The organism is Vibrio ichthyoenteri ATCC 700023, from assembly GCF_000222605.1.
Taxonomy (GTDB): Bacteria; Pseudomonadota; Gammaproteobacteria; order Enterobacterales; family Vibrionaceae; genus Vibrio; species Vibrio ichthyoenteri.
This window is the reverse complement of the sequence record NZ_AFWF01000062.1, coordinates 1-45,976: the sequence shown is the minus strand read 5'-3', so window position 1 is coordinate 45,976 and position 45,976 is coordinate 1. Positions and strand designations below refer to the sequence as shown.

The 45,976-nt window shown below is 44.9% G+C and carries 43 protein-coding genes; 29 read left to right on the top strand and 14 right to left on the bottom strand.

The window, feature by feature from the left end; all coding sequences use genetic code 11:
- Positions 1 to 10: 10 nt before the first annotated feature.
- The 4 genes from RH85_RS05965 to zipA all read right to left on the bottom strand — a co-directional run bounded on the left by RH85_RS05965 (position 11) and on the right by zipA (position 5,734).
- The gene (locus tag RH85_RS05965; protein ID WP_006711309.1) at positions 11 to 790 is read right to left on the bottom strand and encodes a YccT family protein; all 780 of its coding nucleotides are present in this window, start codon (positions 788 to 790) and stop codon (positions 11 to 13) included.
- An 84-nt stretch (positions 791 to 874) separates the two neighbouring features.
- Positions 875 to 2,029, bottom strand: coding sequence for a porin (locus RH85_RS05960; protein WP_006711308.1), 1,155 nt, complete (start codon positions 2,027 to 2,029; stop codon positions 875 to 877).
- 504 nt (positions 2,030 to 2,533) lie between these two features.
- Positions 2,534 to 4,543, bottom strand: coding sequence for an NAD-dependent DNA ligase LigA (ligA, locus tag RH85_RS05955; RefSeq protein WP_006711307.1), 2,010 nt, complete (start codon positions 4,541 to 4,543; stop codon positions 2,534 to 2,536).
- Positions 4,544 to 4,699: 156 nt separating this feature from the next.
- Positions 4,700 to 5,734: a cell division protein ZipA gene (gene zipA, locus RH85_RS05950; protein ID WP_006711306.1), complete on the bottom strand. Its 1,035-nt coding sequence runs from the start codon at positions 5,732 to 5,734 to the stop codon at positions 4,700 to 4,702.
- A gap of 229 nt (positions 5,735 to 5,963) precedes the next feature.
- Between zipA and cysZ the strand changes: the two genes are divergently transcribed.
- The 5 genes from cysZ (at position 5,964) to crr (ending at position 10,997) form a co-directional block, all read left to right on the top strand.
- Positions 5,964 to 6,701 carry a sulfate transporter CysZ gene (cysZ, locus tag RH85_RS05945; RefSeq protein WP_420895792.1) on the top strand — a complete coding sequence of 246 codons (738 nt, stop codon included), beginning with the start codon at positions 5,964 to 5,966 and terminating at the stop codon, positions 6,699 to 6,701.
- Between the two features lie 193 nt (positions 6,702 to 6,894).
- Complete coding sequence (gene cysK / locus RH85_RS05940) at positions 6,895 to 7,863, top strand: cysteine synthase A (protein WP_006711304.1); 969 nt, start codon at positions 6,895 to 6,897, stop codon at positions 7,861 to 7,863.
- Between the two features lie 300 nt (positions 7,864 to 8,163).
- Complete coding sequence (locus tag RH85_RS05935; protein ID WP_006711303.1) at positions 8,164 to 8,421, top strand: HPr family phosphocarrier protein; 258 nt, start codon at positions 8,164 to 8,166, stop codon at positions 8,419 to 8,421.
- 136 nt (positions 8,422 to 8,557) lie between these two features.
- Positions 8,558 to 10,282 carry a phosphoenolpyruvate-protein phosphotransferase PtsI gene (gene ptsI / locus RH85_RS05930; RefSeq protein WP_006711302.1) on the top strand — a complete coding sequence of 575 codons (1,725 nt, stop codon included), beginning with the start codon at positions 8,558 to 8,560 and terminating at the stop codon, positions 10,280 to 10,282.
- Positions 10,283 to 10,487: 205 nt separating this feature from the next.
- On the top strand, positions 10,488 to 10,997 hold the full coding sequence (crr, locus tag RH85_RS05925) for a PTS glucose transporter subunit IIA (RefSeq protein ID WP_006711301.1): 510 nt from the start codon (positions 10,488 to 10,490) through the stop codon (positions 10,995 to 10,997).
- A gap of 81 nt (positions 10,998 to 11,078) precedes the next feature.
- On the opposite strand, the gene RH85_RS05920 is transcribed toward crr, so the two are convergent.
- A complete protein-coding gene (locus RH85_RS05920; protein WP_006711300.1) occupies positions 11,079 to 12,230 on the bottom strand; it encodes a 2-octaprenyl-3-methyl-6-methoxy-1,4-benzoquinol hydroxylase in 1,152 nt (383 codons plus the stop codon).
- A gap of 268 nt (positions 12,231 to 12,498) precedes the next feature.
- On the opposite strand from RH85_RS05920, the gene miaB reads away from it, so the two are divergent.
- The 5 genes from miaB to lnt all read left to right on the top strand — a co-directional run bounded on the left by miaB (position 12,499) and on the right by lnt (position 18,098).
- Positions 12,499 to 13,923 (top strand): tRNA (N6-isopentenyl adenosine(37)-C2)-methylthiotransferase MiaB, encoded by a 1,425-nt coding sequence (gene miaB, locus RH85_RS05915; RefSeq protein ID WP_006711299.1) that lies wholly within the window; start codon positions 12,499 to 12,501, stop codon positions 13,921 to 13,923.
- 67 nt (positions 13,924 to 13,990) lie between these two features.
- Positions 13,991 to 15,088: a PhoH family protein gene (locus tag RH85_RS05910; protein WP_006711298.1), complete on the top strand. Its 1,098-nt coding sequence runs from the start codon at positions 13,991 to 13,993 to the stop codon at positions 15,086 to 15,088.
- Positions 15,088 to 15,552: an rRNA maturation RNase YbeY gene (gene ybeY, locus RH85_RS05905; RefSeq protein ID WP_006711297.1), complete on the top strand. Its 465-nt coding sequence runs from the start codon at positions 15,088 to 15,090 to the stop codon at positions 15,550 to 15,552. The genes RH85_RS05910 and ybeY overlap by 1 nt, the downstream gene beginning before the upstream one ends.
- A 101-nt stretch (positions 15,553 to 15,653) precedes the next feature.
- Positions 15,654 to 16,553 (top strand): CNNM family magnesium/cobalt transport protein CorC, encoded by a 900-nt coding sequence (gene corC / locus RH85_RS05900; protein ID WP_006711296.1) that lies wholly within the window; start codon positions 15,654 to 15,656, stop codon positions 16,551 to 16,553.
- A gap of 30 nt (positions 16,554 to 16,583) precedes the next feature.
- Complete coding sequence (gene lnt, locus RH85_RS05895; RefSeq protein ID WP_006711295.1) at positions 16,584 to 18,098, top strand: apolipoprotein N-acyltransferase; 1,515 nt, start codon at positions 16,584 to 16,586, stop codon at positions 18,096 to 18,098.
- A gap of 40 nt (positions 18,099 to 18,138) precedes the next feature.
- On the opposite strand, the gene RH85_RS05890 is transcribed toward lnt, so the two are convergent.
- Positions 18,139 to 18,609 carry a zinc ribbon-containing protein gene (locus tag RH85_RS05890; protein ID WP_006711294.1) on the bottom strand — a complete coding sequence of 157 codons (471 nt, stop codon included), beginning with the start codon at positions 18,607 to 18,609 and terminating at the stop codon, positions 18,139 to 18,141.
- 247 nt (positions 18,610 to 18,856) lie between these two features.
- Here RH85_RS05890 and leuS point away from each other — a divergent pair, with 247 nt between their 5' ends.
- From leuS to RH85_RS05825, 13 genes are all read left to right on the top strand, one after another.
- Positions 18,857 to 21,433 (top strand): leucine--tRNA ligase, encoded by a 2,577-nt coding sequence (gene leuS, locus RH85_RS05885; RefSeq protein ID WP_006711293.1) that lies wholly within the window; start codon positions 18,857 to 18,859, stop codon positions 21,431 to 21,433.
- Positions 21,434 to 21,589: 156 nt separating this feature from the next.
- Positions 21,590 to 22,252 carry an LPS-assembly lipoprotein LptE gene (locus RH85_RS05880; protein ID WP_039948714.1) on the top strand — a complete coding sequence of 221 codons (663 nt, stop codon included), beginning with the start codon at positions 21,590 to 21,592 and terminating at the stop codon, positions 22,250 to 22,252.
- A gap of 8 nt (positions 22,253 to 22,260) precedes the next feature.
- Entirely contained in the window at positions 22,261 to 23,274 is a 1,014-nt protein-coding gene (holA, locus tag RH85_RS05875; RefSeq protein WP_006711291.1) for a DNA polymerase III subunit delta, read from the top strand.
- Between the two features lie 66 nt (positions 23,275 to 23,340).
- Entirely contained in the window at positions 23,341 to 23,658 is a 318-nt protein-coding gene (gene rsfS / locus RH85_RS05870) for a ribosome silencing factor (protein ID WP_006711290.1), read from the top strand.
- Between the two features lie 3 nt (positions 23,659 to 23,661).
- A complete protein-coding gene (gene rlmH, locus RH85_RS05865; protein WP_006711289.1) occupies positions 23,662 to 24,132 on the top strand; it encodes a 23S rRNA (pseudouridine(1915)-N(3))-methyltransferase RlmH in 471 nt (156 codons plus the stop codon).
- A 6-nt stretch (positions 24,133 to 24,138) separates the two neighbouring features.
- Positions 24,139 to 26,022 carry a penicillin-binding protein 2 gene (gene mrdA, locus RH85_RS05860; protein WP_006711287.1) on the top strand — a complete coding sequence of 628 codons (1,884 nt, stop codon included), beginning with the start codon at positions 24,139 to 24,141 and terminating at the stop codon, positions 26,020 to 26,022.
- Positions 26,022 to 27,143, top strand: a complete 1,122-nt coding sequence (gene rodA / locus RH85_RS05855) for a rod shape-determining protein RodA (RefSeq protein ID WP_006711286.1) — start codon at positions 26,022 to 26,024, stop codon at positions 27,141 to 27,143. The genes mrdA and rodA overlap by 1 nt, the downstream gene beginning before the upstream one ends.
- Positions 27,143 to 27,991 (top strand): septal ring lytic transglycosylase RlpA family protein, encoded by an 849-nt coding sequence (locus RH85_RS05850; RefSeq protein ID WP_006711285.1) that lies wholly within the window; start codon positions 27,143 to 27,145, stop codon positions 27,989 to 27,991. The genes rodA and RH85_RS05850 overlap by 1 nt, the downstream gene beginning before the upstream one ends.
- Positions 27,992 to 28,080: 89 nt before the next feature.
- A complete protein-coding gene (locus RH85_RS05845) occupies positions 28,081 to 29,259 on the top strand; it encodes a serine hydrolase (RefSeq protein ID WP_006711284.1) in 1,179 nt (392 codons plus the stop codon).
- A gap of 144 nt (positions 29,260 to 29,403) precedes the next feature.
- Positions 29,404 to 29,682 carry a DUF493 family protein YbeD gene (ybeD, locus tag RH85_RS05840; protein WP_005593593.1) on the top strand — a complete coding sequence of 93 codons (279 nt, stop codon included), beginning with the start codon at positions 29,404 to 29,406 and terminating at the stop codon, positions 29,680 to 29,682.
- Between the two features lie 177 nt (positions 29,683 to 29,859).
- Positions 29,860 to 30,513, top strand: a complete 654-nt coding sequence (gene lipB, locus RH85_RS05835; RefSeq protein ID WP_006711283.1) for a lipoyl(octanoyl) transferase LipB — start codon at positions 29,860 to 29,862, stop codon at positions 30,511 to 30,513.
- 7 nt (positions 30,514 to 30,520) lie between these two features.
- Positions 30,521 to 31,486 (top strand): lipoyl synthase, encoded by a 966-nt coding sequence (gene lipA, locus RH85_RS05830; RefSeq protein WP_006711282.1) that lies wholly within the window; start codon positions 30,521 to 30,523, stop codon positions 31,484 to 31,486.
- 232 nt (positions 31,487 to 31,718) lie between these two features.
- Complete coding sequence (locus RH85_RS05825; RefSeq protein ID WP_006711281.1) at positions 31,719 to 32,045, top strand: hypothetical protein; 327 nt, start codon at positions 31,719 to 31,721, stop codon at positions 32,043 to 32,045.
- 135 nt (positions 32,046 to 32,180) lie between these two features.
- On the opposite strand, the gene glyA is transcribed toward RH85_RS05825, so the two are convergent.
- Positions 32,181 to 33,431, bottom strand: coding sequence for a serine hydroxymethyltransferase (gene glyA / locus RH85_RS05820; protein ID WP_006711280.1), 1,251 nt, complete (start codon positions 33,429 to 33,431; stop codon positions 32,181 to 32,183).
- 334 nt (positions 33,432 to 33,765) lie between these two features.
- Between glyA and RH85_RS05815 the strand changes: the two genes are divergently transcribed.
- Entirely contained in the window at positions 33,766 to 34,365 is a 600-nt protein-coding gene (locus RH85_RS05815) for a YitT family protein (RefSeq protein ID WP_006711279.1), read from the top strand.
- A gap of 76 nt (positions 34,366 to 34,441) precedes the next feature.
- Here RH85_RS05815 and treC read toward each other — a convergent pair whose 3' ends face one another.
- The 5 genes from treC to gmhB form a co-directional block, all read right to left on the bottom strand.
- Entirely contained in the window at positions 34,442 to 36,142 is a 1,701-nt protein-coding gene (gene treC / locus RH85_RS05810; RefSeq protein ID WP_006711278.1) for an alpha,alpha-phosphotrehalase, read from the bottom strand.
- Between the two features lie 84 nt (positions 36,143 to 36,226).
- Entirely contained in the window at positions 36,227 to 37,651 is a 1,425-nt protein-coding gene (treB, locus tag RH85_RS05805) for a PTS trehalose transporter subunit IIBC (RefSeq protein ID WP_006711277.1), read from the bottom strand.
- Between the two features lie 163 nt (positions 37,652 to 37,814).
- The gene (gene treR, locus RH85_RS05800; RefSeq protein ID WP_006711276.1) at positions 37,815 to 38,762 is read right to left on the bottom strand and encodes a trehalose operon repressor TreR; all 948 of its coding nucleotides are present in this window, start codon (positions 38,760 to 38,762) and stop codon (positions 37,815 to 37,817) included.
- A gap of 79 nt (positions 38,763 to 38,841) precedes the next feature.
- Positions 38,842 to 39,180, bottom strand: a complete 339-nt coding sequence (locus tag RH85_RS05795; RefSeq protein ID WP_006711275.1) for an MliC family protein — start codon at positions 39,178 to 39,180, stop codon at positions 38,842 to 38,844.
- Between the two features lie 51 nt (positions 39,181 to 39,231).
- On the bottom strand, positions 39,232 to 39,783 hold the full coding sequence (gene gmhB / locus RH85_RS05790; RefSeq protein WP_006711274.1) for a D-glycero-beta-D-manno-heptose 1,7-bisphosphate 7-phosphatase: 552 nt from the start codon (positions 39,781 to 39,783) through the stop codon (positions 39,232 to 39,234).
- Between the two features lie 222 nt (positions 39,784 to 40,005).
- Here gmhB and metN point away from each other — a divergent pair, with 222 nt between their 5' ends.
- From metN to RH85_RS05775, 3 genes are read left to right on the top strand one after another with little or no spacing between them, the layout of a single operon-like run.
- Positions 40,006 to 41,040: a methionine ABC transporter ATP-binding protein MetN gene (gene metN, locus RH85_RS05785; protein ID WP_006711273.1), complete on the top strand. Its 1,035-nt coding sequence runs from the start codon at positions 40,006 to 40,008 to the stop codon at positions 41,038 to 41,040.
- On the top strand, positions 41,030 to 41,707 hold the full coding sequence (locus RH85_RS05780) for a methionine ABC transporter permease (RefSeq protein ID WP_006711272.1): 678 nt from the start codon (positions 41,030 to 41,032) through the stop codon (positions 41,705 to 41,707). The genes metN and RH85_RS05780 overlap by 11 nt, the downstream gene beginning before the upstream one ends.
- 22 nt (positions 41,708 to 41,729) lie before the next feature.
- Entirely contained in the window at positions 41,730 to 42,539 is an 810-nt protein-coding gene (locus RH85_RS05775; RefSeq protein ID WP_006711271.1) for a MetQ/NlpA family lipoprotein, read from the top strand.
- Between the two features lie 185 nt (positions 42,540 to 42,724).
- Here RH85_RS05775 and ykgO read toward each other — a convergent pair whose 3' ends face one another.
- Together ykgO and RH85_RS05765 are read right to left on the bottom strand one after the other, a co-directional pair.
- Positions 42,725 to 42,850 carry a type B 50S ribosomal protein L36 gene (gene ykgO / locus RH85_RS05770; RefSeq protein WP_005593337.1) on the bottom strand — a complete coding sequence of 42 codons (126 nt, stop codon included), beginning with the start codon at positions 42,848 to 42,850 and terminating at the stop codon, positions 42,725 to 42,727.
- Entirely contained in the window at positions 42,847 to 43,104 is a 258-nt protein-coding gene (locus RH85_RS05765; protein ID WP_006711270.1) for a type B 50S ribosomal protein L31, read from the bottom strand. The genes ykgO and RH85_RS05765 overlap by 4 nt, the downstream gene beginning before the upstream one ends.
- Positions 43,105 to 43,255: 151 nt before the next feature.
- On the opposite strand from RH85_RS05765, the gene tsaA reads away from it, so the two are divergent.
- A complete protein-coding gene (gene tsaA / locus RH85_RS05760; protein WP_006711269.1) occupies positions 43,256 to 43,951 on the top strand; it encodes a tRNA (N6-threonylcarbamoyladenosine(37)-N6)-methyltransferase TrmO in 696 nt (231 codons plus the stop codon).
- Positions 43,952 to 44,060: 109 nt separating this feature from the next.
- A complete protein-coding gene (locus RH85_RS05755) occupies positions 44,061 to 45,776 on the top strand; it encodes a proline--tRNA ligase (RefSeq protein WP_006711268.1) in 1,716 nt (571 codons plus the stop codon).
- Positions 45,777 to 45,976: the final 200 nt, after the last annotated feature.

Here is a 45,976-nt window from a genome sequence, read left to right as displayed (position 1 = left end):
CTAGAATTTTTTATTGACTGATAAGCCAAGCAAGAATCTGTTTTCTATCTTCTACTTTAGCTTCTGCATACCAATAACTAAGCATATTCAATGCTTGAGAACCTTCAATAGGACTTACTTTATCCATTGAGCGATTTTCAAATGCCCAGCTAACAAATTGTTCATTTTCTGCCGGTGTTGCCTTATCCATCCAGTATTCAATCATGGATGCAGGCTCTAGTTCGCCGGTTTTAACCGTCACGACTTTCACTGCAGGAGATGTCGCCACTACCGCAGCATCAACTTGTGCAACACTACTCTCGGCAATATTGCCCGTGTTTATACCATGGGTCTTGTTATAGTGGGCAAGATCCTTACTATAGTCACGCATTAAACCATCGCCAGCAGGTAGCCGATCAATCGTGAAGTCAACATTATTGCCACCTTCATCGACCAACTTTACTTTCGGATTTTTGTTAAATTCAATCCCTTCGCTTTCACGTAATACGCGCATGTCAGGCTCTAAGCGAAGATCGATATCTTCTGCATTAAAACTTAGCACGAATGCATGCGAGTTAAATTTTTCTCTTTCTCCACCATTATTTTCAATCAGTTTAGCCATACGGAAAACAATTTGGTTTGTGCCATTGTCTAACGTTTGAGCCGAACTTGAAAATAAGCTATACCCCATCTCTTCACCATCAACAATGATTGGTGAGAGGTCGCGATGGAAGTTTAGTCCAACTTCTGCATGTGGAGCGAATGAAGTAGTCATTACACCAATAGCCAACAAGGTTTTCATTACCTTCATTTATAATCTCCTGATAAGAAAAACGAGCACTCGAATGAGTGCTCGTACAATTTAAGACAGTTAGACTAGCTTATAAGACTGAGCTTAGAAGTAGTATTCTGCACCCAATAGGATGTTAGTTGCGTCACCCGCTTTCTCGTCTTTACCCGCTTCAGCAGCTGGCATGTCGTAGTTACGGATGTCCATGTATAGGTAAGAGCTTGGTAGCAAGTAACCTAGACGTGCAGTAATAGCTGTTGCAGAATCATCGTAACCGCCGTTAGCCGTTTTAGATGTTGCTGCGTAACCACCTTTAAGAACCCACTTACCATCAATTACGTACTGAGCTGTTGCTGAGTAAGCGTCTTGATCGTTCTTCTTGCCAACAAGGTCATTTTTCATGTGTTTGTAAGCAGCAGTAAGTGTTAGGTCACCTAGGTATAAGCTACCACCAACGATTGCGTAAGAAACATCACCCGCTTTTTTAGTTGTAGCTGCAGTTGCATCAATCACGCCATAACACTGGTAACTACCAGCTTTATCTGCGTCTGGAATTACAGCACAAGACGGTAAGTCTTTATTAAAGCCCCAAGATGCGTCTGTTGCTGCAACTTTAGCGTCGTACTCACTTTGACCGTAGTAACCAGCGTGTACACTGAACATTTCACGAGTGAAAGATGTACCTAAGCTGTAAACCATCGCTTCGTTCGTTGCATCCATACCGCTTAATGTAGCTTGGAAGTTAAAGCCACCCCAAGTTGCTGAATCAAAACGGATGTTGTCGTTTGCACGATCTTGGTAAGTCGCACCAATTTTGTTGTGCCAATCGAATACGTTACCTAGACCTGGGTTTGAGTGTGGCCAATCGACGTAGTTGTATGCTGCAACAAGTTGACGACCAAATTTGATTGAACCAACACCGTCAAAATCAAAACCAAAGTATGTGTCACGACCACCGAAAGAACCTAGACCATCGTTGTTACCGCCACGGTTCCAAGCATTGCCTGTTTCCATTTGGTAGATGAAATTAGGCTCGAAATTATCAAACTCAACAGTACCACGAACACCTAGACGAGATTCGATCTCAACTACTGTGTTGCTATCACCCACTTCAGGGTTGTTTAGCTGAAGGCTACCAGCCGCTTGACCGTAAAACTGTACTGCTTGACCGTTTAGCTCAATTGCTGCGTTTGCTGTGCCAGCCATTGCTGCTGAAGCAACTGCCGCACATACAAGAGTGCGTTTGAAAAATTTGTCCATGGAAAAAACTCCTAAAAAATGGGATATAGCTGTTTTCATTTCTTCCCTCTTAAGTTTGGCCGCCGAAGAGAAAAGATAATTCTCATAAAATCTCAATTATCAAACTAAATAACTTTTGATTTTAAAGTTGCTGCATACACCGTGTGTATCCATGCCACCTAGACTAACTTCGCAACAAAAAACATCAATCAGAACTTAATTTCTTTATAAAAAAATATGAGCTGACACATACTTTTTCAAAAGTAGTGATCTTGATCGCACTCGATTTTTGAACTTTATAAAAAAACATCAAATAACATGCAAAACAACGGCTTACATATAAACACCTATAAATTAACTTGAAGTGCGTCGCACTAACTTTTCAACTTGGTCGGGGATTTATTTTAGTTTGATGCTTATCACGGTTCTAGATTTGAACTTTATTTCGCAGTCAAAAGAGATTAATTTTTTCCAAAAAAAAACGCTCTACCACTGATGGTAGAACGTTTTTCCTGACAAATTTGCTTACATTAAGTTGATTAAATCTTGCTCAGTTTGTACTTCAATACCTAACTCTTGAGCTTTGGCTAATTTTGATCCTGCATTTTCGCCGACAAACAAAATATCGGTTTTCTTTGACACGCTACCAGCGACTTTCGCACCTAAATTTTGCAACGCGGCTTTGGCATCGCTACGAGATAATTGAGAAAGAGAGCCGGTTAATACCACGGTTTTTCCAGCCAAAGGCTGCGGCACACTGTCATCACGCTCTGCAATTGCTGGCCAATCAATCCCTTGCTGCTGCAACTCAGCGATCACTTGTTGGTTTTTCTCTTGGGCAAAGAAAGCCGTGACATGACTTGCCACGATAACACCGACATCTTGCACTTCAATCAATTGTTCATGACTGGCCGCCATTACCGCATCGAGTGTCTTGAAATACATCGCTAAGTTCGCCGCGGTCGCTTCACCCACTTCTCGAATACCAAGCGAGTATAAAAAGCGAGGTAATGTGGTTTGCTTCGCTTTGACCAATGCATCAACCACATTTTGTGCCGATTTCGGCCCCATACGTTCAAGGACTGTAATCACACCTGCACTGAGTTTAAATAGATCAGCAGGGGTTGCGACCATCTCTTTATCCACCAGTTGCTCGATAACCTTTTCACCCAGACCATCCACATCAAGCGCTTTACGAGAAACAAAGTGCTTAAGCGCCTCTTTACGCTGCGCCTGACAAACAAGACCGCCAGTACAACGGGCTACCGCTTCACCTTCCACGCGCTCAACCGCAGAGTTACACACCGGGCATTGCGTAGGGAATACAATATCCCGTGCAGATTCAGGGCGACGATCCAACACAACTGACACTACTTGAGGAATGACATCACCCGCACGACGAATAATCACGCTATCACCTATTTTTACCGCTAAGCGCGCTATCTCATCGGCGTTGTGTAAGGTGGCATTACTCACCGTCACTCCCCCGACAAAAATAGGTTCCAACTTAGCGACTGGGGTGATCGCACCAGTTCGACCAACTTGGAATTCAACATCATTCAAGAGCGTGATTTCTTCTTGCGCTGGAAATTTATACGCAATCGCCCAGCGCGGTGCGCGTGCAACAAAGCCAAGACGCTCTTGCAATGTCACGTCATCAACTTTAATCACCACCCCATCAATCTCATACGCCAATGCATCGCGACGCTCTAAGATATCGTGGTAATACGCTTTTACTTCATCTAACGATTTAACTAACTTCGTTTCTGGGCACATTGGTAGTCCCCAGTTTTTGAGCTGCAGAAAACGCTCATAGTGGCTCAATGATAACGGTTCGCCTTCCACGACCCCGACACTATAAGCGTAAAAGCTGAGTGGACGAGTCGCTGTAATGCGAGAATCAAGTTGACGTAAACTGCCTGCGGCGGCGTTGCGCGGATTCACAAACGGTTTTTCACCTTTTTTGAGTGCGATTTGATTGAGCTTGTCAAAGCCCGCTTTAGGCATAAACACTTCACCACGCACTTCAATGCGATTAGGCCAACCTTCACCACGCAGTTTTAATGGTATCGCACTGATGGTACGAACGTTTTCCGTAACATTCTCTCCCGTCGTGCCATCACCTCGAGTCGCGGCTTGTACCAAAACACCATCAACATAGAGCAAGCTTATCGCCAAGCCATCCAGTTTTGGCTCACAACAAAATAGATCAAATTGCGCAGCGGGTAGGCGGTCAGACATTCTTTTATGAAAGCTTTCCAATTCACTATCATCAAAAGCATTATCCAGCGATAACATTGGGATTTCATGGGCAACCGATTCAAAACCATCAAGCGGCTTGCCGCCAACACGCTGACTTGGTGAGTCAATCGTGACCAAATCTGGATATTGAGCTTCAAGATCCAATAATTCACGCATCAGACGATCGTATTCCGCATCAGGGATCTCAGGGCTATCTTCTACGTAGTAACGGACGGCATGGTAATGAAGCGTTTCGCGTAATTGTTCAAGCTTTGGTTGGATTTCTGTCGACATAATTCACTCAATGTTCGAGAGGCAATAAAACTAATGGAAGGAGTATGACCGCCTGATTTGAGATTCTCAAGCAATACCCTCAGGTTGATAGACGTCAAAATAAAAAGGCCCCTAATCAGGAGCCTTAAAGTTCAAGAGCCAGTCACAGCACAATAATTAACTGGCGTGTGCGGCCTTAAATTTCTTAATTTGTGCTCGGTAAGCATCTAACCGATTAGGCGTCATTAGATTGCGTGCATCATCAAGGACATTCGCTCCAAGATCATCGGCAATCTGTTGGGCCGTTCTGAGCATCAATTTAAAATTCTGCTCTGCATCACCAAAACACGGCAATGTCATAAAGAATGAAATACCTTTAGTCGTGAAAAGCGCGGGATCATCATGCTGGAGCGTACCTGGCTGCATCATATTCGCGACACTAAATAGCACCTTGCCGGTGCCCGACAAATCCGCATGGCGATGGAAGATGTCCATTTCACCATACAACAAACCATTTTGTTGCATGCTATCAAATAGCTTAGTACCGACAAATGCTTGCTCACCGGAACAATGCACATTAAGTACAATCACATCCATTTCTGGCTGCTCATCTTCTACTTTGTTTTCACTTTCTTCAATTAACGGTTCATCACGTTGAATACTGTCTGACACCGTCAGTTCAACTTGAGGAGTAGCCGCAGCTTTAGTGGCGGTGATACTTTCATCAGCGCTCTGCGCAGTAGCAACCGGTTCTAAAGAGGTTTCGTTTAGAGAAGTTTCAATTGGTGTTTTTTCATTTAGTGGCTCTACCGCAACAACCGTTTCTGCTACCGCCGACATGGATGGCAAGTCATGATCAATCGAATAAGCTTGCTCATCGACTTCACGATGATTGATATCCGCATGTTTCACATCAGGCTCAACGTAATTATCAACCAAAGGATCTGAGGCCAAAGGATCGATCTCCAAAGGCTCAACCGAGAGATCAGGCTCTTTGCGCTCTTTACGAATAATGTCAAAGTCGTCTTCTGGAGCAAATCCACGTTCTGCACTGCGGTCAGCGATTTCATCGCTTCCTACATCCAGCTTCCCTAGTGGCTTGTCACCAAATTTTGACTTACCTTCTTTTTTACTCGTCCACAGACCGTGAAATAGCAACGCGGCAATGGCTAGCGCGCCCACCACGATAAGTACGAATCGCAATTCCTGCATTTTTTGCTCTCATTTGCTTAGCTAAAACGTTATTGTTGCCTGAGCTAAGTTTATTAAAACGGTTAACAACCAACTCTACCAAAACTCACTAGGGTTTTAGAACAAATTAATGTGAGAAGTTCCCTCAATGTTGTGATTTTGGACACGCTTCTTTCTTGTTATTATAGAAAGTGCTCATTTTCCACCCAAAACTGTCACTATACAAAAAGTAACGATGCAAAAAGTAACTATGAATAACAACACCACACCTCGCTCAGGTTTCGGCTACTTCTTTTACGGTATCGAAATTGCCCTAAGTGCCGAAATACGCCGCTTTGTCATTTTACCGCTCTTGGCCAATATCATTTTGGTGGGCGGTGCCCTGTTTTATCTATTTTCTCATCTTGATACATGGATATCTTCTTGGATGGGACAACTGCCTGAGTTCCTTTCGTGGCTTAGCTATCTGCTGTGGCCAATCTTGGTGCTGACGATTTTAGCAACCTTCTCTTACTTTTTTAGTACTCTGGCGAATTTTATCGCCGCGCCTTTTAACGGTTTATTGGCTGAAAAAGTAGAAGAGCACCTAACCGGACAAAAAATAAACGACGATGGTATTTTAAGTGTTATTAAAGATACGCCCCGCGTACTAGCACGCGAATGGCGTAAATTACTCTATGTTCTGCCAAAAGCGATTGGTCTTTTTTTACTGTTATTGATCCCAGCACTAGGCCAAACCATCGGGCCAATTCTTTGGTTTGTTTTCACCGCGTGGATTCTGGCTATTCAATACTGCGACTACCCATTTGATAACCACAAAATCTGTTTCAACGACATGCGTTACAATTTGAAACAAAAACAAGGTAAGGCGTACGGCTTCGGTGTACTGGTGAGCGTTTTCACCACCATTCCAATCCTCAATTTGATTGTAATGCCGATTGCTGTCTGCGGTGCAACGGCGATGTGGGTGGCAGAGTTTAAAAAATAATCAAAAGGGAGTTCAATACTCCCTGCTATTTTCTTTGCGAGTACCTTCAAGTTAATAAGATATAACTTTTTAATCCTTCTCTAGAATTTTTTACTGTCCTAATCTCTATCACACAAAATAAACAAATATGGTTGCGCGGTATCCTGATTTTTGTGGTATCCGAGCAAGACGCTAACTAATGAAGGACCATACAATGAGCAAGATTTATGAAGACAACTCACTAACTGTTGGTAACACTCCACTGGTACGTTTAAACAAAGTTAGCAAAGGTAATGTACTTGCTAAAATTGAAGCGCGTAACCCAAGCTTCAGCGTTAAGTGTCGTATCGGCGCAAACATGATTTGGGATGCTGAAAAAAAAGGCACACTGAAACCAGGTGTTGAACTGGTTGAGCCAACCAGTGGCAACACCGGTATCGCACTGGCTTTCGTTGCTGCCGCGCGTGGATACAAACTTACGCTAACCATGCCAGAATCAATGAGCCTTGAGCGTCGTAAACTGCTCAAAGCGCTAGGCGCCAACCTCGAGCTAACAGAAGCGGCTAAAGGTATGAAAGGCGCGATTGCTAAAGCAGAAGAAATCGTTGCCAGCAATCCAGAAAAATACCTACTTCTTCAACAGTTCAATAACCCAGCAAACCCAGAGATCCATGAGAAGACCACTGGACCTGAGATTTGGGATGCAACCGATGGTGAAGTGGATGTTATCGTAGCGGGTGTGGGTACTGGCGGCACGATCACAGGTACTAGCCGTTATATTAAAGGCGAAAAAGGCAAGGCGATCACATCTGTGGCGGTAGAGCCGGCAGAATCGCCAGTTATTGCACAAGCTCTTGCCGGTGATGATATTCAACCTGCTCCACATAAAATCCAAGGTATCGGTGCAGGTTTCATCCCTGGTAACCTAGATTTAGAGCTGCTAGACCGTGTTGAAGCCGTAACTTCAGAAGAAGCCATTGAGATGGCACAACGTCTCATGGAAGAGGAAGGTATTCTTGCTGGTATCTCTTCGGGCGCGGCGGTAGTAGCAGCGAACAGAATTGCGGAACTACCTGAATTTGCAGGAAAAACAATTGTTGTTGTACTACCAAGCTCTGGTGAACGTTACCTCAGTACTGCGCTATTTTCTGGTATCTTTACTGAAAAAGAGAACCAACAGTAATACGTATCCAAATCAAATTTTAGTTTAAAAAAGCCCCATTCAGGGGCTTTTTTGTTGATCCTCGCCACACCTTTGGTAATATCAGCAATGTTTTATTTTTGGCTTCAAAATAATATTGCCAAAACGGTATTTAAGCGGTAATGATCGGTACTTAATGTTTCAGTCGTTACTGCAATATTTGTAACCTGTATCAGTTTCAACACAAAATGATGGCACGTTTCATAGAAGCCGCTTTCATAAAGCGTTAAGCTAGTTCGGGTTAATAAACTATCTATAATATAATTAATTGGGGTATACAAAATGTACGAGAAGCAAGTTGAAATCACTGCAGAAAATGGTCTTCACACTCGTCCTGCTGCACAATTCGTAAAAGAAGCTAAAGCTTTCGATGCGGACATCAGCGTGACTTCAAACGGTAAAAGCGCTAGCGCAAAAAGCCTTTTCAAACTACAAACTCTTGGCCTAGTAAAAGGCACTGTAGTTAAAATTTCTGCTGAAGGCCCACAAGCACAACAAGCTGTAGACCACCTAGTTGCTCTAATGGACCAACTACACTAATCCGGTCTCCTATTTTCGAAGCCATTTTGTGAAAACAAAATGGCTTTGTTGGAAATAGAGCAAAACATAAGCTAAACATTATCGTTAGCGCATCCATATTTCTCCCGTTTAAAGTTGACCAATTTAAGGTAAGGCTATGATTTCAGGCATCCTAGCATCTCCTGGTATTGCTATTGGTAAAGCACTACTACTTCAAGAAGATGAAATTGTACTAAATACAAACCCGATCACAGACGATCAAGTAGAAGCAGAAGTTGCGTGTTTCTTTGACGCTCGCAACAAATCATCTGCTCAGCTTGAAACCATCAAGCAAAAAGCACTTGAAACATTCGGTGAAGAAAAAGAAGCGATCTTTGAAGGTCACATCATGCTTCTTGAAGATGAAGAGCTAGAAGAAGAAATCCTAGCGCTGATCAAAAAAGACAAAATGTCTGCAGATAACGCTATCTATACTGTTATCGAAGAACAAGCATGTGCACTAGAGTCTCTAGATGACGAATACCTAAAAGAGCGCGCGACTGATATTCGCGACATCGGCTCTCGTTTCGTTAAAAACGCTCTAGGCATCAACATCGTATCGCTAAGCGATATCGATCAAGAAGTTATCCTAGTTGCTTACGACCTAACGCCATCAGAAACTGCGCAAATCAACCTAGATTACGTACTGGGTTTCGCATGTGATATCGGCGGTCGTACTTCTCACACTTCAATCATGGCTCGCTCGCTTGAGCTTCCAGCGATCGTTGGTACTAACGACATCACAAAGAAAGTTAAGAATGGCGACATGCTGATTCTTGACGCGATGAACAACAAAATCGTCGTAAACCCTTCTGACGCTCAAATTGAAGAAGCAAAAGCTGTGAAAGCAGCATTCCTTGCTGAAAAAGAAGAGCTAGCAAAACTGAAAGACCTACACGCAGAAACCACTGATGGCCACCGCGTAGAAGTCTGCGGCAACATCGGTACAGTGAAAGACTGTGACGGTATCATCCGTAACGGTGGTGAAGGTGTTGGTCTGTACCGTACTGAATTCCTATTTATGGATCGTACTGCACTTCCTACTGAAGAAGAACAGTACCAAGCGTACAAAGAAGTTGCAGAAGCAATGGAAGGTCAAGCGGTTATCATCCGTACTATGGATATCGGCGGCGACAAAGACCTGCCATATATGGATCTGCCAAAAGAGATGAACCCTTTCCTAGGCTGGCGTGCAGTGCGTATCAGCTTGGATCGTCGTGAAATCCTTCGTGACCAGCTACGTGGTATCCTACGTGCGTCAGCACACGGTAAACTACGCATCATGTTCCCAATGATCATTTCTGTTGAAGAGATCCGTGAACTGAAAAAAGCCATCGAAGAGTACAAAGTTGAACTTCGCGCTGAAGGCCTAGCTTTCGATGAAGAAATCGAAATTGGCGTAATGGTTGAGACTCCAGCAGCTGCTGCAATCGCACACCACCTAGCAAAAGAAGTGGCTTTCTTCTCCATCGGTACTAACGATTTAACTCAGTACACTCTAGCGGTTGACCGTGGTAACGAGATGATTTCTCATCTTTACAACCCACTTTCACCAGCAGTACTAACGGTTATCAAGCAAGTTATCGACGCGTCTCACGCGGAAGGTAAATGGACAGGTATGTGCGGTGAGCTTGCAGGTGATGAGCGCGCAACACTACTTCTACTTGGTATGGGCCTAGATGAGTTCTCAATGAGCGGCATCTCTATCCCAGCAGTTAAGAAAGTAATCCGTAACTCTAACTTCGCTGAAGTTAAAGCGATGGCAGAAGAAGCGCTTTCTCTACCAACAGCAGCTGAAATCGAAGCCGTTGTAGAAAAGTTCATTGCAGAAAAAAGCAAGTAATCTGCATATCCAATCTATACCGTAGGCATGGAGTAGCAACACTCGTTAGCTGAAATCACAGCTAAAATTGATCAATGCATCAAGTGTTTGCTTACATCATGCCTTACTCGGTTACCGAATAGACGGCTAAAAATGTTCGTCTATTCGATTAGATTGGTATACTATATTTCGAAAGAATAAAACTAAACGTTAGGAGCATGACACAATGGGTCTGTTTGATAAACTTAAGAAGCTAGTATCTGATGACAGCGCTGACGCTGGTGCAATCGAAATCATCGCACCTCTATCAGGCGAAATCGTTAACATCGAAGATGTGCCAGATGTAGTATTCGCAGAGAAAATCGTTGGTGACGGTATTGCTATCAAGCCTACTGGCGACAAGATGGTAGCTCCTGTAAACGGTACTATCGGTAAAATCTTCGAAACTAACCACGCATTCTCTATCGAATCAGACGACGGCGTTGAGCTATTCGTTCACTTCGGTATCGACACAGTTGAGCTAAAAGGCGAAGGCTTCAAGCGTATCGCTGAAGAAGGCCAAACGGTTAAAGCTGGCGACACAGTAATTGAATTCGATCTAGCTCTTCTAGAAGAGAAAGCGAAATCAACTCTGACTCCAGTAGTTATCTCTAACATGGACGAGATCAAAGAGCTGAACAAGCTTTCTGGTGCTGTAACTGTTGGTGAAACTCCAGTACTACGTGTAACTAAGTAATTTTTACTTAGCGAAACGAAAAAAACGCTGCCCTTGAGCAGCGTTTTTTGTATCTAGCATTTGAATCATTGCTAAGCGATATTAGTTTAAACCCAGCGCGTACTTGAGCACCTGTTGCTTAATTGGCCCAGTCTTATCTGCCAATTTTAAAGCTGCATTACGTAGCAGTTTTAATGGTGCAATGTCGTTACTAAACCCAGCATAGAAAAAATCCATTCCCGACTGCATCAATAAATTATCGCCACGACGCTTACGCTCATAAGTCTTTAATCGTTCAACTGAAATAGACTCACCTTCAACGGTCTCTAATAACGCGGCAACATCTTTAAAACCAAGATTAACCCCTTGTCCAGCGAGTGGATTAATCGTATGGGCCGAATCCCCGACCAAAATACAACGATTATTCACGTACTGTTGAGCATGGCGGCGGGTCAGTGGAAATGAACCGTGTTGCAACACTTTGACCTGGCCAAGCTCAGTCGGAAAGTAAGTCATCACCTCTTCACCAAGCTGTTCATTGCTCATCGCACTAAGTTGTTTAATTCGTTTTGGAGAGTCATACCAAACCAACGATGCTTGCTGGCCGCACAAGGGCAGAAATGAGCGTGGGCCAGTGGAATGAAATTGCTGCCAAGTAATCTCTTGTTGGTCAGATTCAGTTTCAACATTGATCAGCATGCAGTGCTGGCGATAATCCCATGCCGTTACACCAATACTAGCAAAGTCACGCACTTTTGAATTCGCACCGTCCGCGCCGACTACCCATTCGGCGCTCAGTGTGCTGCCTGAGGTTAAGGTGATTTTTACTTCATCCTCAACAACCAATGACGCGAGTGAATCAGGGCAAATCACAGTGAGGTTCGGATATTGAGCGAACTGTTGCCATAAGCCGAGCTGAATCACGCGATTTTCAACAATGTAACCCAACTGCTCTAAACCAAGATCATCGCTGTTAAAGCGAGTTCGACATTCTGGGTGTTCCCACGTTTCTAAGCGTCGATAAGGACAAACACGCATTTTTTCAATCGCTTGCCATGCGCCCAATTTTTGCAGAATATCGACCGAATGATGGGAAATCGCCGACACACGAATGTCCATCGCCTGCTCATCCGCATAGGCATAAGGCTGCTGCCCTTCAATTAATACAACCTGCCTGCCTTGCTTAGCAAAACCCAGCGCAACAGCCGCACCAACCATGCCGCCACCAATCACTGCAATGTCAAACTTGTTCATTTTCTGCGCGTCATCATCTTGATTTGTGAGTGAATTTTTATTGTACGGATTGATTAAGAAAATGTAACTAAAAACCTTAACTCGACCAAGGGCAAAGCCCTTGTAAAGTCTAGCATTGACTCATTTGGCGACAACACTAGTCAGGTGCTTTTTAAAGCAGTACAATACGCCGCTTACCGCCGTGACGGCGGCTATAATTTGAATGAACAGTAGTCAATAGAGGCTGCCAGTTCAACGATTTTTAAGATTTAACACGAGCGAAAGTGAGATGAGTAAGAAACTGCTAATTAAAACTTGGGGTTGCCAGATGAACGAATACGATTCATCAAAAATGGCCGACCTGCTTAACGCTGCAAATGGCTATGAGCTAACAGAAGACCCTGATGAAGCAGATGTACTTCTACTTAACACCTGTTCGATCCGTGAAAAAGCACAGGAAAAAGTTTTCCACCAGCTTGGTCGTTGGAAAACACTAAAAGATAAAAAAGCCGGTGTTGTGATTGGTGTGGGTGGCTGTGTTGCTACTCAAGAAGGTGATCATATTCGCCAGCGTGCACCATTCGTGGACGTAATTTTTGGCCCGCAAACTCTGCACCGCCTGCCACAAATGATCCAGCAGTCGCAAACTAACGAAGCGCCTGTCATGGATATTTCATTCCCTGAGATTGAAAAATTCGACAATCTACCTGAGCCTCGTGCTGAAGGCGCAACGGCATTCGTTTCAATCATGGAAGGCTGTTCTAAATACTGTACTTATTGCGTAGTGCCATACACTCGCGGTGAAGAAGTTAGCCGTCCAATGGATGACGTACTTTACGAGATCGCGCAACTTGCAGAGCAAGGCGTGCGTGAAGTAAACCTTCTAGGCCAGAACGTAAACGCATACCGTGGTCCAATGCACGACGGCGAAATCTGTTCGTTTGCTGAACTGCTGCGTCTCGTCGCTTCTATCGATGGTATCGATCGCGTACGCTTTACCACTAGCCACCCGCTTGAGTTTACTGATGACATCATTGCCGTATATGAAGACACTCCTGAACTAGTGAGCTTCTTGCACCTACCTGTGCAAAGCGGTAGTGACCGCGTATTGACGATGATGAAACGTCCGCACACGGCTATCGAATACAAATCTATTATTCGTAAACTACGTAAAGCGCGTCCTGACATCCAAATCAGTTCAGACTTTATCGTTGGTTTCCCTGGTGAGTCAGACAAAGACTTCCAAGACACCATGAAGCTAATCAAAGAAGTCGATTTTGATATGAGCTTCAGCTTTATCTTCTCTCCTCGTCCAGGCACACCGGCTGCAGATTACCCGTGTGATCTTGCGGAAGAAGTGAAGAAAGAGCGTCTTTACGAACTACAACAAACCATCAACGCACAAGCGATGCGTTACTCACGCCTAATGCTAGGCACAGAGCAACGTGTATTGGTTGAAGGCCCATCGAAGAAAAACCTAATGGAACTTCGTGCTCGTACTGAAAATAACCGAGTTGTGAACTTCGAAGGCAATGCTGATCTGATCGGCCAATTCGTTGATGTTAAGATCGTTGATGTAATGACTAACTCACTACGTGGTGAGCTAGTTCGCACTGAAAAAGACATGGATCTTCGTAACATGATTTCGCCAACGCAAATGATGGCAAATACGCGTCGCGAAGATGAATTAGGTGTTGCTACCTTTACGCCATAAATTCGAACACGCCAAAGAGAGCTGATCTCTATCAGCTCTCTGCCTATTGGCACAATGAGAGGTAACTTTGAGCAATAAAATTGTCACGCTAGAGATCGATCTAGAACCTGCCGATAATCACCGTTTAGCTAGCCTTTGCGGACCATTCGATGACAACATCAAGCACTTAGAACGCCGATTAGGCGTAGAAATTAGCTACCGAGGCAACTTCTTCACCATCGTGGGTAAACCTCACACCTCAGCAGCCGCGCTTGAAATTATTAAAACCCTTTACGTTAACACCGCCCCTGTTCGTGGCAATATTCCTGATATTGAACCAGAAGAGATCCATCTTGCGATAAAAGAAACCGGTATTCTTGAGCAAGAAGCGGAATCCAATATGGAATATGGCAAAGAAGTCTTTATCAAGACCAAAAAAGGCGTGATCAAACCGCGTACCGCCAATCAAGCGCAATACCTAGTCAACATGGTCACCCATGACATTACTTTTGGTATTGGCCCAGCAGGAACCGGTAAAACCTATCTTGCTGTTGCCGCGGCCGTTGATGCGCTTGAGCGCCAAGAAGTCCGTCGTATTCTCCTGACTCGTCCAGCCGTTGAAGCGGGTGAGAAACTGGGATTCTTACCGGGTGATTTGAGCCAAAAAGTCGATCCCTACTTGCGTCCGCTTTATGACGCTTTGTTTGAGATGCTCGGTTTTGAGAAAGTCGAAAAACTTATCGAGAGAAACGTTATTGAAGTAGCACCGCTAGCTTACATGCGCGGTCGCACCTTAAACGATGCGTTTATTATTCTTGATGAAAGCCAAAACACCACCGTGGAACAAATGAAAATGTTCTTAACACGGATTGGTTTTAACTCACGCGCGGTGATTACCGGTGACGTAACTCAAATTGACTTACCACGTGGTGCTCGCTCTGGCCTACGCCATGCAATTGAAGTGCTTAATGAAGTAGAAGAAATCAGTTTCAACTTCTTCCAAGCTGATGACGTCGTACGCCACCCAGTAGTGGCTCGCATCGTTAACGCGTATGAGAAGTGGGAAACCCAAGATCAAAAAGCGCGTAAAGAAATTGAACAACGTCGTCGCGAAGAACGCGAAGACAAATTGCTAGAAGCGCAAAAAGCGGAATTATTACCAACCGCACCGGAGAATAAGCAGTAATGGCGATCGAACTGGATCTACAATTAGCAGTCGAAGATGAACAAGGTTTACCAAGCTTTGATGATATTCATCTTTGGTTAAGCAAAGCCATTTCATTATTTCAGCCAGATGCTGAAGTGACAGTGCGCATTGTTGATGAACAAGAGAGCCACCAGCTTAACTTAGAGTATCGCGGCAAAGATAAACCCACCAACGTACTCTCTTTCCCATTTGAAGTGCCAGAAGGTATGGAAATGGATCTACTTGGTGACCTGATCATTTGTCGACAAGTGGTTGAACAAGAAGCCATTGAGCAAGATAAGCCAGCTTTGGTACATTGGGCTCATATGGTTGTACATGGCAGCCTGCATCTGCTAGGTTATGATCATATCGAAGACGATGAAGCTGAAGAGATGGAATCGCTCGAAACTGAAATTATGCAAGCTATGGGTTATCAAGACCCGTATATTGCAGAAAAAGAGTAATTAATTGCTCTAATGATGAAGACCAAACTCGCTTAATCGCCCAGTTTAGTTTTCCTACGTGTGCTATCACACATCTGATAGCGTTATGTAATTGAGACACAATGAACGAAGATAATTCGCCCTCATCTCTAGAAGGTAAGAAAGAAAAATCAGAAGGTCCGAGTAGAAAGTCCTTCTTTGTACGCCTAGGTCAACTATTTCAAGGAGATCTTAAAGATCGCCAAGAGCTTGTGGATGTTATCCGCGACTCAGAAGAAAATGACCTTATTGACCACGACACCCGCGACATGCTCGAAGGTGTAATGGAAATAGCCGAAATGCGAGTGCGTGATATTATGATCCCACGCTCGCAAATGGTCACAGTGGAGCGCACTGACGATCTTGACGCACTGGTTGCGTTGATCACCGATGCACAACACTCTCGCTACCCTGTTATTAGCGAAGATAAAGACCATGTGGAAGGCATCCTACTCGCGAAGGACTTACTCAAATACCTAGGTTCTGACAGCGCAGAGTTCAATATCGAACAAGTTATTCGCCCTGCCGTTGTTGTACCTGAAAGCAAACGTGTAGACCGACTACTGAAAGAATTCCGTGAAGAACGCTACCACATGGCGATCGTTGTGGATGAATTCGGTGGTGTTTCAGGTCTAGTGACTATTGAAGATATCCTTGAAGAAATCGTCGGCGACATCGAAGACGAATTCGACGATGAGGAAGAACTTGATATCCGTCAGCTAAGTAAGCACACGTATGCTGTCAAAGCCCTCACCACTATTGAAGAGTTCAATGAAACCTTCGGCACTTCGTTCAGTGATGAAGAAGTAGATACCGTGGGTGGTTTGGTAATGACGACATTCGGTCATTTACCAACGCGAGGCGAAGTTGTAGAAATTGATCACTACAGCTTTAAAGTGACTGCAGCCGATAACCGCCGTGTTATTCAACTGCAAGTGACTGTGCCGGACAACGAGCCATTACCGCAACCTATTGAAGAATAATCTACACGTCTTCTAAATAAGATAATAACGATGATTAGTACTCTAGTTCATCGCCTCAAGCGGCCCGTAGGGGCCGCTTTTGTTGGCGCCTTAACAACATTTGCATTCACGCCATACCAGTTGTGGCCTTTGGCGATTTTTAGCATCGTAGCACTGCTGTGGCTACTTGACCGACAAAGCACCAAACACGCTGTTGCCATCGGTTTTGCTTGGGGGCTCGGCCAATTTGCTACCGGTATTAGTTGGGTGCATGTCAGCATCGATAATTTCGGTGGAATGCCAAAAATAGCCAGCCTGTTTTTGATGATCTTATTGGTCAGCTACCTTGCGATTTACCCTGCGCTATTTGCAGGTTTACTCAATCGCTTCGCGAGCAAGAGCGACCGTATCCGCTTCTTACTGATCGCCCCTGCTTTGTGGCTGGTTTGCGATTGGCTACGCGGCTGGGTGATGACCGGTTTCCCATGGTTGTGGCTAGGCTACAGCCAAATTGATTCGCCATTAGCGAGCTTCGCTCCACTTGGTGGCGTGGAATTGATCACCCTGCTTATCGTCATCAGTGGCAGTGCTGTCACTTATGCGTTGATCCATAAACAATGGTCAATGCTGCTTGTACCAGCCATCATCATCGCGACGGGTTTTGGTTTACGTAACATTAACTGGGTAACACCCAACCCTAGTAGCACCACCAAATTTGCCCTTATCCAAGGTAATATCGAGCAAGCGCTAAAATGGCAACCAAGTCAGCGTTGGCCGACCATCATGAAATATGTCGACCTAACCCGACAAAATTGGGATGCCGACATTATTGTTTGGCCGGAAGCGGCAATTCCTGCCTTCGAATTTGAAATCAGCTCATTCTTATCGAACTTAGACAGCAACGCTAAAGCGAATCACAGTGCGGTGATCACCGGCGTGGTCAATCAAGATAGCGATCGCAAATTTTACAATAGCATTCTATCGTTAGGTGAAACCAATTACGGCGATTACAGTTACGATCTAGATAAGCGTTACCACAAGCACCACCTACTGCCGTTTGGTGAGTTCGTTCCGTTTGAAGCGCTGCTGCGCCCGCTAGCACCATTCTTTAATTTACCTATGTCATCGTTTAGTCGCGGTGACTATGTGCAAACCAACATCGATGCCAACGGTAAGCAACTGGCACCAGCGCTCTGCTATGAGATTATTTTTGGCGAGCAAGTGCGTGCCAACATCACTGATGAGACTGACTTCATTCTTACGCTGTCGAATGATGCGTGGTTTGGTCGCTCCATTGGTCCATTGCAACATATGGAAATCGCCCGCATGCGCGCGCTTGAGTTTGGTAAGCCGGTGATTCGGTCCACCAACAATGGCGTAACAGCAGTCACTGATCATAAAGGCCAAATTACGGCGCAAATTCCGCAGTTTGAAACTGGCGTATTACGTGCCAGCGTGACATCAACCACCGGACAAACACCCTATCATAGCGTTGGCTCATGGCCGCTGTACCTTTGGGTACTGCTGTGTCTTTCGGTTGGTCTCTACCACCGTCGCCAACATTAAAAAAGAGGGCTCTTAATGAGCCCTCTTTTTTATTTACAACTTAAGGTTTTAAAGGCTTGCGGGTAAATGCCGTATGGCCACATTGAATACACGAGATAATCTCGGTTGGATGATTGTATTGCGTTTGATGCCCACACTTGTCGCACACTAACGTACCCAACCCAATGACCTCACCGGCTTGATACAAACCTTGATGTTCCAAATCAGCAAACAATTCAACCCACTCTACTTTGGTTCGATCGGTAATTTCGAGTAACCCTTGCCAAATAGAATTGGTCACCATTTGATAAAATGGACCGCTTTTTGAGTGTTCGTAGTTGTCGGCAAACTCTTTTAAATCCGATTTCATATACGCCGATATCAATGCCAACTCATCTTTGGTCATATCATTGGCAGCATCAACATACTTACCTGATGTTTCGAGCACGTGGTTTACTTCATCTGGACTATGCTTGAGTGCTTCTACCACATCATCAAACATATCTTCATAACCCGCCTTACGTTTTGGCATCGTCACTTCCTCCATCGTTCATACCGCGTCCAATATTGATAACATGTCATTGGACATCGAATGATTAAATCCCCTTATCACAATAATAGTCTGTGACTTGGAGAGCGAAAGCAGTTTCCAACACAGCAACTTCAAGCTAGAAGAGCGTTGGCTATTGTTGAACTCTGCTCCTTTATGTATTCTATGACGATCTATTATTGTCTGTTCTAACTGAACTCACACTTTCCAAGATAACCGGATATCATCGATGCAAGAGCAATACAACCCGCAAGACATTGAACAGAAAGTTCAACAGCACTGGGATAACAACAAGACCTTTGTTGTAAGTGAAGACCCAAACAAAGAAAAATTCTACTGTTTGTCTATGTTCCCGTACCCAAGTGGTCGACTGCACATGGGTCACGTGCGTAACTACACTATCGGTGATGTTGTATCTCGTTTCCAACGTCTACAAGGCAAAAACGTAATGCAACCTATTGGTTGGGATGCGTTCGGCCTACCTGCAGAAAACGCAGCAGTAAAAAACAACACTGCACCTGCACCATGGACATACGAAAACATCGAATACATGAAAAACCAGCTTAAACTGCTGGGTTTTGGTTACGATTGGAATCGTGAATTCGCAACATGTACGCCTGAGTACTACCGTTGGGAACAAGAATTCTTTACTAAGCTGTACGAAAAAGGCTTGGTTTACAAAAAGACCTCTTCAGTAAACTGGTGTCCAAACGACCAAACAGTACTGGCGAACGAGCAGGTTGAAGACGGTTGCTGCTGGCGTTGTGATACGCCGGTTGAACAAAAGAAAATTCCACAGTGGTTCATTAAAATCACTGAGTACGCACAAGAGCTACTTGACGATCTAGACAACCTAGACGGTTGGCCTGAAATGGTGAAAACCATGCAGCGTAACTGGATTGGTCGCTCTGAAGGTGTTGAGCTTGCATTTGAAGTGCAAGGTGAAGCATCACCACTAGAAGTGTACACCACACGCCCTGACACGCTTATGGGCGTGACTTACGTCGGTATTGCTGCTGGTCACCCTCTTGCTGAGAAAGCAGCGGAGAACAACGCTGAGCTTGCAGCGTTCGTTGACGAATGTAAGAATACCAAAGTAGCCGAGGCGGAACTGGCGACAATGGAGAAGAAAGGTATGGCGACTGGCCTTACTGCTATTCATCCATTGAACGGTCGTGAAGTGCCTATTTACGTGGCGAACTTCGTTCTTATGGATTACGGCACAGGCGCGGTAATGGCGGTTCCTGCTCACGATCAACGTGACTACGAATTTGCAACTAAATACGGCCTAGACATCATTCCAGTAATTAAGCCGGTTGATGGCACTGACGTTGACGTTTCTGAAGCAGCTTACACAGAAAAGGGTGTTCTGTTTGATTCAGGCGAATTCGACGGTCTAGAATTCCAAGCGGCATTCGATGCGATCGCAGCGAAACTAGAAGCAGAAGGCAAAGGCACGAAAACGGTTAACTTCCGTCTACGTGACTGGGGCGTATCTCGTCAACGTTACTGGGGAGCGCCAATCCCAATGGTAACAACAGAAGACGGTGAAGTTCACCCGGTTCCTGCTGACCAACTACCAGTAATCCTACCTGAAGATGTGGTGATGGATGGCGTAACTAGCCCTATCAAAGCAGACAAAGAGTGGGCGAAGACCACATTTAATGGCGAGCCAGCACTGCGTGAAACCGATACCTTCGATACCTTTATGGAATCATCTTGGTACTACGCACGTTACTGTTCTCCACAAGCAGACGACATCCTAGATCCAGAAAAAGCAAACTACTGGCTCCCAGTAGATCAGTACATTGGTGGTATCGAGCACGCTTGTATGCACCTATTGTACTCACGTTTCTTCCACAAGTTGCTACGTGACGCAGGTTACGTAACCTCTGACGAACCATTCAAGCAACTACTGTGTCAAGGCATGGTTCTGGCTGATGCTTTCTTCTACACCACCGAAAAAGGCGGTAAAGAGTGGATCGCACCAACAGATGTCACCATTGAACGTGATGGCAAAGGCCGTATCGAAAAAGCGGTTGATAACCTAGGCCGTAACGTTGAGCACTCAGGCATGATCAAAATGTCTAAGTCAAAAAACAACGGTATTGACCCACAAGAGATGGTAGACAAATACGGTGCAGATACCGTGCGTCTATTCATGATGTTTGCATCGCCAGCTGACATGACGCTGGAATGGCAAGAGTCTGGCGTTGAAGGCGCAAACCGTTTCCTAAAACGTGTTTGGAAGCTTGTGGCTAGCCACACAGCAAAAGGCGCGGCTGAAGCCGTTGACGTTGCAACTCTATCTGGTGATCAAAAAGCGCTACGTCGTGATGTACACAAAACCATCGCCAAAGTATCGGATGATATCGGTCGCCGTCAAACGTTCAACACCGCGATTGCCGCGATCATGGAACTGATGAACAAGCTGGCAAAAGCACCTCAAGAGTCAGTACAAGATCGTGCAATTCTTGATGAAGCGCTAAAAGCGGTTGTACGTATGCTTTACCCTATGACGCCACACATCAGCTACGAAATGTGGATTGCGTTAGGTGAATCAGATGTTGACTCAGCAACATGGCCAACGTTCGATGAAAATGCACTGGTTGAAGACGAAATCACTGTTGTTGTGATGATCAACGGTAAATTGCGTGCAAAACTGACCGTTGCGGCTGACGCCACCGAAGAGCAAGTACGTGAACTTGGTCTAAATGATGAGAACGCAACGAAATTCCTTGATGGTTTAACCATTCGTAAAGTGATTTACGTACCGGGTAAACTACTGAACATCGTGGCTAACTAATACTCGTCACTAACCTCACGAACATGGCGAACTAAATCGTCATTTCAAGGTCTGTAAACAGGGTGGTACGCCGCCCTGTTTATTTATCTCAAGTTACTTTCAGCCCAGCGGTGAGTGACTTAAGATAAATAACCAATAACAGAGAGTCGTACGTCAATGCGTCTATTTTCCCTATCTTCGATTAAGTTGACTAGTGTTGTACTAGCAGCGAGCCTTTTGACTGCATGTGGTTTCCATCTAAGAGGCGATTATTCCATTCCTGAAGAACTCGACACTATGTCGCTCACCAGTTATGACCAATACAGTACTTTCACCCGCATGATGCGTAGCCAACTGCGCATGAGTGAAGTAACCCTTGTTCCACCCGCTGAGAACATCCCTAATCTCCATTTATTGGGAGAGAGTGTGGGTGAACGAACACTATCGTTATATCAAAATACCCGTGCCGCGGAAAAAGAACTGACGTTTAACGCTTCATACCGAGTGACCATTCCTGAAATTGGTTCACGTCAGCTATCAACCAGCGTGACTCGTAGCTACCTAGATAACCCTCTAACCGCATTGGCAAAATCAGTCGAACGCGACATGATTGAAGATGAAATGCGCAAATTAGCCGCAAGCCAGATCATTCGTCAAATGGCGCGTCTAAAAGCGGACATTGAAGCGGGGACGATGCTAACTGGCCAAGAAGTTGATGAGCAAAAAGCACAACAACGCGCTGAAGAAGAAGAGCTATACCGTATTGAAACGATTGAAAATGAAACGAACTCAATCGACCTTCAGGAGCCTGAAATTCAGCAACCTGAACTTGAGCAATAGAGACATCAATGCGTATTTTTGCTGACCGTTTAACGGATCAACTGAGTAAACAGCTTCACCCGATCTACCTACTGTTTGGCAATGAGCCTTTGCTGTTACAAGAATCTCGTCAAGCGATTCAAAAAGCAGCGACGCAGCAAGGCTTTGAAGAAAGGCATCGATTTACCATCGATGCCAGCTTTGACTGGTACCAAGTGTATGACTGCTGCCAAGCCATGAGCTTGTTTTCTGCTCGTCAACTTATCGAACTGGAACTGCCTGAGGCAGGAGTAAATGTCGCGATAGCCAAAGAACTGATCAATGTTGCCGAGATGCTTCATTCAGATGTTATTTTGGTGGTCGTCGGCTCTAAGCTCACCAAAGCACAAGAGAGCGCAAAATGGTTTAAAACATTGAGCGCTCAAGCTTGCTGGGTCAACTGTCTTAGCCCTGATCTACAAAGACTGCCGCAGTTTGTGCAAACTCGCTGCCGTGCGCTTGGCTTACAACCGGATGCAGAAGCAGTACAAATGTTGGCACAATGGCATGAAGGCAACCTGTTTGCTCTCAGCCAAAGTTTAGAAAAACTACGACTGCTCTATCCTGATGGTCAACTGACTATGGTCCGGGTTGAAGAGTCGCTTAGTCGCCACAACCATTTTACCGCTTTTCATTGGACCGATGCCCTACTGGCTGGCAAAGGCAATCGTGCCCAACGAATACTGCGTCAGTTAGAAGCCGAGGGGACTGAAGTAGTAATTCTAGTGCGCACAATTCAACGTGAGCTAACACAATTACTGCAAATGCAGTTGCAGGCTCAGACCAGCAGCATAAATCAAGTTTTTGATAGCTACCGAATTTGGCAAACCAAACGCCCGCTATATAGCGCTGCACTTCAGCGTCTCAGCACCACTAAGTTACAACAACTGATGCAACTTTTAGCCCGTATTGAAGTACAAAGTAAGACTCAATACGAAATCTCAAGTTGGCCAACATTGCACCAACTGAGCACTGAGATTTGCTTACCGCAAGTGAAGCTGTAAAAAGCGTGCTATAATCCGCCGCCTATTTTTGGTCAAACCACTCTCATTTTCATTGAGGAATTTAATTTGCAAAACGAACAAATTAACGCGTTTATTGCCGACAAAGCTGACGACATGAAAGCCGAAGGCATTTTAACCATTGATGTACAGGGCAAATCGAGCATTACCGATTTTATGATCATTTGTACTGGAACCTCTAAGCGTCATGTTGCGTCTATTGCAGAACACGTTGCTCGCGAAGCGAAATTAGCAGGTAAAGAACCGCTGGCTATCGACGGTGAAGATGAAGGTGAATGGGTTATCGTCGACATGGGCGATACGATTCTGCACGTTATGCAACAAGAACAGCGCGAATTGTACCAACTTGAAAAACTTTGGGGCTAAGCGATGAAGATTCAATTGGTCGCGGTCGGCACTAAGATGCCAAAGTGGGTTGAAGAAGGCTTTCAAGAATATCGCCGTCGCTTCCCACATGATATGCCACTAGAATTAATTGAAATTACTGCGGGTAAACGTGGTAAGAATGCTGACATCGCCCGAATTTTGCAAAAAGAAGGTGAAGTGATGCTCGCGGCCGTGCCAAAAGGCAATCGCATAGTCACTTTAGATATTCCAGGGAAAAAATGGGATACACCTCAGTTGGCTGAACAGCTTGAAGCCTGGAAGTTGGATGCTCGTGATGTGTCAATCTTGATTGGTGGTCCTGAAGGTCTTGCTCCGGCTTGTAAAGCTGCCGCAGAGCAAAGCTGGTCACTGTCCGCTTTGACGCTACCGCACCCACTGGTTCGCATTGTTATGGCAGAAAGCCTGTATCGCGCGTGGAGCATCACCACTAATCACCCATATCACCGAGAATAAGCGTCGATGTTGAGGAAGCGTACCCGTATTCGGGATTACCAAGAAGAGGCTCGGCTGTTTGGCAGCCGCGCTATTGTCGCCTTTATTGGTATTTTTGCCATGATGGGCGTTTTGGTCGCTAACCTGTACAACATCCAGGTGAATCAGTATCAAGATTACAAAACTCGCTCAAACGACAACCGCATTAAAGTGGTTCCGATCGCGCCTAACCGAGGTCTGATCTACGATCGTAATGGCGTGCTGCTGGCCGAAAACCGCCCTGTCTTTAGTCTGGAAATTACACCAGAAAAAATTAAAGACATGGATGATACCATTTTGCGTTTGCAACAAATTTTGGATATCACGCCTGAGCAAGTTGAACGCTTTCAAAAAGAGCGGAGTCGTACTCGTCGCTTTAAGTCGGTGCCAATCCTCAACCAACTCGATGAAGAGCAGGTAGCAAAGTTCTCAGTTAACCAGCATAACTTTCCTTGCGTCACCGTTAACGCCAACCTAAAACGCTATTATCCTTATGGCGAAGTGCTCACTCACGTCATTGGCTACGTATCTCGTATCAACGATCGAGATATGCAGCGTTTAGAGCGCGAAGAAAAAGATGCAAACTACCAAGCAACCCGTGATATCGGTAAACTTGGTATTGAACGCTATTATGAAGATACACTGCACGGTACTGCTGGCTATCAAGAAGTCGAAGTGAACAGTCGTGGCCGTATCATTCGCGTACTAAAATACGTCCCCCCAGAGCCAGGGAAAGACATCGTTCTTAACTTGGATATCGACTTGCAAACCTACATCCATGACCTACTCGCAGGTCGTCGTGGTAGCGCTGTCGTACTTGACCCGCATGACAATGGCGTCTTGGCGATGGTCTCAAGCCCAAGCTATGATCCCAACTCATTTGTACACGGTATCTCAGGTAAAGATTACCGCGCACTGCTGAATAACAAAGATCGCCCACTGGTGAACCGAGCGACACTGGGTATTTACCCACCCGCCTCAACCATCAAGCCAATGATAGCAGTTGCTGCTCTCGAAGAAGGTGTGATCACGCCATACACGGTGCGTAACGACCCTGGCTATTGGAAAATCCCGAACTCAAAAACCAAGCCATTCCGCGACTGGCTGCGCTGGGGCCATGGTAAAGTCGATGTGGTTAAGTCGATTGAAGAATCCGTCGATACCTTCTACTACCAAGTGGCGTACGACATGGGTATTGATCGTATTTCTCAATGGATGATGATGTTTGGCTTTGGCGATTACACCGGCATTGATATCCACGAAGAAAGTAAAGCCAACATGCCGACACGTGAATGGAAACAAGCACGCCACCGTACACCGTGGTATCAAGGCGATACAATCCCTGTCGGCATTGGTCAAGGTTACTGGATAGCCACACCAATGCAGTTGGCCAAAGCGACTTCTGTATTAGTGAACCGCGGCAAAGTCTTTGCCCCACACCTACTGCGCGCAACGATTGAAAATGGTCAGCCATTTGACAACAACACCCTGGCAGAAGTGGTCACTTATCCGCCAATTAGCGGAGTCAAAGAGAGTTACTGGGATATTGCCATTGAAGGCATGCGCCGAGTTAACAACGGTAAGAAAGGCACCGCGCGTCGCGCTTTTGCTGGTACCGAATACGTCAGCGCGGGTAAATCGGGAACGGCGCAAGTATTTGGTCTTGGTGAAGATGAAGAGTACAACGCTGACGAAATCGCCGAGCACTTACGCGACCACGCTTTGTTTACCGGTTTTGCGCCAATTGAAGATCCTGCCGTTGTGGTATCAATCGTACTTGAGAATGCTGGCGGCGGCTCAACCAATGGTGCGCCGGTCGCTCGTAAAATATTTGACCATGAATTGCTGAAAAAGGACGAGGTGAATAAGTAATGGATTTTGACCCCGCGACCGGCCAAAACCGGTCGCTGTTTGAGCGCTTCCACATAGATTTACCCCTATTACTGGGCATTTTACTTTTGATGGGCTTTGGGTTAGTCATCATGTACAGTGCCAGCGGACAAAGCTTTGCGATGATGGATCGCCAAGCAATGCGAATGGGGTTAGCGCTTGGGGTTATGTTTTTCCTTGCTCAGTTACCCCCTCGCACCTATGAAACACTCGCCCCGCTAATGTTTTTCTGTGGCGTAGTATTATTGCTTGGAGTGCTGTTTTTTGGCGAATCCTCAAAAGGCGCTCAGCGTTGGTTAAACTTAGGCTTTGTTCGTTTCCAACCTTCTGAATTACTTAAGCTTGCAGTGCCGCTAATGGTGGCTCGCTATATTGGTCGACGCTCACTGCCACCAAGTTTTCAGACGCTCGTCATCTCAATGGTTATGGTCTGCGTTCCGACGATCCTCATTGCTAAACAACCCGATCTAGGTACCTCCATCTTAATCGCAGCCTCAGGCGTATTCGTTATCTTTCTGGCTGGTATCAGCTGGAAGATTATCTTTAGCGCCGTCTGCGTTGTCAGTGCTTTTTTACCGGTACTGTGGTTTTTCTTGATGCGCGAGTACCAGAAGGTGCGAGTCAGAACCCTGTTTAACCCAGAGTCTGACCCATTAGGGGCTGGCTACCATATCATCCAAAGCAAAATTGCGATCGGTTCGGGTGGCGTAATGGGTAAAGGTTGGCTGCAAGGCACCCAATCACAGTTAGAGTTTTTACCTGAGAGGCATACTGACTTTATTTTTGCCGTGATTGCCGAAGAGTGGGGCTTGGTAGGAATCCTGACGTTATTGGTTTTATATCTGTTTATTATTGGTCGTGGCCTTTATTTGGCAAGCAAAGCCCAAACCGCCTTTGGCCGCATGATGGCAGGCAGTATTGTGTTAAGTTTTTTTGTTTACGTCTTTGTAAACATTGGTATGGTAAGCGGCATTCTACCGGTCGTCGGTGTTCCCTTACCTTTAATTAGCTATGGCGGCACCTCAATGGTTACGCTTATGGCCGGTTTTGGTATTTTGATGTCTATACACACACATAGAAACGCGTTTTCAAAGGCAACCTAATGAATAGATTACATAAACTCGCCTCGTTGGCATTAATTAGCAGTGTGATCGTAGGTTGTTCTTCTTCACCCACTGAGCCAGAGCCGACTCCAACAGATCCAACGACTCCACCGCTGTCAGAATCCGATCGCTATCAAGCTGAGCGATACGACATCAAAGATGATTTAGCGCCAAAGGAGCCGATATCGATCGAACATATTGAAGAGATTGTTCCTCAGTATGAGCCCTACAGTTTAGGCGGTACTAAAAATTACACCGTGCGAGGTCAACGCTACCAAATCATTAAAGAGACCAAAGGCTTTAAAGAAAAAGGCCAGGCATCTTGGTACGGCAAAAAATTTCATGGTCACTTAACCTCGATAGGCGAAGTCTATGACATGTACTCAATGAGTGCCGCGCATAAAGAACTGCCGTTACCTAGCTATGTTAAAGTCACCAATACTGACAATGGCAAAAGTACCATTGTGCGTGTCAATGACCGCGGGCCATTTCATCCTGGTCGTATCATCGACTTAAGTTATGCCGCAGCAACCAAGCTTGATGTTATTCGCACCGGTACTGCCAACGTTGAAATTGAAGTCATTACGGTGGAAAAAACACCTTCCACCCAGCAACAAAAAGCGTTGCCGCAATACCAAATTCAAGTCGCATCTTCAAAACATAAAGATCGTATTGAAACTTTAGCGAAAGATCTGAGTCAAAAACTCTCGGTAGCCAGCTTGATAAACTCTGATCAAGAGATACACCGTGTGATACTGGGCCCATTTGATGACTATAACCTGACGCAAAAAACGTTAGAGCAAGTTAAACTTCTGGGTTATTCCAGTGCCTTTGTTAAAAAATACTAATTTCCTTCTCGTTCAGAGCACCTGCTTAGGTGGTCTGAGCGAGGGTTTCTGTTAAGATATGGACAGTTCGAGATAAATCTGTAGTCAATATGAAAAAAACAACGTTAATTAAAACCGTTTTTGCGTCTTCTATTGCGCTTACGGCAAGCTTCGCTTCTTCTGTTATGGCTTCTCCAATTGTAGTGCCAGATGCACCACAAATTGCCGCGAAGGGCTACGTTCTGATGGATTACCATTCAGGCAAAGTGCTGGCACAAAAAGAAATGAATACCAAACTGTCACCTGCCAGCTTGACCAAAATGATGACCAGTTACGTCATCGGCCAAGAACTAGCACGTGGCAACATCTCTGAAGATGACGACGTCACCATCAGTAAAAATGCTTGGGCGAAAAACTTCCCAGACTCTTCGAAAATGTTTATCGAAGTGGGCACCACGGTCAAAGTAAAAGATCTAAACCAAGGCATTATCGTGCAATCAGGTAACGATGCTTGTGTCGCGATGGCTGAGCACATTGCCGGTTCAGAAGATGCATTTGTTGATTTGATGAATGCGTGGGCAAGCACTCTAGGTATGAGTGATACGCACTTCGCTAACGTTCACGGTCTCGACAACGATGCGCTTTACTCAACGCCTTACGATATGGCGCTATTAGGCTCGGCACTGATCCGTGACGTACCTGAAGAGTACCGTATTTATTCACAGCAAAAATACACATACAACGGCATTACTCAGTACAACCGTAACGGTTTGCTGTGGGATAAAAGCATGAATGTGGATGGTATTAAGACCGGCCACACAAGCAATGCAGGTTACAGCCTAGTAAGCTCAGCAACTGAAGGCAAAATGCGCCTAGTAGCGGTTGTGATGGGCACCAAAAACGCCAATGCTCGTAAATCAGAAAGCAAAAAGCTACTGAGCTACGGTTTCCGCTTCTTCGAAACAGTTGCACCACACAAAGCAGGTGAAACCTTTGTCGAAGAAAAAGTCTGGATGGGCGACAAAGATATGGTCGCTCTTGGCCTTGATCAAGATACCTATGTAACACTTCCTCGTGGCCAAGCGAAAAATCTAAAGGCAAGCTTCGTACTTGAAAAAGAGTTAGAAGCCCCAATTAGTAAAGGTGACGTCGTTGGTACGCTATACTACCAACTAGATGGTGAAGATATCGCGCAGTACCCATTACTTGCCCTAGAAGATGTGCAAGAGGGTAGCCTGTTCAGTCGCCTTTGGGATTACATTGTAATGCTGGTTAAAAGCTTATTCTAATCTCGGCAACTAAATAGACATATTAAGCCGCCTCTGGGCGGCTTTTGTTTTATGTTCGTCGTATCGACAACCTTGAGATTCAAACCGATTGGCAGTAACATTCGGCGCTGCTTAGATCGACATTTCAACTTGGAGTTTCCAAAAATGCTGACTATTAACTCAGACGCAAAACTGAAAGACCTGCTTGAGTTTCCTTGTTCATTCACTTACAAGGTTATGGGCTATGCTAAGCCTGAGCTACCTGAAAAAGTGCTCGAGGTTATTCAACGCCATGCTCCGGGTGACTACAGTCCTACCGTGAAACCAAGTTCAAAAGGTAACTACCACGCAGTGTCAGTTACTATCCAAGCGACTTCTATTGAACAAGTAGAGACGCTATACAAAGAACTTGGTGATATCGACATCGTTCGCATGGTTCTATAATTTTATTTTAAATAATAAAATATTTTTGAAAGCAGCTCAGGCTGCTTTTTTGTTATTTATCAAACAGATAAAAAGAACCTTAATTTTAAAGGGTTAAAAAACTGTTATCAGCATATAGTCCGATGTCGTGAAGCGGTTTATAATCGAGCCACTTTATTGATTATGATGGACTCAGGAATGCAACAAACTCTGATTGTGAAGCATCTTGGCAAACAAGATTACGAGCCAATTTGGCGCGCAATGCATGCCTTTACAGATCAACGCGACGAGGAAACCCTCGATGAAGTTTGGTTTGTTGAACACAATCCAGTTTTTACTCAAGGCCAAGCAGGAAAAACTGAGCACCTGCTCAATACAGGAGATATACCTGTGGTGCAAAGTGATCGCGGTGGCCAAGTAACTTACCATGGCCCAGGCCAAATGGTGGTCTACTTCCTGATAAACATCCGCCGTAAAAAATTCGGCGTGCGAGATCTCGTTACTCACATCGAGAACCTCGTGATCAATACACTTAAAGCTTACAATATCGATTCAGCGGCTCGACCAGATGCTCCTGGCGTGTATGTAGATAATAAAAAAATCTGCTCACTCGGCCTGCGTATCCGCAAAGGATGCTCATTTCATGGTTTGGCACTTAACGTTAATATGGACATGTCGCCGTTTCTACGCATAAACCCATGTGGTTACGCTGGAATGGAAATGGTACAAGTTAGCCAACTTGGTGGTCCCGATGATGTCAATATCGTTGCCGAACAACTACTAAAAGAACTTGCGACTCTGTTGGATTATCAACAACTACAAGTCAGCACAGCAGTCCCAAACGAGAAGTAATAGAAGCATGAGTAAACCAATCCAAATGGAAAAAGGCGTTAAATACCGTGACGCTGACAAAATGGCACTAATTCCGGTAAAGAATATGCCAACTGAGCAGAAAGAAGTTCTGCGCAAACCTGAGTGGATGAAGATTAAGTTGCCTGCTGACAGTCAACGCATCCAAGACATTAAATCAGCAATGCGTAAAAACAACCTGCACTCTGTTTGTGAAGAGGCCTCATGCCCTAACCTTGCGGAATGTTTCAACCACGGTACAGCAACCTTTATGATCTTAGGTGCGATTTGTACTCGACGTTGTCCATTCTGTGACGTTGCCCATGGCCGTCCAGTGACGCCAGAAGCAAACGAGCCGAAAAAATTGGCACAAACTATTGCTGACATGAAGCTTAAGTATGTCGTCATTACTTCTGTTGACCGCGATGATCTGCGTGATGGTGGTGCACAGCACTTTGCCGATTGTAATCGTGAGATTCGCGCATTAAGCCCGAATATCAAGATCGAAACCTTAGTACCTGACTTCCGTGGCCGTATGGACGTGGCGCTAGAATTGCTTAGCGAAAATACACCGGATGTGTTTAACCACAACCTAGAAACTGCGCCACGTTTGTACCGTAAAGTACGTCCAGGTGCGAACTACAAGTGGTCTTTGCAGTTGCTACAAAAATTCAAAGAGCAGCACCCTGAGATCCCAACCAAGTCAGGTGTCATGATGGGCTTAGGCGAAACCAAAGAAGAGATCGTTGAAGTATTGAAAGATCTTCGTGCCCATGGCGTAACCATGCTGACACTTGGTCAATACCTTGCACCAAGCCGTCACCACTTGCCTGTTGAGCGCTACGTGCCACCAGCAGAGTTTGATGAGCTAAAAGAAATTGCGCTTGAACTTGGCTTTACTCATGCTGCGTGTGGTCCATTTGTTCGCTCTTCTTACCATGCTGATCTTCAAGCACAAGGTATTGAAGTGAGCTAATTAGCTCGCATGTTGTCATCGTTAAAAGCCAGTCTACTTATGACTGGCTTTTTTGTTTTTTACGTCTGTATTTCCCATGCCAATCGCGTATATCCACCTGAAAAGCGGCCACTAATTCATTATTTATTACGTTACCAGCTTGCACAAAATGATATGCACTCCTAGGCTTATTAAAGCGATACCACTCTGCTGGCCGCCGAGAGCATCGCATTGATAAAAATAGGATATAGCTATGGAAAAACTCCCTTTGCTCGCCATTAGTGCTTGCGTGCTGCTTGCTGCCTGTTCATCCACAGAGCAGCAAGATAATTTTCAAGAAGCCTCTTTTGAGCTGTGTAATACCGAAGTAGATATTTACTCGCTCAGCGACGATGGCAGAGTACGCATTCTTTGTTCTGATGGTTCAAAGTTCGCACTCAATGCTGAAAATACGCTCGATACAATGCGTGATATTAATATTGATTATTGTGATGGTGAAGGGTTAGGCAAATTTAACGAAAGCACTCGCTATTACTCATTCAAATGCAAGTCTGGCACTCTCCTGAGTATTGCCAAATAAGTACCACTCCATCGTTATCAACAGATTATTTCCGCTATTTTATTTAGACGAAAAAAGGCTCCAGAAGGAGCCTTTCAAATCGCATTTTCAAAGTAGATGAGCGACACAGTCACTCGTTCACTCTACGAAGAAAAATTAAGCGTAAACCGGTAGACGCTTACAGATTTCCAGTACTTTCACTTTGGTTGCTTCAATCACAGACTCATCACCGATGTTGTCTAGGATGTCACACATCCAACCTGCCAATGCTTTTGAATCTTCTTCAGTAAAGCCACGGCGAGTGATTGATGGAGAACCAACACGGATACCAGACGTTACGAATGGGCTACGTGGGTCGTTTGGTACTGAGTTTTTGTTCACGGTGATGTTGGCCGCACCTAGTGCTGCATCCGCTTCTTTACCTGTGATGTCTTTGTCGATCAGATCAACTAGGAACAGGTGGTTCTCAGTAGAACCAGAAACGATGTTGTAACCACGAGCTAGGAATTCTGCCACCATTGCTTTTGCGTTAGCCACAACACGCGCTTGGTATTCTTTGAATTCTGGTTCTAAAGCTTCTTTGAACGCCACTGCTTTACCCGCAATAACGTGCATTAGAGGACCACCTTGACCGCCCGGGAATACCGCTGAGTTCAGCTTCTTGTAAAGATCTTCGCCTTCGTTAGAAAGAATTAGACCACCACGTGGGCCGGCTAGTGTTTTGTGTGTTGTCGTTGTCACAACGTGTGCATGCGGTACTGGGTTAGGGTAAACACCCGCCGCAATAAGACCCGCTACGTGCGCCATATCAACAAAGAAGTAAGCACCGACTTTATCCGCGATTTCACGCATACGCGCCCAATCACAAACTTGAGAGTAAGCAGAGAAACCACCGATGATCATCTTAGGTTTGTGTTCAACTGCAAGCGCTTCCATCTCTTCGTAATCGATTTGACCATTCTCATCAATACCGTAAGGAATGATGTTGTATAGCTTGCCAGAGAAGTTTACTGGTGAACCGTGAGTCAGGTGACCACCGTGCGCTAGGCTCATACCTAAAACAGTATCGCCAGCATTGAGCAGTGCCATGTAAACAGCATTGTTTGCCTGAGAACCTGAGTGCGGTTGTACGTTTGCGTATTCTGCGCCGAATAGCTCACATGCACGTTCAATCGCTAGCGTTTCCACTTTATCAACATACTCACAACCACCGTAGTAACGCTTACCAGGGTAGCCTTCAGCATACTTGTTGGTTAGCTGAGAGCCTTGAGCTTCCATTACTCGTGGGCTGGTGTAGTTTTCAGAAGCGATTAGTTCAATGTGCTCTTCTTGACGAAGAGTTTCTTCTTGGATAGCTGCGAACAAATCCGCATCGTAATCTGCGATGTTCATATCACGCTTAAGCATCTGTATCTCCTGACTCAGATTTAGACTGAAAGTTGCAAAAAACTGGCAAACGACCCCGACGCAAACGTTTTCGTCACCCTACTGGCGCGCATTTTACATAATTTGATCTAGGTCATAAAGAGAAAATTGCATTTTTCTCATGCAGTTTTTTCATACTGGTTTACAAGGATTATCATGTTGAGGTTATCTTGAAGCAATAACTGTCAACCTGACGCTTTACACCTTGTAAAAAGACAATTACATAGGTTTACCTTAATTTTCGCTCTCAATCTACCGAAAAACGCATCTTTTCCTTACTATGCAAGCCATTCGTTCAAGGATTAATTTTTATTTGATGGAAAAACATACATGTAAAGAAGATTGGATTGCCATATTAACCGGCTCCTTCATCGTCGCTCAAGGAGTCTTCTTCCTCCAATCTGCGCAGCTGTTAACTGGTGGAACCACCGGACTGGCGCTATTGGTAAGCCAAGTTGTGCCTTGGTCTTTCGGTACATTATATTTTTTAGCGAACTGCCCATTTTATCTTTTAGCTTGGAAACGTTTTGGTGCACGCTTCGCATTTAACAGTGCCATTTCCGGCGCGTTGGTCTCTATTTTAACCGACCATCTCGATTTGGTAATCAGTCTTGATAAAGTCAGTCCAGCTTACTGTGCTCTTGCAGGTGGCGTATTGATGGGACTAGGGATGTTGATCCTATTTCGCCATCGCTCTAGTCTCGGTGGATTCAATGTACTGTGTTTGCTTATTCAAGATAAGTTCGGCATTTCGGTTGGAAAAACTCAGTTGGCGATTGATTGTGTCATCTTGATCACCTCGTTCTTCTTTGTGCCACCACAAACACTGCTCTATTCTGTGTTTGGCGCAGTAGTGCTCAATCTCGTCTTGGCGATGAACCATAAACCAACTCGATACGTCGTGACTTATCACTAACCACTTATTTCTACGCAAATGAAAAAGGCTTTGGTCAATCACCAAAGCCTTTTTTCTCTAGCCAACCATGCTCAGATTATTGGTGAATAAGCACTTTATCGATCAACAAAATCCGCGTTTCATAAGGACGAAGTGAGATCATGTTATCTTCGATACTCATTGGCCTCTGCTGGTAATTGGTTAAAAGACACCGCGCAGCAGTAAGATCGAGATCTGCTGGCAATGTGCATTTAGCCTCTTCACCGTAAAAGTTGCTCATCAAGATAAGTTGCTGTGACTCACTCTCACGTAAATAAGCATAACAGAGGCTATCTTGGGGCAGTAAGTCACAGAATGAACCTTGAGTAATGACGGGATGCTGTTTACGTAGTTCAATCAACTGCTGGTAAAAATAAAACACCGAATTTTGGTCATCTAAGGCGCTTTGCGCATTAATCTGCGGGTAGTTACTCGCAACGTCTAACCACGGCTCTCCTTGGGTAAAACCGCCATGAGGTAAATTGTTCCATTGCATTGGAGCGCGAGAATTATCACGCGACTTTTGCGCTAAGATGGCCATCATCTCATCATGAGGCACACCTTGTTGATTGACCATAATCTGGTACATATTGGTACTTTCTACATCACGATATTGTTCAATCGTGGTATAGCCTGGATTGGTCATACCCAACTCTTCGCCTTGGTAGATATAAGGCGTCCCTTGCATCATATGCAAGGTGGCGGCAAGCATCTTGGCTGATTCAACCCTGTATTGCTTATCATCACCTAAACGACTAACAATACGTGGCTGATCATGATTACACCAAAATAGAGCGCCCCAGCCTTGGCCGCTTAACCCAGTTTGCCAATGGTTAAAGATCTGCTTCAGCTGAATAAAATCAAACGGCGCGTTAGACCATTTTTCACCATTGGGATAATCAACTTTCAAGTGATGAAAATTAAATACCATTGACAGTTCTTTGCCATCAAGCGATGAGTATTGCTGACAGTGCTCCAAGGTTGTTGATGACATCTCACCGACCGTGACACAACCATATTTTTGAAATACCGCCTGACTGATGTCCTGCAGATACTCATGCACTCGCGGCCCATCGGTATAGAAGCGTCGGCCGTCACCACACTCGTCATTGGCAAAGTCTTGTTGCTTAGAAATCAGATTAATCACATCCAAGCGAAAACCATCTACACCCTTTTCCGCCCAAAAACCGATGACCTGTTTTACTTCCTCACGTACAGCGGGGTTCTCCCAGTTTAGATCGGCTTGTTCCTTGGCAAATAAGTGCAAATAATATTGATCTGTTGCACTATCGAATGCCCAAGCGCTGCCACCAAATTTGGACTGCCAATTATTCGGCACCTCACCATCAACAGGATCTTGCCAGATATAATAGTCACGATAAGGGCTGTTTTTGTCACCGAATGCCGATTGAAACCATTGATGTGCCGTTGAAGTATGATTGACCACGATATCCATAATGATACGAATACCGCGCTGATGCGCCTCAGCCAAAAGCAATTCAAAATCAGCCATACAACCAAATTCAGGGTTGATGGCATAGTAGTCAGAAATATCATATCCATTATCGACCATTGGAGACTGATAAATTGGCGTGAGCCAAATCGCATCAATACCCAAAGTTTTCAGGTAGTCCAACTTAGAAATAATGCCACAAATATCTCCGGTGCCCTGCGCTGAAGAGTCACAAAAGCTTTTCGGATATATTTGATAGATGGTGGCTGTTTGCCACCAATCTTGCTGCTGTAGATTCGTTGTCATCACTAATTTCACTTACCAGTTTGAGCCAAATTCCAACTCAATAACATTCGCGGCATCGAATCCTTTGCCGCGCAGACAAATAGATTATGCGTTGGCCATTTCTAGCTCGCCTTTAGCTTGAGCTCGTTTATAAAACAGCAACGTCAATACCGTGGGTAACGTAATCGCCACTAACATAGCAATGGCATAGACACCCCAATATTGAGGTTGGATAGATAGAATTCCTGGCAAACCACCCACGCCGATCCCATTGGCCATGACACCCGACATACCACAAATTGCGGCAGCGGCGGCTGAGCCAATCATGGCACTCAGCATTGGAAATTTATATTTGAGATTAATGCCGTACATCGCCGGTTCTGTCACACCTAGGTAGGCTGAAATAGCCGCAGGAACGGAAATATCACGCTCGCCCTGTTTTTTACTGATGATAATGATCCCGACAACCGCAGACGCCTGAGCGATATTTGATAAGGCAATCAGAGGCCAGATTGGCGTACCACCCAAGTCTTGCATCAATTGCAGATCGACCGCGTTAGTGGTGTGGTGAATACCGGTAATGACTAATGGGGCGTAGAAGAAAGCAAAAATCATCGAACCAATTACCGCAAAATCGCCCGTCATAGCCGCTTTTGCCGCGAATGCAACACCATCACCTAACATACGGCCAAATGGACCAATAATAGAATGTGCTAACACTACAGAGACGATGATCGAAACAAACGGCACCACCACTAAATATAAGTAAGACGGTACGATGCGCTTAAGGTTGGTTTCAATAAACGCGAGTGCGACACCGGCTAACATGGCCGGAATAACCTGAGCTTGATAACCAACCTTCTCTATCACAAACAGACCGAAATCCCACACTTCGGGAGCTTGCTTACCGATCAAGTAGGCATTCATTAGTTGAGGCGAAACCAAGGTCAAACCAAGTGTAATACCGAGAATTGGCGTACCACCTAATTTTTTCACCGTAGACCAACATACGCCAACCGGCAGGAAGAAGAAGATCGCTTCTCCAATCAACCACAGAAAGCTATGTACCGTAGCCCAAAATTGACTAATCTCGGTAAGAGTCTGACCATCAAACATTTTGATGTCGCCAATTACGTTACGGAAACCTAAAATCAAACCACCCGTAATAATGGCAGGTAGCAGCGGTACAAAAATTTCAGCAAGATGGGAAATACCGCGCTCTAGAATATTCATATTTTGGCGAGCAGCATTCTTAGCATCATCTTTTGACGCCTCAGATTTACCCGACAACTCAATTAATACCTTATAGACCTCGTCAACTTCAGTTCCAATTACCACTTGAAACTGACCGGCATTAGTAAAGCAACCTTTCACTAAGCTCAGCGACTCTAATCGCTTAAGATCCGCTTTCTCGGTATCGTTGAGTACAAAGCGAAGACGAGTTAAACAGTGACTGACACTGGCGATATTCTCTGCTCCACCGACCAACTCTATTAGCCGTGCAACCTCTTTTTTGGCAATCTTACCCATATCCTTTCCCCCCGATTCGAGCTAATATTTTTCACTCACAATTTGGGAACGTTCCCAAGTGTTGGTATTATATTCGAAGAAGTAATTCAAACATCAAATGGGAACAGTCCCATTAATTGATTGTGATCACAGACTATTTTTAAATCACTTAGATTATAAAGAGTTAGATTTGGATGGGCTTTTGAGTCAGATGCGTCAGCTCATTCTCACCGTTGATGTGAGAAATCAATAGATTAGCCGCTTTGATTCCAGCAGGCTCGTAACCAGGATCGATACTAAAAACATTTGGGAACAAAAACGACAACAATTCATTACCGCCGACCCCCGTGACCACAACATCTTCACGACCTAGCTCTTGAAGACGCTTAATTACTCCAAGCGCAAGGGTATCACTGGCGCAAACAATTGCTTGGGTATCCGCGCTCAATACCTTATCCACTAACTGATACGCACTCTCATGATGGAGATCACCAGTTTGATAATTGGCATTCAGCGCATATTTTTCACAGCATTCCAAATAAGCATCTAAACGAAGTTTTCCTGTAGTTCGATCACTGGGATTAACGCCAATGTAAGCAATTTTATCCAGTGATTGCTGGCGCAAAAATGCGAAGGCATTGCAAATGACACCATGGTTATCATAGTTAATCGATGATACCTGCTGCGTGTCCATCGCAATCACCACCGCACGCCCTCGCCATTGTTCAATCTGGCTAAGATCAAAATCGCTAAAACCAAACACTATCACCCCATCAACGTTACGGCGTTTGAGGACATTGAGATGCTCAGTGGTTTTTTTACTATCAAACTGACTTTCCATAATCACTACGTCATATCCCGCTTTATAAAGCGATTGCAACATAGTACCTACTGCTTTATTTTCCGACGGCGAATCTAAACGAGAAATGATCACTCCAACCACTCTTTGGCTACCACCACGCATCGACTGAGCTGACTTAGAAGGAATATAACCAGAGTCGGCAATCACCTGCTCTACTTTTATTCGTGTTTCTGGCTTCACTTTGGGATCGTTAGTCAGCACACGTGAAACGGTTGATTTGCCTACACCGGATAAACGGGCAATATCTAGAATGGTCAGTTTTGGGGTCATAAAACGAGTTCAATGCAGAGAAGAAAAAAAAGAGGAGAATAGCTGAGGCTTATTCTATCGCCTCAGCCAATGCTGGATACTATTTGATTTTACAATTTTGATATACCTCTCGCCCATACTCTAAACGTGCGTTTTCGCCTCTCGTGTAGAGTGTGACAGGCATGACTTCTGACAAAGCATTATTTGGCAAAATATAACGTGTGCCAGAACCTGCGGGGGCTTGTACCAGGGCGTAGTCTATATCCTGCACACGGACTAAAGCACCGCGCTCTTCAATTAAGTACGTAACAGAAAATTGCTGCTGATTATCGCAATCATATTGATATTGGTTGGAATCATTCGCTGACGTTTGGTTGTCACTGCTCGCACAACCAGCCAATAACAGCACTGCCGAGGTGAGAATACCGACTTTGACCATGTTTACCTCCTGTAAAAATAAAGGCCGCAATTGCAGCCTTTATATAATAGTCTATTTATTTATATAGTTAGGGACATCCGCAATACTATCCAGTATTGCTGTTGCAAGCATTTCACCTTTTTCAGTGATAGGCTTACCAGTACGTACTAATAATTTAGTACCGACACCGGCCGCTTCCGCTGCCATCATGTCCTCTGCTTTATCACCAACCATGATTGAATTGGCCATATCGATTTTCAGAAAATCGCGCGCAGAAATAAACATTCCAGGCTTAGGTTTGCGACAATCACAATCTTCTTTGTAGACACCCTGTCCGTGCTCTGCATGATGTGGGCAATAATAAATACCGTCTAGCTCTACACCATTGTCGACAAAGTTCCAATCCATCCACTGCGTTAGCGATTCAAATCGCTCTTCAGTAAATTTGCCGCGGGCAATACCGGACTGGTTGGTTACAAGCACAAGTAGGTAACCCATCTCTTTCAATTTCTTGGTTGCCTCAAAGACACCATCAATAAATTCAAAGTCATGCTCGTCATGGACATAGCCGTGATCAACGTTAATCACACCGTCACGATCTAAAAAGACTGCTGGTTTTGCCAAAATTTGCTTCTCTATCTACTTTATTTACTCAGAATTATTGCACGCTTTATTTCTTTCATCACGATCTAATTCCGTATCGTTTGCATGCAAACGTTCAAATAGACGTCTAGACGTAGAAATACCTATTGACACTAATTCAACAAACCCATAGCATCATCTGATAAATGAGATGTAGCTCAACATTATGTACTGTTCCTATTTCGAGCCAAAGCAGGGTTCTCAATGATTGAAATCAACCAAGTTAATAAGGTTTTCTATCAAGGTAAGAAGGAAATTCCTGCCTTAATAGACATCAACCTTAGCATCCCTCAAGGGACTATTTTTGGCGTAATCGGCGCTTCTGGCGCAGGCAAAAGCACTCTAATTCGCTGTGTAAACATGCTTGAAGTACCTACCAGTGGCCAAATTGTTATTGATGGCGTTGAGCTGACAGCACTAACCAAGTCGCAACTGAGCGAAGCTCGTCGTAACATCGGTATGATCTTCCAGCATTTTAATCTGCTTTCATCGCGTACCGTGTTTGGTAATGTTGCATTGCCCCTAGAGTTGGCTGGTAAGAATAAACAACACATCCAAACCAAAGTATCTGAGCTGTTAAAACTTGTTGGTCTTGAAGATAAACACGAGACTTACCCAGCAAACTTAAGTGGGGGTCAAAAGCAACGCGTCGCGATCGCTCGTGCTCTCGCCTCTGATCCTAAAGTATTGCTGTGCGATGAAGCGACCAGCGCGCTCGATCCGGCCACTACTCAGTCGATTCTAGAATTGCTGCGTGAGATTAACCGCAAGCTAAAAATCACTATTTTGTTGATCACTCATGAAATGGATGTGGTGAAAAGCATCTGTCATGAAGTGGCGATCATTGGTGGTGGTGAATTGGTCGAAAAAGGCACGGTTGGTGAAATTTTTGCTCATCCTAAAACTGAATTAGCACACCAATTTATTCGCTCAACGTTGGATCTTTCTATTCCAGAAGATTATCAAATTCGCCTACAACCGAGCCGTGTTGAAGGTAGTTACCCACTGGTGCGCTTGGAATTTACGGGAGCGACGGTGGATGCGCCACTAATGAGTCAAATTGCGCGTAAATACAATATTGATGCCAATATCTTAAGTTCCGATCTCGATTACGCCGGTGGCGTTAAATTTGGCATGATGGTGGCCGAATTATTTGGCAATGAACAAGACGCTAACAACGCCGTTGAATTCTTACGTGAGCATAACGTGAAAGTAGAGGTACTTGGCTATGTCCTTTAATACATTTTCTGAATGGCTAAGTCTTAACGCTGACTTGTTGCTGGGTGCAACTTGGGAAACCCTCTACATGGTTGCGGTTTCTGGCGTCGTGGGTTTTGCCGTGGGTATCCCACTTGGTGTCATTCTGCATACATCGAAGAAAGGTGGTTTGCTAGAGAACACTAAATTGAACAGCATTCTTGGCGCTGTGGTTAACGTTGGTCGTTCAGTGCCCTTCTTAGTATTAATGGTAGCGATCATTCCAGTGACAAAATTGCTAGTAGGTACGTTTATCGGCACCACAGCCGCTATCGTTCCACTCACCATTGGAGCTATCCCTTTTGTTGCGCGTCTTATTGAAAGCTCTCTACTTGAAGTGCCAAATGGCCTCGTGGAAGCTGCGCAGTCAATGGGGGCAACACCACTGCAAATCATCAATAAAGTGCTGCTTCCAGAAGCGATGCCAACCATTGTTAACTCAGTAACCATTACTTTAGTGACCTTGGTCAGTTATTCAGCCATGGCGGGCACTGTCGGTGGCGGTGGTCTTGGTGATGTGGCGATTCGATACGGCTTCCACCGCTATGACGTCGTGATCATGGCTGTCACAGTGGTAATGCTGATCGTGCTCGTTCAAATTATTCAATCTATCGGTGATGCCGTTGTTCGCCGTGTAGATCATAGATAAAAATTTTTATAAGGAGATTGTTATGAAATTTAATGTTAAAGGTTTAATTGCTATTGCAGCTGCAGCGTCTGCACTGATTCTTTCTGGTTGTGGTGAAAAGGAAGTCGATACTAGTAAGATCAAAGTCGGCGTTATGGCTGGCGCTGAAGAACAAGTTGCGGAAATTGCGGCTAAAGTTGCCAAAGATACTTATGGTCTAGACGTAGAATTGGTGACGTTTACTGACTACGTAACCCCAAACGCAGCGCTTGATGATGGTTCTATTGATATCAACGCATTCCAACACAAGCCATACCTTGATCAGCAAATTGCTGACCGCGGTTATAAGATTGTCGCGGCTGGTAACACCTTCGTTTACCCTATCGCAGGTTACTCAAAACAAATCAAATCTGTTGATGAGATTCAAGATGGTGCACGCATTGCGGTACCAAATGATCCGACTAACCTAGGTCGTTCTTTGCTATTACTTGAGCAACAAGGTCTTATCACTCTACGTGAAGGCGCAGGTCTACAAGCAACGGTACGTGATATCACGGCTAACCCGAAAAACCTAACTATCCTAGAGCTTGATGCAGCACAGCTGCCGCGTTCACTAGACGATGTGGTTCTTTCTGTTATCAATAACACTTACGCAAGTTCGGTAAACCTAACACCACAGCGTGACGGTATCTTCGTTGAAGATAAAGAGTCTCCGTACGTAAACCTAATCGTTGCACGTGAAAACAATGTTAACGCAGAAAACGTACAGAACTTTGTTAAAGCTTACCAAACTGAAGAAGTTTACAACGCAGCATCTGAAATCTTCCAAGGTGGCGTAGTAAAAGGCTGGTAATCCCCTTCCCCTGAAGAGATATTCACAAAAAAGCTGGCACTGTATGTGCCAGCTTTTTATTAGCTTTAACGCTCAAAGTAATTAGCATTTTATCCAAATCTTGCCAACCGCCCCTCGTTTACCTTCTATCACTTGGTTTTGATTCACAATCCTTAATACCAAGGCTCCACAATCACTTTTCAACCTTATTTCTGCACCGCTTTAAAACGCGGATTAGCTTTACAGATCACATAAAGTCGCCCACGTCGTTTAACGATCTGGCAATCAGGGTGGCGACTTTTTGCGCTCTTTAATGATTTTAAAACTTTCATTGTTGCTCCTTAAAACGACCAAAACGTCGATTGAAATTTGATACTCGGCCTTGCTTTTGCGTCACTCTCTGCTTGCCCGTATAAAAAGGGTGCGATTCAGAAGAGACATCTAAGGTGCAGTAGGGGTACGTTTTGCCATCCGTCCATTCAATCGTTCGCTCTGTTTTTAACGTGGAGCCAACAATAAAATACTTATCAACACTGGTATCATGAAATATCACCTGGCGATATTCAGGATGAATACCTTCTCTCATTTTAGCCTCCCCTTGGCTTGTTATGTTATAACATAACAAATGATAATAGTTATCAAATAAGTGTCAACCCTTTTTTGCGGTCGATCGGGCAAGGACATTTATTGGTGACTGTGTGCTATCTTGTAGTGGCATTTATTACTGAGATGATGGCATGTACACCATTGAGCCAATTGGCATTATCCAAAGCCCATATAAAGAAAAATTCGCTGTACCAAGACAGCCGCGCCTGATTCCCGCTGCGACGGCTAAAGTCAAACTACAAGGTGCCGTAAACTGCGCTGAGGCCATTCGTGGTATTGAACAATTTAGCCATGTTTGGTTGCTGTTTTTATTCGACCAAAATTTGGCCGCAGGTTGGAAGCCAACAGTGCGACCTCCTCGCTTAGGTGGCAATGAGCGCATCGGCGTATTAGCGTCACGATCAACATTTCGCCCCAATGGCATTGGTATGTCAGCAGTAGAACTAAAAGGGGTGAGTCAAACCGGAGACCAATTTTACCTAGAACTCGGAAGTGTCGATTTAGTTGATGGTACGCCGATTGTCGATATTAAACCTTACATCCCCTACACTGATTCAATTAGCGAGGCTCAAGGTGGCTACGCTGAATCTGAGCCAGAAAAGGCCATTGTCTGCTTTTTACCTTGTGCAACCGAAAGCCTCAAACGCTTGCCGGACGCTCAGCATATACGCCAAGTGATTGAACAAGTCCTCGCGCAAGATCCGCGCCCTGCGTATAAAAAGAACAAACCTGACAGCAAAGAATATGCCGTCAATTTGTTCAATTTGAATGTGAAATTCACCGTAAACGATAACTTAGTGTCTGTTACTGTGATTGAACACTTTTGACAAAGGCGTTTGGCTGATATTATAGGCGGCTAACAAATTCCCCTCGCGGGCTCCTCATACTCCAGCCCACTCTGGCTGAGTATCTAACTTTACTAAACGGATAAATTGAATGCGTACCAGTAATTATCTTCTTTCTACTCTTAAGGAGACTCCAAACGACGCAGAAGTAGTGAGCCACCAGCTCATGCTACGTGCAGGTATGATCCGTCGTCTAGCTTCAGGTCTATACACCTGGCTACCTACTGGTCTACGTGTATTGCGTAAAGTCGAAAACATCGTTCGTCAAGAAATCGATAATGCCGGTGCAATCGAAACATTGATGCCCGTTGTTCAGCCGTTTGAACTTTGGGAAGAGACAGGTCGCTCTGAAAAGATGGGCCCTGAACTACTTCGCTTTACTGACCGCCACGTTCGTCCGTTTGTTCTTAGCCCTACAGCTGAAGAAGTCATCACTGCATTGGTTCGTAATGAAGTAAGCTCTTACAAACAGCTTCCACTTAACCTTTACCAAATCCAGACTAAATTCCGTGATGAACGCCGTCCGCGCTTCGGTGTAATGCGTGCTCGTGAATTCTGCATGATGGATGCTTACAGCTTCGACATCGATAAAGCGGGTCTAGAGAAATCTTACCAAGCAATGCACGATGCTTACTGTAAAGCGTTCGATCGTATGGGTCTTGAGTACCGTCCAGTATTGGCAGACTCAGGTGCTATCGGTGGTAACGGTTCACAAGAATTCCACGTACTGGCAGAAAGCGGTGAAGATTTGATCGCCTTCTCTACGGAATCTGATTACGCAGCAAACATCGAAAAAGCAGAAGCACTTGCACCAACGACTGAACTTGCAGCGCCAACTGTCGAGATGACGCTAGTTGATACACCAAACGCGAAAACCATCGCTGAGTTGGTTGAGCAACACGGTCTACCAATTGAGAAAACCGTTAAGACGCTTTTCGTTAAAGCTTCAGATCAAATCGATGCACCAATCGTTGCTCTTATCATCCGTGGTGATCATGAGCTAAACGAAATCAAAGCAGAAAACCTAGCTGAAGTTGCAGCACCGCTTGAAATGGCAACTGAAGATGAAATGCGTGACCTTATTGGCGCAGGCGCAGGTTCACTAGGCCCTGTAGGTCTAGAGCTACCATTCATCGTTGACCGCTCTGTAGCGGTAATGAGCGATTTCGGTGCTGGCGCAAACATCGACGGCAAACACTACTTCGGTATTAACTGGGGTCGTGACGTTGAACTAGGCCAAATTGCCGATCTACGTAACGTGGTTGAAGGCGACCTAAGCCCATGTGGCCAAGGTACACTAATGCTTAAGCGTGGTATCGAAGTCGGTCACATCTTCCAACTAGGTAATGTTTACTCTGAGGCAATGAACTGTAGCGTTCTTGATTCAAACGGTAAAAACTCAATCCTAGAGATGGGCTGTTACGGTATTGGTGTTTCACGTGTTGTGGCATCCGCTATCGAGCAAAACAACGATAAATACGGCATCATCTGGCCTGACGCTCTAGCGCCATTCCAAGTGGCTATCGTACCGATGAACATGCACAAATCTGAGCGCGTTCAAGAAGCGGCAGAAAAGCTATATGCTGAGTTCACGGCTATGGGTGTCGAAGTTCTATTTGATGACCGTAAAGAGCGCCCAGGCGTAATGTTCTCAGATATGGAGCTGATCGGTATCCCTCACACGATCGTAATTGGCGATCGCAGCATGGATGAAGGTAACTTTGAATATAAGAACCGTCGTTCAGGTGAGAAAACCGCAATAGCAATGGCTGACATTGTTGAGCACGTTAAAGCGCAATTTGCGTAATTTAACCCTATGAACAGCAAAGGCCGATGGAAACATCGGCCTTTTTTTTGTTGTTGTAGAATAGAGAACGAGCTTCGCTCCTAGATTCGAGAGGCGGCAGTGGTTCGTTCTGTGAAAGATTCCCGACTACACTCCTTCGTCGCTATCGAGAATGACGCAATCGAAGTTCCAAGCTTGTGCTGTCATCCTCAAGAGCGAAG

Excerpts from the sequence above, each read along its gene's own strand:
- RH85_RS05965 (WP_006711309.1), bottom strand. The coding sequence starts at position 790 with ATGAAGGTAATGAAAACCTTGTTGGCTATTGGTGTAATGACTACTTCA.
- RH85_RS05960 (WP_006711308.1), bottom strand. The coding sequence starts at position 2,029 with ATGGACAAATTTTTCAAACGCACTCTTGTATGTGCGGCAGTTGCTTCA.
- ligA (WP_006711307.1), bottom strand. The coding sequence starts at position 4,543 with ATGTCGACAGAAATCCAACCAAAGCTTGAACAATTACGCGAAACGCTT.
- zipA (WP_006711306.1), bottom strand. The coding sequence starts at position 5,734 with ATGCAGGAATTGCGATTCGTACTTATCGTGGTGGGCGCGCTAGCCATT.
- cysZ (WP_420895792.1), top strand. The coding sequence starts at position 5,964 with ATGAATAACAACACCACACCTCGCTCAGGTTTCGGCTACTTCTTTTAC.
- cysK (WP_006711304.1), top strand. The coding sequence starts at position 6,895 with ATGAGCAAGATTTATGAAGACAACTCACTAACTGTTGGTAACACTCCA.
- RH85_RS05935 (WP_006711303.1), top strand. The coding sequence starts at position 8,164 with ATGTACGAGAAGCAAGTTGAAATCACTGCAGAAAATGGTCTTCACACT.
- ptsI (WP_006711302.1), top strand. The coding sequence starts at position 8,558 with ATGATTTCAGGCATCCTAGCATCTCCTGGTATTGCTATTGGTAAAGCA.
- crr (WP_006711301.1), top strand. The coding sequence starts at position 10,488 with ATGGGTCTGTTTGATAAACTTAAGAAGCTAGTATCTGATGACAGCGCT.
- RH85_RS05920 (WP_006711300.1), bottom strand. The coding sequence starts at position 12,230 with ATGAACAAGTTTGACATTGCAGTGATTGGTGGCGGCATGGTTGGTGCG.
- miaB (WP_006711299.1), top strand. The coding sequence starts at position 12,499 with ATGAGTAAGAAACTGCTAATTAAAACTTGGGGTTGCCAGATGAACGAA.
- ybeY (WP_006711297.1), top strand. The coding sequence starts at position 15,088 with ATGGCGATCGAACTGGATCTACAATTAGCAGTCGAAGATGAACAAGGT.
- corC (WP_006711296.1), top strand. The coding sequence starts at position 15,654 with ATGAACGAAGATAATTCGCCCTCATCTCTAGAAGGTAAGAAAGAAAAA.
- lnt (WP_006711295.1), top strand. The coding sequence starts at position 16,584 with ATGATTAGTACTCTAGTTCATCGCCTCAAGCGGCCCGTAGGGGCCGCT.
- RH85_RS05890 (WP_006711294.1), bottom strand. The coding sequence starts at position 18,609 with ATGCCAAAACGTAAGGCGGGTTATGAAGATATGTTTGATGATGTGGTA.
- leuS (WP_006711293.1), top strand. The coding sequence starts at position 18,857 with ATGCAAGAGCAATACAACCCGCAAGACATTGAACAGAAAGTTCAACAG.
- RH85_RS05880 (WP_039948714.1), top strand. The coding sequence starts at position 21,590 with ATGCGTCTATTTTCCCTATCTTCGATTAAGTTGACTAGTGTTGTACTA.
- holA (WP_006711291.1), top strand. The coding sequence starts at position 22,261 with ATGCGTATTTTTGCTGACCGTTTAACGGATCAACTGAGTAAACAGCTT.
- rlmH (WP_006711289.1), top strand. The coding sequence starts at position 23,662 with ATGAAGATTCAATTGGTCGCGGTCGGCACTAAGATGCCAAAGTGGGTT.
- mrdA (WP_006711287.1), top strand. The coding sequence starts at position 24,139 with ATGTTGAGGAAGCGTACCCGTATTCGGGATTACCAAGAAGAGGCTCGG.
- rodA (WP_006711286.1), top strand. The coding sequence starts at position 26,022 with ATGGATTTTGACCCCGCGACCGGCCAAAACCGGTCGCTGTTTGAGCGC.
- RH85_RS05850 (WP_006711285.1), top strand. The coding sequence starts at position 27,143 with ATGAATAGATTACATAAACTCGCCTCGTTGGCATTAATTAGCAGTGTG.
- RH85_RS05845 (WP_006711284.1), top strand. The coding sequence starts at position 28,081 with ATGAAAAAAACAACGTTAATTAAAACCGTTTTTGCGTCTTCTATTGCG.
- ybeD (WP_005593593.1), top strand. The coding sequence starts at position 29,404 with ATGCTGACTATTAACTCAGACGCAAAACTGAAAGACCTGCTTGAGTTT.
- lipB (WP_006711283.1), top strand. The coding sequence starts at position 29,860 with ATGCAACAAACTCTGATTGTGAAGCATCTTGGCAAACAAGATTACGAG.
- lipA (WP_006711282.1), top strand. The coding sequence starts at position 30,521 with ATGAGTAAACCAATCCAAATGGAAAAAGGCGTTAAATACCGTGACGCT.
- RH85_RS05825 (WP_006711281.1), top strand. The coding sequence starts at position 31,719 with ATGGAAAAACTCCCTTTGCTCGCCATTAGTGCTTGCGTGCTGCTTGCT.
- glyA (WP_006711280.1), bottom strand. The coding sequence starts at position 33,431 with ATGCTTAAGCGTGATATGAACATCGCAGATTACGATGCGGATTTGTTC.
- RH85_RS05815 (WP_006711279.1), top strand. The coding sequence starts at position 33,766 with ATGGAAAAACATACATGTAAAGAAGATTGGATTGCCATATTAACCGGC.
- treC (WP_006711278.1), bottom strand. The coding sequence starts at position 36,142 with ATGACAACGAATCTACAGCAGCAAGATTGGTGGCAAACAGCCACCATC.
- treB (WP_006711277.1), bottom strand. The coding sequence starts at position 37,651 with ATGGGTAAGATTGCCAAAAAAGAGGTTGCACGGCTAATAGAGTTGGTC.
- treR (WP_006711276.1), bottom strand. The coding sequence starts at position 38,762 with ATGACCCCAAAACTGACCATTCTAGATATTGCCCGTTTATCCGGTGTA.
- RH85_RS05795 (WP_006711275.1), bottom strand. The coding sequence starts at position 39,180 with ATGGTCAAAGTCGGTATTCTCACCTCGGCAGTGCTGTTATTGGCTGGT.
- metN (WP_006711273.1), top strand. The coding sequence starts at position 40,006 with ATGATTGAAATCAACCAAGTTAATAAGGTTTTCTATCAAGGTAAGAAG.
- RH85_RS05780 (WP_006711272.1), top strand. The coding sequence starts at position 41,030 with ATGTCCTTTAATACATTTTCTGAATGGCTAAGTCTTAACGCTGACTTG.
- RH85_RS05775 (WP_006711271.1), top strand. The coding sequence starts at position 41,730 with ATGAAATTTAATGTTAAAGGTTTAATTGCTATTGCAGCTGCAGCGTCT.
- ykgO (WP_005593337.1), bottom strand. The coding sequence starts at position 42,850 with ATGAAAGTTTTAAAATCATTAAAGAGCGCAAAAAGTCGCCACCCTGAT.
- RH85_RS05765 (WP_006711270.1), bottom strand. The coding sequence starts at position 43,104 with ATGAGAGAAGGTATTCATCCTGAATATCGCCAGGTGATATTTCATGAT.
- tsaA (WP_006711269.1), top strand. The coding sequence starts at position 43,256 with ATGTACACCATTGAGCCAATTGGCATTATCCAAAGCCCATATAAAGAA.
- RH85_RS05755 (WP_006711268.1), top strand. The coding sequence starts at position 44,061 with ATGCGTACCAGTAATTATCTTCTTTCTACTCTTAAGGAGACTCCAAAC.